The organism is Leptospira langatensis (genome assembly GCF_004770615.1).
Lineage (GTDB): Bacteria > Spirochaetota > Leptospiria > Leptospirales > Leptospiraceae > Leptospira_B > Leptospira_B langatensis.
In genome coordinates, this window is the sequence record NZ_RQER01000001.1 from 519,045 (window position 1) to 576,715 (window position 57,671).

53 protein-coding genes (2 of these 53 cut by a window edge) are annotated in these 57,671 nt (G+C 44.8%); 32 read left to right on the forward strand and 21 right to left on the reverse strand.

What is annotated here, in order from left to right; translation table 11 throughout:
* From EHO57_RS02285 to EHO57_RS02295, 3 genes are all read left to right on the forward strand, one after another.
* On the forward strand, positions 1-17 hold the 3' portion of the coding sequence (locus tag EHO57_RS02285) for an arginyltransferase (protein ID WP_135647149.1). Its footprint begins 772 nt before the window's first position; the window shows 17 of its 789 coding nt (coding positions 773-789); the start codon falls outside the window, past its left edge; the stop codon is at positions 15-17.
* A 66-nt stretch (positions 18-83) separates the two neighbouring features.
* Positions 84-812: an SDR family NAD(P)-dependent oxidoreductase gene (locus EHO57_RS02290; RefSeq protein WP_135647150.1), complete on the forward strand. Its 729-nt coding sequence runs from the start codon at positions 84-86 to the stop codon at positions 810-812.
* Positions 813-831: 19 nt separating this feature from the next.
* Entirely contained in the window at positions 832-2,325 is a 1,494-nt protein-coding gene (locus tag EHO57_RS02295) for an FAD-binding oxidoreductase (protein WP_135647151.1), read from the forward strand.
* 125 nt (positions 2,326-2,450) lie between these two features.
* Here EHO57_RS02295 and EHO57_RS02300 read toward each other — a convergent pair whose 3' ends face one another.
* The gene (locus EHO57_RS02300) at positions 2,451-4,004 is read right to left on the reverse strand and encodes an ArnT family glycosyltransferase (protein WP_246050461.1); all 1,554 of its coding nucleotides are present in this window, start codon (positions 4,002-4,004) and stop codon (positions 2,451-2,453) included.
* Between the two features lie 116 nt (positions 4,005-4,120).
* On the opposite strand from EHO57_RS02300, the gene EHO57_RS02305 reads away from it, so the two are divergent.
* Both EHO57_RS02305 and EHO57_RS02310 read left to right on the forward strand, forming a co-directional pair.
* Complete coding sequence (locus tag EHO57_RS02305) at positions 4,121-5,770, forward strand: hypothetical protein (RefSeq protein WP_210410069.1); 1,650 nt, start codon at positions 4,121-4,123, stop codon at positions 5,768-5,770.
* Positions 5,771-5,875: 105 nt separating this feature from the next.
* Positions 5,876-7,162 carry an EAL domain-containing protein gene (locus EHO57_RS02310; protein ID WP_167882320.1) on the forward strand — a complete coding sequence of 429 codons (1,287 nt, stop codon included), beginning with the start codon at positions 5,876-5,878 and terminating at the stop codon, positions 7,160-7,162.
* A gap of 3 nt (positions 7,163-7,165) precedes the next feature.
* Here EHO57_RS02310 and EHO57_RS02315 read toward each other — a convergent pair whose 3' ends face one another.
* On the reverse strand, positions 7,166-8,332 hold the full coding sequence (locus EHO57_RS02315; protein WP_135647153.1) for a DUF1577 domain-containing protein: 1,167 nt from the start codon (positions 8,330-8,332) through the stop codon (positions 7,166-7,168).
* Positions 8,333-8,420: 88 nt separating this feature from the next.
* Here EHO57_RS02315 and guaB point away from each other — a divergent pair, with 88 nt between their 5' ends.
* The 3 genes from guaB to EHO57_RS02330 all read left to right on the forward strand — a co-directional run bounded on the left by guaB (position 8,421) and on the right by EHO57_RS02330 (position 11,476).
* Positions 8,421-9,947, forward strand: a complete 1,527-nt coding sequence (guaB, locus tag EHO57_RS02320) for an IMP dehydrogenase (protein WP_135647154.1) — start codon at positions 8,421-8,423, stop codon at positions 9,945-9,947.
* A 100-nt stretch (positions 9,948-10,047) separates the two neighbouring features.
* Positions 10,048-10,776, forward strand: a complete 729-nt coding sequence (locus EHO57_RS02325; protein ID WP_246050493.1) for an outer membrane lipoprotein-sorting protein — start codon at positions 10,048-10,050, stop codon at positions 10,774-10,776.
* 1 nt (position 10,777) lies between these two features.
* Positions 10,778-11,476, forward strand: a complete 699-nt coding sequence (locus EHO57_RS02330) for a 16S rRNA (uracil(1498)-N(3))-methyltransferase (RefSeq protein WP_135647156.1) — start codon at positions 10,778-10,780, stop codon at positions 11,474-11,476.
* Between the two features lies 1 nt (position 11,477).
* On the opposite strand, the gene EHO57_RS02335 is transcribed toward EHO57_RS02330, so the two are convergent.
* Entirely contained in the window at positions 11,478-11,813 is a 336-nt protein-coding gene (locus EHO57_RS02335; protein ID WP_135647157.1) for a hypothetical protein, read from the reverse strand.
* Between the two features lie 74 nt (positions 11,814-11,887).
* Between EHO57_RS02335 and EHO57_RS02340 the strand changes: the two genes are divergently transcribed.
* Both EHO57_RS02340 and EHO57_RS02345 read left to right on the forward strand, forming a co-directional pair.
* Positions 11,888-12,592, forward strand: coding sequence for a thiamine phosphate synthase (locus EHO57_RS02340; protein ID WP_246050463.1), 705 nt, complete (start codon positions 11,888-11,890; stop codon positions 12,590-12,592).
* Positions 12,593-12,640: 48 nt separating this feature from the next.
* Positions 12,641-13,471, forward strand: coding sequence for a WecB/TagA/CpsF family glycosyltransferase (locus EHO57_RS02345; protein WP_135647158.1), 831 nt, complete (start codon positions 12,641-12,643; stop codon positions 13,469-13,471).
* Between the two features lie 116 nt (positions 13,472-13,587).
* Here the strand turns inward: EHO57_RS02345 and EHO57_RS02350 are convergent, their stop codons facing one another.
* Positions 13,588-17,316: a tetratricopeptide repeat protein gene (locus EHO57_RS02350; RefSeq protein ID WP_135647159.1), complete on the reverse strand. Its 3,729-nt coding sequence runs from the start codon at positions 17,314-17,316 to the stop codon at positions 13,588-13,590.
* A 128-nt stretch (positions 17,317-17,444) separates the two neighbouring features.
* On the opposite strand from EHO57_RS02350, the gene EHO57_RS02355 reads away from it, so the two are divergent.
* Together EHO57_RS02355 and EHO57_RS02360 are read left to right on the forward strand one after the other, a co-directional pair.
* Positions 17,445-18,323 (forward strand): early set domain-containing protein, encoded by an 879-nt coding sequence (locus tag EHO57_RS02355; RefSeq protein ID WP_135647160.1) that lies wholly within the window; start codon positions 17,445-17,447, stop codon positions 18,321-18,323.
* Positions 18,324-18,618: 295 nt separating this feature from the next.
* Positions 18,619-19,341, forward strand: a complete 723-nt coding sequence (locus EHO57_RS02360) for a hypothetical protein (RefSeq protein ID WP_135647161.1) — start codon at positions 18,619-18,621, stop codon at positions 19,339-19,341.
* A gap of 93 nt (positions 19,342-19,434) precedes the next feature.
* On the opposite strand, the gene trxB is transcribed toward EHO57_RS02360, so the two are convergent.
* A complete protein-coding gene (gene trxB / locus EHO57_RS02365) occupies positions 19,435-20,382 on the reverse strand; it encodes a thioredoxin-disulfide reductase (RefSeq protein ID WP_135647162.1) in 948 nt (315 codons plus the stop codon).
* 166 nt (positions 20,383-20,548) lie between these two features.
* Here trxB and EHO57_RS02370 point away from each other — a divergent pair, with 166 nt between their 5' ends.
* Both EHO57_RS02370 and EHO57_RS02375 read left to right on the forward strand, forming a co-directional pair.
* On the forward strand, positions 20,549-21,832 hold the full coding sequence (locus EHO57_RS02370) for an LA_2490 family SGNH/GDSL-type esterase (RefSeq protein ID WP_135647273.1): 1,284 nt from the start codon (positions 20,549-20,551) through the stop codon (positions 21,830-21,832).
* Positions 21,822-23,255, forward strand: coding sequence for an MBOAT family O-acyltransferase (locus EHO57_RS02375; RefSeq protein WP_135647163.1), 1,434 nt, complete (start codon positions 21,822-21,824; stop codon positions 23,253-23,255). Before EHO57_RS02370 ends, EHO57_RS02375 begins: the two co-directional genes overlap by 11 nt.
* Here EHO57_RS02375 and EHO57_RS02380 read toward each other — a convergent pair.
* A complete protein-coding gene (locus tag EHO57_RS02380; RefSeq protein ID WP_246050464.1) occupies positions 23,252-24,499 on the reverse strand; it encodes an LA_2486 family SGNH/GDSL-type esterase in 1,248 nt (415 codons plus the stop codon). The genes EHO57_RS02375 and EHO57_RS02380 overlap by 4 nt on opposite strands.
* Positions 24,496-25,038, reverse strand: a complete 543-nt coding sequence (locus EHO57_RS02385; protein WP_135647164.1) for a tetratricopeptide repeat protein — start codon at positions 25,036-25,038, stop codon at positions 24,496-24,498. The genes EHO57_RS02380 and EHO57_RS02385 overlap by 4 nt, the downstream gene beginning before the upstream one ends.
* Before the next feature lie 180 nt (positions 25,039-25,218).
* Here EHO57_RS02385 and xerD point away from each other — a divergent pair, with 180 nt between their 5' ends.
* The 3 genes from xerD (at position 25,219) to EHO57_RS02400 (ending at position 27,089) form a co-directional block, all read left to right on the forward strand.
* Positions 25,219-26,115, forward strand: a complete 897-nt coding sequence (xerD, locus tag EHO57_RS02390; protein ID WP_135589120.1) for a site-specific tyrosine recombinase XerD — start codon at positions 25,219-25,221, stop codon at positions 26,113-26,115.
* A gap of 15 nt (positions 26,116-26,130) precedes the next feature.
* Positions 26,131-26,556, forward strand: a complete 426-nt coding sequence (locus EHO57_RS02395; protein WP_135647165.1) for an ATP-binding protein — start codon at positions 26,131-26,133, stop codon at positions 26,554-26,556.
* Between the two features lie 140 nt (positions 26,557-26,696).
* Positions 26,697-27,089 (forward strand): LA_2478/LA_2722/LA_4182 family protein, encoded by a 393-nt coding sequence (locus EHO57_RS02400; protein WP_135647166.1) that lies wholly within the window; start codon positions 26,697-26,699, stop codon positions 27,087-27,089.
* Here EHO57_RS02400 and EHO57_RS02405 read toward each other — a convergent pair whose 3' ends face one another.
* Positions 27,090-28,811: a DUF342 domain-containing protein gene (locus tag EHO57_RS02405; RefSeq protein WP_135647167.1), complete on the reverse strand. Its 1,722-nt coding sequence runs from the start codon at positions 28,809-28,811 to the stop codon at positions 27,090-27,092.
* A gap of 208 nt (positions 28,812-29,019) precedes the next feature.
* Between EHO57_RS02405 and EHO57_RS02410 the strand changes: the two genes are divergently transcribed.
* Both EHO57_RS02410 and EHO57_RS02415 read left to right on the forward strand, forming a co-directional pair.
* Positions 29,020-29,634, forward strand: a complete 615-nt coding sequence (locus EHO57_RS02410; protein ID WP_135647168.1) for an LIC_11485 family protein — start codon at positions 29,020-29,022, stop codon at positions 29,632-29,634.
* Positions 29,635-29,636: 2 nt separating this feature from the next.
* Positions 29,637-30,716: a tetratricopeptide repeat protein gene (locus tag EHO57_RS02415; RefSeq protein WP_135647169.1), complete on the forward strand. Its 1,080-nt coding sequence runs from the start codon at positions 29,637-29,639 to the stop codon at positions 30,714-30,716.
* Between the two features lie 13 nt (positions 30,717-30,729).
* Here the strand turns inward: EHO57_RS02415 and EHO57_RS02420 are convergent, their stop codons facing one another.
* Positions 30,730-31,194: a chemotaxis protein CheX gene (locus EHO57_RS02420; RefSeq protein WP_135588264.1), complete on the reverse strand. Its 465-nt coding sequence runs from the start codon at positions 31,192-31,194 to the stop codon at positions 30,730-30,732.
* Positions 31,194-32,408: a hypothetical protein gene (locus tag EHO57_RS02425; protein WP_135647170.1), complete on the reverse strand. Its 1,215-nt coding sequence runs from the start codon at positions 32,406-32,408 to the stop codon at positions 31,194-31,196. Before EHO57_RS02425 ends, EHO57_RS02420 begins: the two co-directional genes overlap by 1 nt.
* 102 nt (positions 32,409-32,510) lie before the next feature.
* Here EHO57_RS02425 and EHO57_RS02430 point away from each other — a divergent pair, with 102 nt between their 5' ends.
* A complete protein-coding gene (locus EHO57_RS02430) occupies positions 32,511-33,239 on the forward strand; it encodes an LIC_11490 family protein (RefSeq protein ID WP_135647171.1) in 729 nt (242 codons plus the stop codon).
* A gap of 19 nt (positions 33,240-33,258) precedes the next feature.
* On the opposite strand, the gene lmtA is transcribed toward EHO57_RS02430, so the two are convergent.
* The 7 genes from lmtA to EHO57_RS02465 all read right to left on the reverse strand — a co-directional run bounded on the left by lmtA (position 33,259) and on the right by EHO57_RS02465 (position 39,714).
* The gene (gene lmtA / locus EHO57_RS02435; protein WP_135647172.1) at positions 33,259-34,017 is read right to left on the reverse strand and encodes a lipid A Kdo2 1-phosphate O-methyltransferase; all 759 of its coding nucleotides are present in this window, start codon (positions 34,015-34,017) and stop codon (positions 33,259-33,261) included.
* Positions 34,018-34,111: 94 nt separating this feature from the next.
* Positions 34,112-35,134 (reverse strand): DUF4340 domain-containing protein, encoded by a 1,023-nt coding sequence (locus tag EHO57_RS02440; RefSeq protein ID WP_135647173.1) that lies wholly within the window; start codon positions 35,132-35,134, stop codon positions 34,112-34,114.
* Positions 35,131-36,816: a GldG family protein gene (locus EHO57_RS02445; RefSeq protein ID WP_135647174.1), complete on the reverse strand. Its 1,686-nt coding sequence runs from the start codon at positions 36,814-36,816 to the stop codon at positions 35,131-35,133. The genes EHO57_RS02440 and EHO57_RS02445 overlap by 4 nt, the downstream gene beginning before the upstream one ends.
* Positions 36,813-37,568, reverse strand: a complete 756-nt coding sequence (locus EHO57_RS02450; protein WP_135647175.1) for an ABC transporter permease subunit — start codon at positions 37,566-37,568, stop codon at positions 36,813-36,815. Before EHO57_RS02450 ends, EHO57_RS02445 begins: the two co-directional genes overlap by 4 nt.
* Positions 37,568-38,479 carry an ABC transporter ATP-binding protein gene (locus EHO57_RS02455; protein ID WP_135647176.1) on the reverse strand — a complete coding sequence of 304 codons (912 nt, stop codon included), beginning with the start codon at positions 38,477-38,479 and terminating at the stop codon, positions 37,568-37,570. Before EHO57_RS02455 ends, EHO57_RS02450 begins: the two co-directional genes overlap by 1 nt.
* A gap of 51 nt (positions 38,480-38,530) precedes the next feature.
* Entirely contained in the window at positions 38,531-38,833 is a 303-nt protein-coding gene (locus EHO57_RS02460) for an STAS domain-containing protein (protein ID WP_135647177.1), read from the reverse strand.
* Positions 38,834-38,922: 89 nt separating this feature from the next.
* A complete protein-coding gene (locus EHO57_RS02465; RefSeq protein ID WP_135647178.1) occupies positions 38,923-39,714 on the reverse strand; it encodes a class I SAM-dependent DNA methyltransferase in 792 nt (263 codons plus the stop codon).
* Positions 39,715-39,773: 59 nt separating this feature from the next.
* Between EHO57_RS02465 and EHO57_RS02470 the strand changes: the two genes are divergently transcribed.
* From EHO57_RS02470 to EHO57_RS02485, 4 genes are all read left to right on the forward strand, one after another.
* Entirely contained in the window at positions 39,774-43,355 is a 3,582-nt protein-coding gene (locus tag EHO57_RS02470; RefSeq protein WP_135647179.1) for a SpiroCoCo family coiled-coil protein, read from the forward strand.
* Between the two features lie 241 nt (positions 43,356-43,596).
* Complete coding sequence (locus EHO57_RS02475) at positions 43,597-43,830, forward strand: hypothetical protein (protein WP_010515511.1); 234 nt, start codon at positions 43,597-43,599, stop codon at positions 43,828-43,830.
* A 7-nt stretch (positions 43,831-43,837) separates the two neighbouring features.
* Positions 43,838-44,593 carry a type I methionyl aminopeptidase gene (gene map, locus EHO57_RS02480; protein ID WP_135647180.1) on the forward strand — a complete coding sequence of 252 codons (756 nt, stop codon included), beginning with the start codon at positions 43,838-43,840 and terminating at the stop codon, positions 44,591-44,593.
* Between the two features lie 13 nt (positions 44,594-44,606).
* Positions 44,607-45,530: a DUF350 domain-containing protein gene (locus tag EHO57_RS02485; RefSeq protein ID WP_135647181.1), complete on the forward strand. Its 924-nt coding sequence runs from the start codon at positions 44,607-44,609 to the stop codon at positions 45,528-45,530.
* A gap of 2 nt (positions 45,531-45,532) precedes the next feature.
* On the opposite strand, the gene EHO57_RS02490 is transcribed toward EHO57_RS02485, so the two are convergent.
* Positions 45,533-45,895 carry an LIC_11502 family protein gene (locus tag EHO57_RS02490; protein WP_135647182.1) on the reverse strand — a complete coding sequence of 121 codons (363 nt, stop codon included), beginning with the start codon at positions 45,893-45,895 and terminating at the stop codon, positions 45,533-45,535.
* 17 nt (positions 45,896-45,912) lie between these two features.
* Between EHO57_RS02490 and queG the strand changes: the two genes are divergently transcribed.
* From queG to rfaD, 4 genes are all read left to right on the forward strand, one after another.
* Positions 45,913-46,851: a tRNA epoxyqueuosine(34) reductase QueG gene (gene queG, locus EHO57_RS02495; protein WP_135647183.1), complete on the forward strand. Its 939-nt coding sequence runs from the start codon at positions 45,913-45,915 to the stop codon at positions 46,849-46,851.
* 218 nt (positions 46,852-47,069) lie between these two features.
* Positions 47,070-48,200 (forward strand): A/G-specific adenine glycosylase, encoded by a 1,131-nt coding sequence (locus tag EHO57_RS02500; protein WP_135647184.1) that lies wholly within the window; start codon positions 47,070-47,072, stop codon positions 48,198-48,200.
* 21 nt (positions 48,201-48,221) lie between these two features.
* Positions 48,222-49,979, forward strand: coding sequence for a UbiD family decarboxylase (locus EHO57_RS02505; protein WP_135647185.1), 1,758 nt, complete (start codon positions 48,222-48,224; stop codon positions 49,977-49,979).
* Positions 49,980-49,994: 15 nt separating this feature from the next.
* Positions 49,995-50,963, forward strand: a complete 969-nt coding sequence (gene rfaD / locus EHO57_RS02510; protein WP_167882321.1) for an ADP-glyceromanno-heptose 6-epimerase — start codon at positions 49,995-49,997, stop codon at positions 50,961-50,963.
* 33 nt (positions 50,964-50,996) lie between these two features.
* Here rfaD and EHO57_RS02515 read toward each other — a convergent pair whose 3' ends face one another.
* The 3 genes from EHO57_RS02515 to EHO57_RS02525 form a co-directional block, all read right to left on the reverse strand.
* Positions 50,997-51,299: an ArsR/SmtB family transcription factor gene (locus EHO57_RS02515; RefSeq protein WP_100769362.1), complete on the reverse strand. Its 303-nt coding sequence runs from the start codon at positions 51,297-51,299 to the stop codon at positions 50,997-50,999.
* A 468-nt stretch (positions 51,300-51,767) separates the two neighbouring features.
* Positions 51,768-52,538, reverse strand: a complete 771-nt coding sequence (locus tag EHO57_RS02520; RefSeq protein ID WP_135647186.1) for an SDR family NAD(P)-dependent oxidoreductase — start codon at positions 52,536-52,538, stop codon at positions 51,768-51,770.
* A complete protein-coding gene (locus tag EHO57_RS02525) occupies positions 52,522-53,226 on the reverse strand; it encodes a histidine kinase (protein ID WP_135647187.1) in 705 nt (234 codons plus the stop codon). The genes EHO57_RS02520 and EHO57_RS02525 overlap by 17 nt, the downstream gene beginning before the upstream one ends.
* 265 nt (positions 53,227-53,491) lie before the next feature.
* On the opposite strand from EHO57_RS02525, the gene recN reads away from it, so the two are divergent.
* From recN to EHO57_RS02545, 4 genes are all read left to right on the forward strand, one after another.
* Positions 53,492-55,198: a DNA repair protein RecN gene (gene recN, locus EHO57_RS02530; protein ID WP_135647188.1), complete on the forward strand. Its 1,707-nt coding sequence runs from the start codon at positions 53,492-53,494 to the stop codon at positions 55,196-55,198.
* A 129-nt stretch (positions 55,199-55,327) separates the two neighbouring features.
* On the forward strand, positions 55,328-55,933 hold the full coding sequence (locus EHO57_RS02535; RefSeq protein ID WP_135647189.1) for a MotA/TolQ/ExbB proton channel family protein: 606 nt from the start codon (positions 55,328-55,330) through the stop codon (positions 55,931-55,933).
* Positions 55,934-55,935: 2 nt separating this feature from the next.
* On the forward strand, positions 55,936-56,400 hold the full coding sequence (locus EHO57_RS02540) for an ExbD/TolR family protein (protein WP_135647190.1): 465 nt from the start codon (positions 55,936-55,938) through the stop codon (positions 56,398-56,400).
* 98 nt (positions 56,401-56,498) lie between these two features.
* Positions 56,499-57,671 carry the start of a BamA/OMP85 family outer membrane protein gene (locus EHO57_RS02545; RefSeq protein WP_135647191.1) on the forward strand. The gene runs 1,725 nt beyond the window's last position, so 1,173 of the gene's 2,898 nt are visible here — the first part of the coding sequence; it begins with the start codon at positions 56,499-56,501; its stop codon lies beyond the right edge, outside the window.

Here is a 57,671-nt window from a genome sequence, read left to right on the forward strand (position 1 = left end):
GTCCGACCAAGGGATAGATTTGTAACTTCTTTCAGGGGTAAATCAGACTTGTCATACTAGGTCCCGATCCGAAAAAGGTAGGTATGGCTAAAAAGATCATCGTTGTAGGCGCTTCAAGCGGTATTGGAAAGGAAATCGCAACCCAATTAATCGCAGAAGGTCACCAAGTCGCTGCGTTTGCTCGCAGGGAAAAGGAATTGAAGAAGATCGCTCCTTCTTCCAAGACAAAAAATCTTTTCGTTAAACATGACGTAACCGAATACTCCAAGGTTCCTGGAGAATTTTCCAAGGCAGTCAAGGCATTGGGTGGTCTGGACGAGATCTATTACGCTTCCGGAGTCATGCATCGAGTCGGTCCCGAAGAATTTCCGGTACAGAAAGACTTGGAAATGTTAGAAGTGAATCTTCTAGGTTGTGTGGCCTGGTTGGACTCCGCTGCGGCTTATTTCCAAGAGAAGAAGGCAGGCAAGATCATCGGGATCTCTTCCATCGCCGGCGATAGAGGAAGAAGGGGAAATCCAGTATATAACGCGTCTAAGGCGGGAATGTCCACTTATCTGGAGGCATTACGCAATCGTCTTGCAGTGCAAGGAATACAAGTAGTCACCGTTAAACCGGGTATGATCCAAACGCCTATGACGGAAGGTCTTTCCGGGCTCATGTGGCTTATTACCGCAAAGGAAGCCGCTCAAGTCATATTAGCAAAAGTGAATGCAGGTAGGGAAGTCTTCTATGTTCCGGCTCGTTGGGCCATCGTTTCCCTTATCATTCGTCTCATTCCTTCCTTTATTTTCAGAAGGCTTTCCGTTTAAGGAATATTAGGTATTTTGAATGGCTACTGCCGCTAAGAAGAAAACCGCAAGCAAACCGGCTGCGAAGAAAAAATCCGGATCCAAATTCGATACTGGCGCTTTCGAAGCCAGACTGACCCCGATCCAAAAAGTCGAAACCTGGGGAATGAACCATTTCTCGGAGAGCCACGTGTTCCAGCCGGAATCCGTGGAGGATTTCAAATCCTTATTTGCATATGCAAACGCTACAGGAGCAAAGATCGCTTTCAGAGGGGGCGGTTGTAGTTACGGGGACGCGGCAACGAACGTAAAAGGGATCGTAGTAGATATCCGAAACTTCAACAAGATCCTTTCCTTCAATCCAAAGACGGGGATTTTGGTTGCTCAGTCCGGAGTCACGATCAAACAACTCTGGGAATTCGGCATTGAGAAAGGGTTCTGGCCTCCCGTAGTGAGTGGGACCATGTTCCCTACCTTAGGTGGAGCTCTTTCTATGAATATCCATGGAAAGAATAATTTTGCAGTCGGTCCGATCGGGGATCATATCCAAGAATTTACTTTTATTAGTCCGGAAGGAAAAGAGTTCGTTTGTTCTCCGACTAAGAACTCCGATATTTTCTACTCCGCGATTTCCGGATTCGGAATGCTCGGTGCCTTCCTTACTGTAACCATTAAATTAAAGAAAATTTATGCAGGTAAGATGAAGGTTTGGCCGGTCAATACCTCCAATCTGCAAGAGATGTACGACTACTTCGAGAAGGAATACAAACATTCCGACTACTTAGTGGGTTGGGTAGATTCCTTCGCATCCGGTAAGGGCTTAGGAAGAGGCCAGATCCATAAGGCGGTCCATCTAAAAGAAGGAGAGGATCCCGGCTTTCCTGAAAATTGCAAAGTAGAGAATCAGATCCTACCTAACACTCTGCTTGGAGTGATCCCTAAGGCTTGGATGTGGATCTTTATGTATCCGTTCAGCAATAATTTGGGAATGAGATTCGTGAACCTAGGAAAATGGATCTCCGGTTTTATCGGAAATAATAAGCCTTATTTGCAAGGACATGCGGAGTACGCCTTCCTCTTGGATTACGTTCCGAACTGGAAATTTATGTACAAGCCGGGCGCCATGATCCAGTACCAAAGTTTTATCCCTAAGGAAAATGCGGTCAAAGGTTTCGAAGAGATCTTAAGTCTCTGTCAGAAGAGAGGGATCGTGAACTGGCTTGCGGTGTTCAAGAAGCATAGGCCGGACAAATTTCTTTTAACACATGCTGTGGACGGATATTCTATGGCCATGGATTTTCCGGTGACCAAGAGGAATAAGGAAAAACTCTGGGATCTCGCAAAGGAAATGGATGAGATCGTTCTGAAGAACGGAGGAAGATTCTATTTTGCAAAAGATAGCACTCTTAGACCCGAGATCTACAGAAGATCCATGCCGAAACAGAATCTGGACAAGTTCAAGGCAATGAAGAAGAAGTTGGATCCCAAGAATATCCTGGAATCCGATCTTTTCAGAAGGGTCTGGGGAAAATAAGCGATCCTCTCCATCAGTCCGAGGTAAATTCGCTTCGGACTGATTTGGTTCAACTTTTCGAATATAGCTCTTAATATCACTTTTTCGCTTCGCTTCTTTTTTATCTCAGTTTAAAATATTACGACTTACTTTTTCCGGATCTCGATCGTTTCCATATTGATCGAAGGACTTTGCTTGAAGTCTCGATTCACAATCTCGAATTTCTCAGAAGAAGGGACCAGCTTCTCTCTCGGATACGCGTCCTTGAAGCCAATGATCGTGAGTTTATGAGTTCCAGTTTCATACAGTTTTTCTAATAGAGGATCGAATTGTTCCGGTCCATTGATCTCAAACACCGCTCTTGGCGTGCTAAAAGAATCTGAAGGGAGGAATACGGAACCTTTTCTATACACTACAGTCTCCGAAGAGAATTTGCTCAACTCGGCCTGTTCGACAACTACGGATCGAGTGAACTTATGGTACAAACGATCGAAGATCAGACCTCCAGCGATCGAATAGACTAAGAGTAGAATGGCGGCACCTTTAGCGGGCTTGGAAAGACTCTCCCAGTTTTGGTCTAAGACACTTAATAAATAAACTAGTATAAAGGGAAGGACGGTCATTAGGAATCTAGGTCCGAATAATACCCCCTGCCAAAATCGGGTCGAGGTCAATAGTCCGGAGAGAAGAATAAAGACTAAAATCCCGAGTAAGATTTGGCTGAGAGAATTGATCGTCCTAGGTCGAAAGCGGATGGCGAATAATAGAGCAGGGTAGGCTCCTAGTAGACCGAGAGATCCCTTTCCCCAAAATACCAGTTGGCTTAAGTAGATCAGTTGAGCGACTAAATCATAGTTAGAAGAAGACTGAAGATGCCCTCGTGAACCTAGAGGATGCCCAACGACTGCGATATTGATCCCAGCCTGGACGAATAGGAGTAAACCGAAACTAAATGGAAACGCTACCGATGTACGTTTTTGGTATATTCTAAAAAACTGAACAAGAGAGATCCCTGCTGCGAGCAAAATAACTTCCTGCCGGAAGAATGCAGCGAACCCGAACAGGAGCCCGGCGAAAAGATAATTCTTAAAACTGGGAGAATCTTCTTCCTTTAATAGGAAATAGATCCCTTCTGTGACTGCGTAGATTGCAATTACGGTCTCGGAAAGATCGGTCGCAAATAAACTGAATGCGGAGCCTAGAAGCAAGACGGCTAAGAAGGAACTTCTCGCTTTTTCGCTCAACTTTAAAAGGAGAGAGATCCTATAGAGAGAATAGAGGGTCAATATTCCGAATAACAGGGAAAGTAAATAGCTACCGAACCTTCCGAAGAGCAAAGCAAAGGGATATTGAATTGCAGTGTAGTAAAAAGGGAATACATAATAGCACTTTCCATTGTACACATGGGTCATCGTGGACCCTTTCTTTAAGTCCAAAGGTAGGAATTGGAAATCAGGATCGAATTTTGCTCCAGAGTATCTGCAGGAAAAATCCGGGAACCCGTTATGAACGAGATCCGCTAATTGCTGTTGCTTGACTGCTCCATCTCCTACCCGAAAGCCGGTTTGGTACTGCCAAGATAAAAAACCGGAAAGGAAAATAGCTCCTATCAAAACGAATCCGTAGGATCTGTTCGAGAAAGATAAGGATCTGGCGAGTAGGTTAGAAAGCATTCTGATAGAAAGATTTAGAAAAGTCATCGGTCAAGTAGAAATCCGGATCGAGCGTTTCTGTGATTTTCCGGCTCTAAGAATTCTGAATGACAATCTAAAGATACACAGGTAACTGGAGGAAGTCTTATCAGAAGAGAACTTAAGTGCCTTCTAAAATCGGATCTATTCTAGAATTCTTTCGACGTCCCTTACCTAAATATCTTTTTCCGATCGTTGGATTAGGATTTGCGTATGTGATCTTTGTAAACTCTTGGGTTTGCGACGATGCCTATATTACATTTCGCACGGTAGATAATTTCCTGAACGGATATGGTCTGCGATGGAACGTGCAGGAAAGGGTACAGGGATATACCCATCCTCTTTGGCTCTTCGGCGTCTCCTTTCTTTCCTTTTTTAAGATCCCAGTATATTATTCTTCTTTAATTCTTTCTTGGATCTGCGTTGCAAGTTTGGCTATACTTCTGATGAAAAGGATGAGGGAGAAGGTGAGTTCGATCTATGAGACCTATTGGATCCTATTTTTACTTCTCTCTTCTCGTTGTTTTATCGACTATTCTAGTTCCGGATTAGAGAACCCACTTTCTTTTTTGCTAGTTTTGCTTATGCTCCAGACCGGTTTGAACTTACAAAAAGACTTCCGTTTTAGATCCTTCTTCTTATTCTCCGTTCTCGCTTCTTTTACGTATTTGAATCGTCAGGATGCTATTTTATTCGCAGTCCCTTTCTTCGGATCCTTCTTCTTTTCTAAGATAAAAAAGCCTGTTGCATTCGTGAAAACACTTGGAATTGCAACCCTTGGCTTTTTGCCTGCAATCCTTTGGAGCCTTTTTTCCCTTCTGTATTACGGATATGCATTTCCGAATACCGCGTATGCGAAATTGAATACAGGGATCTCTACAGATATTCTTTGGCTGTATGGGATCTCTTATTTGCAGAATTCTTTTCGTTGGGATCTCTTCTCTTCTCTGTTCATCCTACTCGCGGTTGCTATCCTTCCCTTCCTATATTGGAAAAAGAGAACAGGTCATCTTTGTATCAGTCTTGGGATCCTTCTTTATCTATTGTATGTTTGTAGCATCGGCGGGGACTTTATGGCGGGAAGGTTTATTGCTCTTCCTTTTGTGATCTCGGTTTTTCTAATTTCGGATCTTTTCTCTCCGTTCTTGCCCAGACTCGCCCTGGTGTTTTTTGTCGCCTTTTCCGTGTTAAACCAAAACTCACTTCTTTACGTGGGTAAAGATTACCTGAGGGTACGGAACGATGGTGAGATCCAAGATGAGAAGGGGACCTATTTCCGTTCTACGAATATCTTGCGATCTTTCTCCGTTCCTGATTTCCCGGCTCACGGTTGGGCATCTGCCGGAAAGGAATTCAAGAAGAAGGAAGTAAAGAAAGATGTAGCATGTGCTACGCTGAATATAGGCTTTTATGGTTATTTTGCAGGACCAGAAAGAAGGATTGTAGACGTATTTGCACTCACAGATCCTTTGCTAAGTAAACTACCGACAGTGAGCAATTGGAGGATCGGTCATTTCGCTCGGAACATTCCGGAAGGTTACATGCAGTCGGTTTCTAACGGAGAGAATCTACTAGAAGATCCGTACCTCAAAGTATACTATGCGAAATTGAAATTGTTAACCGAATCGGCAGATCTCTTCTCAAAAGAGAGACTTGCTGAAATTTTGCGCGAGAACTTGGGTGAAAATCGTTCTTTGCTATCTCATTTAAAGACAAGATCAGACTGGAAAGGAATTCCGGAAAAATTCCACTGTGGTTTAGGGCCAGGTTATTAAGTAACAGCAAATTCAAGGGACTGATTCTTCTTTTATTTCTTCTCAACTCTCTTTCCATTAAAATTTCTTGATCCTGTTCGCAGGGCATTGATTTTGTTGTTAAGAATGAATGAAGGAAGAAGTTCTTGGAGCGCATCCAAATGGAGGGAATGGTTTTCCGAAGGTGAGATCGTCCCTTACTTCCAACCCATTCTTTCCGTAGAGAAAGACTCCATCTACGGATATGAGGCTCTCGGCCGTTTCGTAGGAAAGGACGGAGAGGTCCACAGCCTCGGTCCCTTCTTCTTATCCGATATCCCTCACTCTTTTTCTCTGTCGGAAAGGGAGGAATTTAGGGCCTTCAAATTAGAGATCGATAGAGAGCTTCGGAAAAAAGCTGTAGAAAGGATCAGTAAGGCAAACGGAGTAGATCCTAAGGCAAAACTTTTCCTAAATATCTCTCCTTCCTTCATGCAAGATTATCTTGTTTCAAGATCGGAAGAAGATCCGTTTACTCTTCAGATCGCAAAGAGTTCCAATTTGGATCCAAAACGGATCGTGATCGAAATGGTAGAGGAGCATTTTTCCGGAGAGATCGATCAACTCAAACCTTTGATCAATCTGTACAAGAGATCCGGCTTTCTGGTCGCGATCGACGATCTAGGTTCCAAATCCTCCAACCTGGATCGGATCGGTGCATTGCATCCGGATATTATCAAAGTGGACCTGGGACTGATTCGTAGTTCTGTTGCCTCCAGAAATTTCCAAGAGATCCTATTTACTCTTTCTAGATTGGCGGAAAGCCTGGGTTGCTCTCTTCTTTTTGAGGGAATAGAGACCGAGACGGAACTCTATAATGCTCTTACCTACGGCGCAAGATACTTACAAGGTTTCTATTTTGCGGAACCGAGCCCCGAGCTTTTGGATATTAGCGGGCTTAGTATTCGTTTCTCTCAGCTCCATGAACTTTTCTTTAATTACAAAAAATACCAATTGCTCCGACGGATCAAAAAGGAGAAGGAACTGGAGGATAGATTAGAGTCCTCCGGTATCGAAGTGATTTCCAACGGAGAGGAGAAGGTAACGATCAGTTTAAGGAATTCTTATCTTCTCGAAAAATCGGTCTTTAGGATGTATGTTACGAATCATGAGGGAAGGCAACTTTCTCCGAATTATTCCGGGATCTCCGAATCAGGGATCTTAGAAGATGATACATTCGTGGGTCGCAACTGGAGTTGGAGACCTTATTTTCTGGAGCAATTCTATAAGAATGCTAAGGATGCGGCTAGCGGATGGATCGCAAGCAATCCATACTACGATCTGGAAAGCAATTTGCTTTTAGTCACTTATTCCAAACGTTTAGAAGAAGGGAATGTGATCTTTGTGGACGTGAGAATGTGGGACTTTCCGTAAAAGTCAGTTCGGATTGACTTTCACTCCGGCGTCAGCTAACATTCTATTTACATTGTCTATGAATCTCTTCTTCTCTCCCGGCCTTGCGGAGTTTCCTTCCAGAGACAATCCTATATACAAATTCCCATCCACGTCTTTTGCTACGGAACGAACCACTCCGTAGGCAGTGATCGGAGATTGCATCTTAAAGAAAATATCGAATGTGAACCCTTTTCTTCTAGGGATCTCGCTATTCAAGTCAGGATGATTGATCTTCACTCGGAGACCGCCGGTGGAAAGATCCAGAACGGGAAATCTTTCCTTTACTAGGATCGTATTGGATTCGCGGATCCTGTCCACCATATCGAAGGTAAGGGTCTTGATCTCCATTACTTCTTCTATACCGATCTCTCTCGTCCTATTTTGGGCATGCACATAGCCGATCGGTATGGCCTGTTCGTCGTGGTTGATATAGATGACGGGAACGATCAGTTCCGATTTGATCTTTTGGTTGGCATATTCTATGATCTTCTTGCGAACATCGTCCTCATCTCCGAGTTCCTGTTCGTAATCTATAAACCCGTCAGGGTCCGAGGACCTGTAACTATCAGGCTTTTGAGTATTAGGAATAAATAATATTTTTCCCGTTTTCTTGACTAGGTCGAATTTATCCCCTATGGAATTGAAAACGTCTATCTTAACGATATCGTACTTGGGCTTTAAAGTCCTTTCGGTGTCAGCGAAGTTCACTTTTACGGAAGTAGGTATATTGAATAAGTTCGCATCTATAGTAGTGCGACTCGTCCTGAGGTTCGTGATCCAAACGCTGCCATCGGGTGGTTTGATCCTAGCGAATTTTCTCTCTCTACTTGCTATGGACACGGCGTCCACATTCATTACGTACTGATTATTTGGTCTTTCTTCCAAGACCTCGCATTCTAGTTCGACGTATCTCGCGAGCAGTTTGTATAAAACAATATGAGAATTGAGTTTAAATTGTTCGGTCATTCGACCTTGGACTAGGATCTTTGTGGCGTCTTTGCTTACGGAGAGCAATTGAACGGAATCGTGGCCTTCCGTGTCCCTTACGAGCAGCTCGGTTTTTAGAAGAAATTTTCCAATGAGATGGAGCTTTTTTCCCTCTTCAGTGATGAACTCTTTGTCTCTTTGCTTCCTTTGAACCTTTTCCATTAAATTCCTAGGTCGATCGGATTCCGGCGGAAATTTATCTTGATCCCAGCCTTTGGCTTCGTTTTGATGTAATAGGTAAGGTACACTAATGTCAAACCAATCTTACCGAGACTCCCAATTTTTAGACGGCCTATCCGGCGAAGAACTCTTCAGCATGCAAATCGGGCTTACTTACCGGGACTTTTTAGTCCTGCCCGGTTTTATCGATTTCAATCCATCCGATGTCGAGTTAGAAACTAGATTCACAAAGAACATAAAACTCAAACGCCCTTTCGTTAGTTCGCCCATGGACACTGTTACCGAGTCTTCCATGGCGATTGCCCAAGCCCTTATGGGAGGGATTGGGATCATCCATTACAATAATACGATCGATGAGCAAGTATCCGAGGTCAGCAAGGTGAAACGTTTCGAGAATGGATTCATCTCGGATCCTGTGGTGCTCGGACCTAAGAACACTATTCACGATCTGGACCATATCAAAGAGACGCAAGGATTCACCGGAATTCCGATCACCGCCGACGGAACCAAGTATTCTAAGCTGATCGGGATCGTTACGAATAGAGACATCGACTTTGAGAGAGATAGATCTATCCCTGTAGAGAGGGTCATGACTACCGAGGTGATCACCGGAAGAGCCGGGATTACCCTGAAAGAAGCAAACGATATCATTAAAAAAGAGAAAATCGGAAAACTTCCTATCCTGGATAAGGACGGAAAACTGGTCTCCCTGGTCAGTCGCTCCGATCTGAAAAAGAACAAGGACTTTCCCGATTCCTCCAAGGATGAGAACAAAAGACTGAGATGTGGTGCAGCGGTTTCCACACTTCCCGAATCTAGAGATCGAGTTGCCGCACTCTACGAAGCCGGAGTGGATGTGATCATCATCGACTCTGCGCAAGGGAACTCCATCTACCAGATCGAGATGTTGCAATTCATCAAATCCAATTTCAAGAATTTGGAAGTAGTCGGAGGGAATGTGGTCACTCGGGGGCAAGCCGAGAACTTGATCCGTGCCGGAGCCGACGGACTTAGGATCGGAATGGGACCGGGTTCTATTTGTATTACCCAAGACACAATGGCTGTGGGCCGGGCTCAAGCAACTGCAGTCTACCAAACAGCGGCTCATGCAGCGAAATATGACGTTCCTGTTATCGCAGACGGAGGAATTTCTAATATTGGGGATATCGCAAATGCTTTGGCAATCGGAGCATCTGCTTGTATGATGGGATTTATGTTTGCCGGAACAACTGAGGCGCCCGGCGAGTATTTTTATGAGAATGGAATTCGTCTCAAGAAGTATAGAGGAATGGCAAGTATTGAAGCCATGAAGGCCGGCGGAGATAAGAGATATTTCAACGAAGGCCAAAAAGTGAAAGTGGCCCAAGGTGTAAGCGGTTCGGTTGTGGATCGTGGTTCCATCTTGAATTTTATTCCTTATTTAAGTTTGGGCCTACGACTTTCCTTCCAGGATATGGGTTTTAGGACCGTCCAAGACTTGCATAAGGGATTGAGAGAAGGTAAACTTCGTTTCGAAAGAAGAAGTGAATCCGCTCAGGCCCAAGGTTCGGTTCACAGTCTTTACTCTTACAGTGCACCGAGTTTAAGAGCAGAATAAAGAAGGGAAGTTCTCACTTCTTGCCGGGAAGGGAAGGTTTTTGAGACAATTTCGATCGATTCTAGTGATCCTAGTCTTACCCGTCCTACTCGGAGGGGAGATTACCTACGCTCAGGCGCCGGAAAAGGCCCGGGTCGCTCAGGAATTGGTCGCTCGATTGGACCAAGCCTTACTCAAATCGGACGGATTGGTAAAGGCCAATTTAATCCTGATCAAAAGAACCGGAGATTCCTGGACCTGGGACATGAGCGTTTTCCGTAAGGGAGAAGATTCTCTTTCCCTTTTCGAAAGCAAGGGCCGAGGCCTGGAATACAAGATCCTATTCAAGGAAGACGGAGAATTGATCTACGCCTTCAACGCACTCTCTAGAAAGATCTTCCGAAAAAACGACGAAGAGAAGTACGAGAACCATTTGAATACAGGTTTTAGTTTCGTGGATCTGGCTGGGACTTCTTACCAAGCGAACTATAATCCTATCGTGCAAAGCGATCTGGACGTGGGTGGAAAAAAGATGAAGAGGGTCGCTCTTCGTCCTATCGTGCCCTATTTCTATTCTAAGCTCATTCTTCTACTAGAGCCGGATACTCTTAGGCCGATCCGTTTGGACTTTCACGATAAGGACGGGATCCTGTACAAGACCATGAACATCAAGTATGGCCCCGTAAAAGTGAAGGCCAAACAAAAAGTGGGCAAAGAGGATTTGGCGAGCCGTTTGGAAATGTTGGACCTGAACACAGGTGCTATCAGCGTATTGGAATACGTGGAAGTGGATCGGGATGTAAAACCGGATCCTTCTCTTTTTGAATTAGATAATTTGAATCGACTATAAGATGTCCACGGAAGAGATCGTTTTCTTTCGACCAGGATTTCTTCCTTCTGCAGAGCTAAAGTTAGAAGGCGAAGAGATCTCTCACTTAAAAGCGTTCCGCGTTTACTCCGAAGAAAAGGCAGTGATCATCAAGGATGGATCCGGAACGAATTCCTATTACTCTGTTCCTGCTTCCTCCAAGTCGGGTTCCTTCTTAAAATCTGAGAAGAAAGAAAAACCAAAACAAGCCTCTTGTATCGCGACTGCTATTCCGAAAGGAAATCGATTGGAGTGGTTGATCCAAAAAGGAACGGAACTAGGGATCACAAAATTTATTTTCTTAGTATTCGCTCATTCCGATCGTAAGGACTTGAATCCGGAAAGGCTTTTGAAGGTGGCCGCAGAAGCTTGCGCCCAATCCAATCAGGATTTCTTACCTGAGATCCTCGGACCTTTCTCCCTGCAAAAATTTGTGGAGTCTTATTCCGATCCGAAAGATGAACTATTGTTATTGGATCCCAGATCGGAAACGAAGATAGATCCGAACTCGATACGGAACAAGACGATACTGATCGGACCGGAAGGTGGCTTTCGTTCCGAGGAACTGGATTTTTTAAGGAAGAGCTCCGTGCCAGGAGTGAATGTAGGAGAATCGATCCTAAGAATAGAAACCGCAGGGATCTTTGCGGCTTCTTTATTCCGTATCGGAAATTGGGATTAGTTTATTGGCCTACGCCGGAAAGACCTAGGATCAGAACGCATTCGTTCAGATAGCTCTTGCAGTTACTTTTGCAACCCTGTTGCATCTGAGCGCAGAAGGTAGCAATACTACAGCTAGTGGCGCAACCACTGATACAAGTGTTCAAGAGAGCCACATTGTCCGGGTCCACAGTGCTTCCATACTTATTCTCGCAGGAATGTTTGCAGGCAGTATAACCTCCACCCACACAGTTCGCAACATAAGAAGAGATGGCATTTCCTTGCACGTCTCTCTGATGGTCGCAGGAGATCAGTCCGAATACTGCAAAAGCGAATAAAATAACAAGGAAACGGGTCATATAGGTAAATCGTTTTTGCCCACGGCGGAATGGCAAATCAAAAAACATTCGACTTACAATGCTTGGGGAATGGAATGATTTATAATCGACCGTGGTACATGAGAAAGAAACGACCAGAAATTTGGAAATCACCTGCGTTATACCCGATCCTAGATCTAGAATACTGTTCTAAATTCCAAAAAAATCCCCGTGACTTAGTGAATCTTTGGAATGCAAACAAGGCATGGATCCCATTCTACCAGCTTAGAGCCAAGAAAGAAGAAATTTCCAAGGTCAAAGAGATTTACAAAAGTTTGATAGAGGAATTTTCCGAGTTTCCTTTGATATTGAACGATTACTGGAAAGAGGCCCTGGAATGGAATTGTTTCGGACTTCATATAGGGAAGGAAGACTACCAAGCCTTACATCCTAAAGAGAAGGAACTGGTTCGGAATAGTTCTCTGTATCTGGGCACTTCCTGCCATACTTGGGAGGATGTGGCGAGTCTAGAGCCGGAGCTTTGGGATTATACCGGGCTAGGACCCATCTATTCTACGGATTCTAAACAGACCGAAGACCGACCGATCGGCCCAAATGGTTTGCAAGATGCTCTGCGATATGCTAAGATCCCGATCGTTCCTATTGGTGGAATTGGCCCTAAGGAAATAGGTGAACTGTCTGCCTATGGGCCTTTTCTATACTCAATGATCGCAGGAGCCTCCGATGAGTTTAAGTTTCAAGAAGTCTTAACCGTATTCAGGGAATTGCCTCATCTTTCTTCAAAGCCTCCGAACGTTTAAATCTAAGTTTCAATTGACTCACAAATTATGTCCAATAAGATGATCCCTATGAAGCAACCAGGGGAAATACGCCATCTTTCCGCCAAAGATGATCGCGATTATCTTCTAGACTACCAGACACTGAACGTGGATGATCTAGAAAAGGCTCCCATCCTAGGAGTGCCTTTCGACAACGCTACCTTAGACGAAGCTGTCGCAAAGATCTATCACCTCATGGAGGAGAAGGAAAAGTTCCATCACGTTCTTCTGTTGGACCCGATCAAGACCATGGCCTTGCGTAAAGGCAAGAAATTGCATCGGATCGCCCAAAAGGCCAGCCTAATTCTTGCCGAGGGTGCAGGACTACAATGGGCCGCTAAGAAACTAGGCGGCGAACTGAAGGAAAGAATTCCTACAATTGCTCTCATGATGGACCTGGTCCGTCTCTGTGAACTCAGAAATTATTCCATCTTCTTGCTCGGCGGAAAAGAAGAGATCGTAGAAAAAGTATATTTTAATCTTTCCAGACATTTTCCCGGAGTTCGGATCGTAGGAAGACATGCAGGCTATTTGAATACTCAAAGAGAGTTGCTAGTTAAGGAATCCATCCGTAAGACCAGTCCGAATATTATATTTCTTGCAATGGATTTTCCGGAGCAAGAGATCTGGGTGGAGAATAATACCGCTTTCTTTGGTCACGCTGTTGTGATCGGAGTTGGTGGTGCGATGGATATTCTTTCCGGAAAAGTAAAGAAGGCGCCTAATTTCTTTAAACTGAAGGGACTGACTTGGTTCTGGAGGATCATTGTTCGTCCTTGGAGACTGATCCGCATGTCGAGAATGTTCGGATTCTTTATTGTGGTTTGGATCAAATCCCTCTTCGTTAAGAAGAAAAAATAATTCTATAAAGCAAAAGCGAGATCCGAGATCGCATTGATCTCGCAAAATTTGCATCCGATTACAAAATTATATTTCAACAGGTTCGATTTCGTTTTATGAAAGAGAGAAAGATCTTATTATTTGCGAACAAGATCCTTGATCGATTCCAAAGTAGGAGAGACCCAATCTTCCAAGAGAGGTTCTCTTTTTAGAGCGTCTTTCTTAAATAGAAGATCCTTATTCGATAAGGAGATCTCGCTCGCTTCGTTGATCTTACGAGCAGTTTCGATCGCCTTCCAATAATTCTGCAGAGCTTGGGCCGTATAATTTTCCGATTCTTGGACACCCGCTTTCTTGGAGAGATTCTCGTAGCAGGCGCCAATATTATTATAAGCGGCTATTAAGGTCTGATATACTTCTTGGTGGTATGGATCTTCGGTCTTAGGAGAGCTCATTTGAGGGAGCTTCTCTTCCATATCGTCTTTTACTCTTAAGAAATATCCGAGAGCAGTCTTTGTCTGTCCGGTATAGAAGAAAGCGTTCCCTTTTCCCATGAGAAGAGTAGCATTATAATATTCGTCCTTGTCTTCGAAACCTGTCCAATCCGCAAGTGCCTTGTCGAAATCGGAATCCATATATTCTACCCAACCCTTGTAGAATTTCATTTCTCGAAGAAGACTGGCCGGAAGTTCTCTTCTCCATTTGCGAATGAGGTCGAATTGAGGTTCTTCTGCATCCACAAGGTTGAATTCTTGCAGGGAGTTACGAAGTTCGTTCCTGCGATTTCGTTTTTCTTCCTCTTCTTTCAGGACGGAAAGGCTTTTGCCGTCCGATTCGGAACGAGAGCGGAAAGGATAGATCTTTCTGCCTGGAAATTCTTTTAAAGATTCTTTCTCGGAGAGCCCAGCTGATAGCAGATAACGTATCTTTCCTAGATCGAAATGGATGCGAGCAGGATTCCCCTCATATAAGGTCTCGTCCTCATCCTTGGAGCCGAACCAGCGCATGCTCGCTTGGTAACGCGCGTCTGCTTCTTTTAATAGATCCTTGGCTTCTTCGAAATTCCCGACCCGGATGGAATGCTCTGCAAGTTCTAACACTGCTAACCAGTGTTTTGGATCCAGAGTGGCTGCCTTTTCGAAGAACCTTCTCGCTTGGATATTTTCCTTTTGAGATAGATAATATTGTCCGCGTTGGTAATAACCTTCCGCGTAATCCTTTCCTTCGATCTCCGTACCGGTCCTTTCGTCTTCCATGGATCTTCTGTAGATCGTATCTAAGAGTCGGATGGCGCTTTCTTCTATCTCTATTCCGGAAACTTGATCTACCGGATTGATATTATATTTGATCCTGAGTTCCTGAGGATCGATGGTCGCGTAAAAAGAAGCTAATTTGGAAAGAGTGTAGAAGGGGAGTTCTGACTCCATATCCAAATTATTCCTAAGCAAACGGTGATGGTTCAGAACGAACTGAGGATCTCCGCTTTCCTTCCACATCTCTAGGTAAGTGGAAATAAGTCCCGATTGACCTGGAACACTTTTGGGATTTGCTTCTACAATTCGGTTATAGAAGGATGCAGCCTTTCCGAATTCTCTTCGGTTATAATAGATCTTTGCGATCCCGGCGGTAGAAAGCTCGTCATATGGACTTTCTCCGTCCGTAAATACCTTGCTATAATAATCCACGGAGAGTGCGTCGTTCTTGTATCTGCCTTTTTTGCCCTCGCTAGGTTCTGCGAAGTCCGGCATGATCTGAGAATGGAACCAGCCTAGATTCCTATACGTATTATTATCATGGGATTTATCTCTCAATCTCATGACCAGGAAGGCGCCGGGGACCACAACCTTTCTTGCGGTCTTTTCTTGGTCTAAAAGGAATTTGACTCCTTCCTTGCCTTGGTTCACCACAGTGCTTGTCTTGAATTTCTTGTCGTTCCAAGACTCTCCCTGAGCTAAGCGGACTAGAGGTGCCTGTTCTCTTTTATTCCAAGAATCTAATGTTCCTGCTCCCAGATCCGGTTCTATTCTTCCGAATAGTTTTTCGAAAGAGAGTTCGTATTCTCCGGCGCGGCTGTATTCCACACCGTAGAGATTCATGTACTTTAGGTTATACGGATCAATATCGAAGCCCTTATCATAGGAATCTTCTATGCTTGTAAGATACTTCTTACGATCCTCTTCGCCCAAACTGCCCGCGAATTTCTTCGCACCCATTTCACGGATCTGTTCCAGACCTGCTTCGTAATTTTGGGCGGCCTGTCTAGGAAGTATGATATGCTTGTATGTGAAATACCCGCCAAATCCAAGGAGAAGGGCGGCGGCCACTGCGTAGAAGGTCCTACGGATCTTCTTCCTTCTCTCTATATAACCCTCTCTGGTATAGATCGGATCGGAAGTAATGATCGGAACTCCGTCTGCGGAGTAGGCGCCCGTTCTATCTGTTAGGGTTACCGGAACTCCAAGAGCGGAGGAAAGGAATGCAGCTACCTCGTCCGGAGTACTTTCTACTTTAATGAGTTCTAATAGATCTCTTTGCGCCTTTTTGGAAAGACGGTCTTGTACTATGGACTCGATTACAGTTTTACGAAGAAGAGGAGGATAACGTAGGATCTCCTTCTGGATGATTGCAAGTTCTTCGTCTGTGAGGGATTTATCTATGTCCTCTTTTTCTTCTCCGCCTAAGGATCTGAGATCCTCCTCGAATGCTGCGGCGCCTAGATCGGAGTCTGAGTCGGCGTCCAGATCCGGAGAGAAGCTTGTAAAGTCCGCCGATTCCGGGACGGATTCCAGTTCCATTTCTCCAGCAGGTTCTGCGGAGAAGTCTGCAAAAGGATCGGATTCAGGAACGGAAGTTGCGCTAGATAGATCCGAGAATGGATCATGATCTCCACCTGCTACAGGGGCGAAATCCGCAAAAGGATCGCTGTCTCCTGTAGGAGCTTCGTCAAAGGAAGCTCCCGAATCTGCTGAGGAGTCGTCAAAGCCACCCAGGTCTCCGAAATCGCTTTCTCCGGCTGGCGCGGCTCCAAATGGATCGCCTTCGCCTAAACCGAATTCGTCTCCTGGGGAATCTTCCATTTCGGAGGCGTCAAAATTTGCGAATGGATCTTCTTCTGTAGGAGGTTCGGCGCCGAAATCTCCCAGGTCTTCGGAAGCCGCAGGAGAATCGTCTCCTCCAAATCCTGCAAATGGATCCGAATCGGAATCCGCAGGCGATCCCAGATCGTCCATATTGAAATCGGAAGAGGCTCCAAAATCGTCCGAAGCGGCAGGAGGATTTGCATCAAAATCTTCTAATGGAGAGTCTAGGGTAGGAGCGGAGTCCAAACCTCCGAAAGGATCGTCTCCGCCTCCGAAACCTGTCGTGTCCGGAGAAGAATCCGCCGTTTCAGGTACTCCAAAATCGTCCATTCCAGAACTTGCAAATGGATCTTCTTCGGTCTGTGCAGGTTCAGGGCTTCCAAAATCTCCGAAATCGTCGGAGGCGGGAGGGGTTTCGTCAAAACCTCCGAATGGATCGTCTCCAGCGTCTATACTTGGGGTAGATCCTGCGGCGGAAGGTTCCGTTAATAATTCGTCTAGATCAATATCGTCCTCTTCCGAGAAGGAAAGAGGTTTTGGCCTTTGGGTTGGTTCGGGCGCTTCTTCTTCCTCTCCGCCCAAATCGAATGTATCTTCTTCGGGAGCCTCGCCAGAATCGGAATCCTCGTCTTCAATATTGATAGGAACCCCATACCCCATCTTCTCGCGAAAGGTGGAGAGCATCGGATTTAGATCTTCCGAAGTTTCCGGGTTTTTACTCAACGGTTCCAAAATGGAGCGTATCTGCCCCAGCTCTTGATCCGAATAATTAGAAGGCTCGGCCATAAAGTCCTTCCAATAGTATCGGCGGATCTCTGAAAGATCAAAGATTTTTTCCTTATGTCAGATGTAGGAGTTCCTACCAGAAATGCGCTTAGGGTTTCCGGGAAATCCTACGACAATCGGTTTAGTATATGATTCCGGTAAAGAAAGCCAAGGCTATCGCCTTACTCACCCTTGTGCTGACCTTCGCACTCGCCGCAGAGGAAGCGGAGGATTGGATCGGCGCGTTCCGTTCTGTGGATTACGAAGAAGGAGAGGATTCTCTCCCTGAAGAAAAGATCTATTATTTCTGGCAGTTGGAGAATTTGAGAAAGGCAGTGCCCCCCAGATTCATCCGTTTTGTGGATACCTCTACCTCTTTCCGGACAGGAAAGCTTCTGAACCGAGGGGTCTTATTCAGTTATGAGGGATTATCCAATGACGAGGTAAGCGTTTGCGGAGAATTCAATCATTGGCAATGCGTTCCCTTAGAAAAGAACGATAAGGGAGTCTTTTACGGCATTGTTGATATAGTAGGGGACGGGCTGTATGAGGCTAAACCTGCTTATGAATACAAATTCAAGGTGGATGGGATCTTTACCCATGACCCGGAGAACTCTGATACGGTAGAAGATGGAGAAGGTTCTTTGGTTTCTAGGATTGCCTACCGCCAAGGCGGAGCCAACAAACAGACGAGCACCCGCATCCTGGAAGATTCGCCATACGAAGAAAAAGAATTTCGCACGATAGAATTCCGGATTTATCAACCTCAGGCTGAGTCAGTCAGTCTTGTAGGAGAATTCAATCATTGGGATCCCGAAGCCGATTTTCTAGAAAAAGAAAGGAATGGAGTCTTTCGAGTGATCAAGAAATTAAAACCAGGCGAGTACCAGTACAATTTCATCGTAGATGGAAAGATCGTTCTGGATACCTATAACCCATTGACCGTCTTGAGAGAAGATACCGGGGAAATTTCTTCCTCTCTGGTGATACCGGATCGAAACGGTGTTCTAGAAAGAAAGGCTAATTAGTTCCCACAGGAAAAAGTCCCCTCCCTTTTTCCCTTGTCGAAGAAGGGAGTTTATGATATAGAGGCAGCGAGCCTCTCCCACTGAGGACCCACCTCCACCACCCGATGAGGGTGGGGGCCACCTTCGCAATTTCGCGTTCCTTTCTATTCTCGCGATTCACTCGAAAAGCTTCTTGCTTGATCACTCAAACACCCTTCGGGAATCTCGCTCCCTACGGGTCGCACGATTGGGTGGGGGGCTACCTTCAAAAGAAGGTTGACCCACATAGAGGAGACCGGATTCTTTAGGTCCGTCCATGGAAAAGCTTCGCACTATCGTATATTCGGCGATCGCAATCATAATTCTTCTGATCGTTTTCACTCTTCTGAAGAGCTGGTTTGTGTATGATCGGGGGATTGAGATTGCGAAGACTTCGTCTAACAAGACCCAAACGGTCTATGTGGAGCCGGACGATGATCTGGTGGAACATTCTGCCGTTGCCTGGGGAAGATTCCTGTTTTACCCTCTTGGCCTAAACCGGGACCGAGAGAATTTCGGTGCTCGCAAAACATTAAATCATGCGCAAAACCTTGTCTTCGTCGATCTGCAAACCGGAAGGAATCGCAAGGTATTCACAAAAAGCGTTTATGTTTGGGATTATTTCTACGGAGGAGAACCGGATAAGCTCTCTTCTGACGCGGAGAATCCGGAACTTCTCTATGCGAATATCTTCCCCGGTTTAAAGACTGGAAAGAAATTCGTGATCGTTGGAATGCCCGAAGACACAAATAAGGACGGATACTTAAACCAAAAAGATTCCAAAAAAGTATTCGTATACGATCCAGGATCCGAGGAATTGATCCCTGTTCTTCCTAAAAAGTATTATCTGGAAAAGATCCTGCCGGATTCTCCCGAAAACAAATTGGTTATGATCGTTAAGAAAGAAGAAGAGCCGGGCGGGAAGAAGAAGCCGAACCTTCCCACATTATTTATTTATGATACCGCTCAGAAAAGAGGGCAAATCGTCGAACGTCCCTAAAGTTTCGTGAAGCGGAATATAGACACTTTGGGTTAATTTAGAATATTTGAATATTCTATGAAAAAAGAGGCGGTTTCCCGCCTCTTCTTCTTTCTATTCTTCCTGGGATTCTAACCAACGTTCCGCTTCCAAGGCTGCCATGCAACCGGAACCTGCGGCAGTGATCGCTTGTCTATAGACCCTGTCTTGCACATCTCCCGCAGCAAAGACTCCTTCTATATTGGTTCTTGTAGTACCGGGAACGGTTTTAATATATCCGGATTCGTCCAGATCCAATTGTCCTTCGAAGATCTCTGTATTCGGCTTATGACCGATCGCATAGAAGAGTCCTCCTACAGGAAGTTCGGTAACCTTTCCGGTATTCACTTCTTTTACGGAAAGAGAAGTGAGTTGGTTTCCGTTTCCTTGCGCACCTTCTACCTGAGTGTTCCAAATGATCTGGATCTTAGGATGAGTGGTTGCTCGTTTCTGCATGATCTTGGAAGCTCTAAGGCTATCCCTTCTGTGGATCAAATACACTTTGGATGCAAACTTGGTGAGGTGGGCCGCTTCTTCCACCGCGGAATCTCCTCCGCCTACAACCGCTAGTTCTTTATTTCTATAGATGGGAAGAGCTCCGTCGCACACTGCACAGGCAGAAATTCCCTTTTGCCAGTAGGAATCTTCTCCTGGGATAAACATTCTTTTCGCAGTAGCGCCGGTTGCGATGATCACAGTTTCTGCTTCGATCAGTTCGTCGTCGGACCAAAGGCGGAAAGGTCTTTTAGAAAAATCTACTTTTGTAATGGTTTGGGTGAAGATCTTAGTACCATATTTTTCGGACTGCTCTCGGAAGAGCGTAGTGAGCTTGGTCCCATCCACTCCTTCTGGAAAGCCCGGAAAATTCTCTACTTCGGTCGTTGTGGTCAGCTGGCCGCCGGCTGCAATCCCTCCGGCCATAAAGCCTTCGTACATGACTGGGTTCAAATTCGCTCTGGCGGCATAAATGGCCGCAGTATGGCCCGCGGGCCCGGATCCTATGATAACTACTTTGTGGGGCATGGCATCCTCAGGTGTTTAGAATGATTCTAAATTGAATTTATTTTTAGACGGACGAATTGTAAAGTAGATCTTTTTTTTCTGAGAGAATCATCTCAGATTCGCTCCCAGTTTTAACGAGCGAATTGGCTTGTCACCCTGGCCTAAGTCTAAATTCTTTCCAGTATTCATGGATTTTGCGAAAAAAGCGCTTCTGGCCCTGCTTTTCCTTGCAATCGTCTTTTTCGGAACAGAAGCGGGCCTAGCATTCCTACGTAGCCCTTCCTTACAATACTACCGGGACCTGAAACTCATCCATAGCTTTCATCCGGAATATTACGTGGCCTTGGAACCGGGCGAATCCAGATATGTAAGGCATTTCGCAGGAAAATGGGAAGGTCAGTTTACCGTAAATTCCTTGGGACTACGGGGCACAAAGGAAGCGGTTCCCGGAAAACCGAAGCTTCTTTGTCTGGGAGATAGCCTTGTCATGGGTTTCGGGGTCAGCGACTCGGATACATTCTGCCAACTCTTGGATGGGATCTCTTTAAACGGTCAAGAACGCCAAGCACTCAATCTAGGAGTAGATGCATACGGATCCAGAGGCTCGTATTTCAGACTCAAGGATATCAGCGCCAAGCTAGACAATGTAAAGGAAGTACTATTCTTTATCTCTCCTAACGATTTTGATATGCCGGAAGCCTTGGCGGAGAAGGGGATACTTCCCGACGATCAAACGGACGCTCTTCGGGAGAAGGATCCGAACTACGCTCGTAATTTTAAATTACAATTTATTTTAACAAGGATCTCTTATACACTTCAGGCATTGAAGCTTGCCTGGGAACAGATCCAGGTTACTTTCGCAGTTACAAAGCTAACAGTAAAGAATGAGATCAAAAGTGCAGGTCTCTCTAAGGATTCCCTTCCACAGGAAAATCTAGGATCGTACTTGAAAGGCTCCTTCTTTAGATCGGTAAAAACGCCTGACTGCGATCCTTTATCCGCGAAGAAGGAAGAACCTGTTGCGAGTATCGGACCCATCTGTCCTGAACCGATCCCTTCTCATGTTAAATGTGTGGATATGATCCCGAGTCCGGAAAGTCTTTCCCCACTACCGGAGCTTACCCAATCATATTATCAAAAGATGATAGAGCTTTCCAAGGAAAGAGGGTTTAGGCTTATTCCTGTAATCCTTCCTATCCAAATAGAAGAGATCTATTGCTATAATAACGGTAAATATCATCCTTTGGAAAATTATGCGATCCGAGCCTCTGCTTTCTTTGAAAAGAGGGGAGTGAAAGTGCTTCGTTTCAAACCGGAGACGGCAGGCATGTGCGGAACAGATTCCCAAGGAAGAAGATTCGGTATCCTGGATCATTATATTCCGGAAGACGGACATTTTACGAAACGTGGAAATTACTGGGCGGCCGAAGCCTTGAGAGCTAAATTGAAGGAGTTCCAACTTGCTCTTTAATTCCCTGCAGTACTTATTCTTTGCTCCTATTGTTATCTCGGTTTATTTCCTAGTTCCTGCGAGATTCCAGCAATTCTGGCTACTGGTCACGAGCCTTTATTTTTATGCGGTCTTCCGCGTGCCGTTTATATTACTCCTTATCTATTCCATAGTGATCACTTATTTTGCAGTGGTTTGGATGGACAGGTCCCAGACCAGAGCGGGAAAATTATTTTTTCTGAATATAGCTATCTTCGGGAATTTACTTCTTCTCTATTTGTTCAAGTATCTGGATTTTTCTTTCACGGTCTGGAATACCGTTTTGGGGCTGGAACCTTGCGAACCACATTATGCAAATCCATCGGGGATCTTATTGCCCATGGGGATCTCCTTTTTTACTCTACAGGCGATCGCATACGCTGTGGATGTATATCACAAGAAGGTAGAAAGAGCACAGAGCTTATTCCAATTCGGGCTTTTCTTGAGCTTCTTTCCTCAGCTTGTGGCAGGACCGATTATCCGGGCCCAGGATATGCTCCATCAATTCCTGGAAACGTACAAATTTAAGAAGGAAAATCTTCTTCCTGGGATACGTCAGCTTGCTTGGGGACTTTTCAAGAAGACATTCGTAGCCGATCCGATTGCCGCAGTTGTAGACCCGGTGTTTGCAAATCCTATGCATTACGGTTGGGTTTCTCTTGCTATTACCGGATCTCTCTATATTATACAAATGTACTGCGATTTCTCTGGCTATTCCGATGTTGCGATCGGGACGGGAAGGATTATGGGATTTCATATCCCGATCAACTTCAGGCAGCCATTCCTTTCTCAAACTGTTTCCGAGTTCTGGAGACGTTGGCATATATCCTTCAGCTCTTGGCTTCGAGAATACGTATATATTTTCCTAGGTGGGAATAAGAAGGGGATCCCTAGGACTTACTTAAACTTATTCTTAACTACTTTCGTGAGTGGGATCTGGCATGGAGCCGACTGGAATTTTATCGTCTGGGGTTTCACTCATGCGAGTTTAATGGTGATCGAAAGATTCGCCTTCTCCTTTGAAAGAGTAAAGAATTTCTGGGACAGGATCCCGAGTTTTATCAAGGTAGCCTATCCGTTTACCATCTTCGGACTTTCCATGTATTTCTTCCGCGCTAGACCGGTCGAAGGGGTCGGAAATAGCGTGGAAGTAGGTTGGGCTATGGTGAGTAGAATGTTCATGGGAGTGAGCGGGGATATCACTGTTTCTGTGCCTCTCTCCGTTCTTGGGACAGTATTCATCCTAATGTTCGGAGATTATCTCATGGAGAAGGAGACTCCTTGGGCAAAAAGACTCTTCGAGAATAAACTCTGGGTCTATGGAGTTTCCGGAGTACTCATCGCAATCTGCTTTATTCTATACAGTGTGACAGTGAGCCAGCCTTTCCTCTATTTCCAATTTTAAGGATTTAGGATATCTTTCGCTAACTGGGTCGAGATGAATCTATACAGATCCTCGTTCGGATGTCCGTCTAAGGGGAGAAAGACTTCCTTTCTCTCCTTCTTCCAAAGATCGTAGATCTCTGTTTGCAGATCCAAAACCTTCGTGTTTGAGTCGAGTGCAATTTGCCTGACTTCTTTTACGAGTTCCGAATCCACGAACGGTTCATAGTTTTCTCGGGGCTCCGGCAAGAGTACTAGAACCAAAGGAATGTCATTCTCTTTCGCAAAGGTAAATAGGGAAATAAGAGCAAGTCTATGAGGATGTTCTTTGTTCAAAACAGATCCGGAGGAGGGAATGACCAAATTGTCTGCGCTTTCGGGCTTATACTTCTCGTACAATACTTTCAGAGAATTGTAAACCGCGCTATATCTGGACAGATAATAGGAGATCTGGACCAAAATCCTTTTCTTTCTGGACTTAAATAAGATCTCCTCATGAAAGGAATCCGTAAAATCGGAAATATGGTAGATCCAATACGCAGCCTTAGGAGGTTTAGAATTCTTTAATACTTCCTTGAGTCTCTCCTGGATGCCAAGACTTCCGACTGCGTCCACAGCCAAATTGCGGACTAAAAGATTTTGGCCCTTCTCCCGAAGAGAAGATTGTAAAAGCCAAGGTAGGCTATTCTCGTCTGAGACCAAATAGCCCATGGCAACCGAATCCCCAAGGATCCAAATTTGTTTTTTGGCTGAAGTTTCTTTGGCCTGAACTTTCGAAAAAGCGACTTCTTTGCTCTGAGAAGCGGCCGTATGCTCTTCTCTCAAGATATCTAATGCTTGCCGATTCTTTTCTAACCCAAGATCGGAAAAGGCAGTATCCTGATCCTCCGCAGTAATTCTTTCTCCGAAGGAATTCGTTCGTACTCTGTACGTTCTATTCTTCTCCGGATGAAATAGAGTGATATCCTGGTTCGGACAGAGCCTCATCCAGGGAATGTATTCTTCGGAGAATCGATGCAAGAAACGAAGAAGGGGATATTTTAGAGAAAAGGAACGGGATGGATCTTTCGACGAAAAGGGAGCGTACGCAGTTGAGGACAAGCAATGCAATTGTTTGTCTTCTAATCTGAATTCTACGGAAGGAAAATGGAGTAATCTAAGTAGTACTTCTAAGAATAAGAAGAAAAGAACGCTATATGATGAAAATCGAATCAGCCAAAAACAGAAAGATCCCTTGTGAACGGAGAGATCCTTGGTGGTTCTCATTTTGGATGGGATTCCTCATACACTTTTTCTTCGCAGAGTTTGAACAGTCGAGAGGAGGCTGGGTTTGAGGCGGGTATCCGATTCTCTTGGAATCTCTTTCTTTCCGAAGGATTCTTCTTGGATTCCAGAATGCAAGAGGTCAAGAACTGGGCGAGACTCTCTCTATCCTTGTCCCAACTCTCCGAAAATCCTTTCAGGACCGAATCTGTCTCCGCCTTGGAGCCTGCTTTTAAATAAATTTCCAAAAGATAGAGAAGTATTTCCGGATTTTTCGGATCCTTCTTCAAAGCTTTTTCTAAATAGAGAGCCGCAGAGCCTGGGGCTTGTCCGCTTTCTGCGAGTAGGATCCCTAAATTTTTATTCGCAGTAAAATTTTCAGAATTTTCTCGGAGGGCAAGATCGTAGTAGTAAAGTGCCTCAGCAGTATTGCCTTGGGATTCTTTTTCTCTCGCTCTACTTGCTAATTCCCCAGAAGAATCGCAATTCAATGCAATCTGGGACATAAGTAAAATTATGGCGTATCGGAACTTCTGTCTCATTTCCGTAGTTTTTTTTCCCTTACGGGATAAGAAAAAGGGCAGTTTTTGATTGGTACCGCCCGTCGAATTTGTACAATTTACGGGCCTTCTCATACCGCAATCTTAAAAAAAGTTTCAATCTCAGGGGAGAATTTGTCCGAAGGATTTAGTACTGTAATACTCGGAAGCGGGACTAAGAAAGTGACATCTTCTCATAAGAATCTACTGCAAAATTTTCAAGAATACCTCTCGGTTGAGAAGGGTCTCAGCGACAATTCTATTTACTCGTACGGATACGATCTAAACAAGTTCAAGAACTTCCTGGAAAAGGAGCATATCGATTTTCTGGAAGTCCAGGCAAACGATATCGTTCGTTTCCTGAATGAGGAACGCAACCGCAAGATCTCTGCAAAGACGATTGCGAGAGAAGTGGTTGCCATAAGACAATTTTATAAATTCTTAAAAGACGAGAAGAAGCTGGATTCAAATCCTACGGAGAAGATAGAGACTCCGGAAGTGATGAGATCCATCCCTGACTATTTAACTCAGGAAGAGATCGAACAATTGTTCACCGTGATCAAGGAAGATAATCTTTACGAGCTCAGGGACAAATGCATCTTCGAGTTGCTTTATTCTTCCGGCTTAAGGATCTCTGAGGCATGTAACCTTAGACTTACCGATATGGACATGGCAGGAATGACCCTGACTGTGGAAGGTAAGGGAGGAAGACAAAGACTCGTTCCTTTCGGAGAAAAATCCTTAGACATCCTCAATCGTTATCTGAAACAAAGCAGACCTTATATCCTGAAGAACAGGAACTGCGACTATCTTTTCGTTTCCAAAAAAGGATCCTATATCAATAGGAAATCCGTTTGGAGACTTCTGAACCATTATATCAAGCGCACTGACATCAAGAAGAAGGTAACGCCTCATACTCTGAGACACTCCTTCGCTACTCACTTGTTGGAGAACCATGCAGACTTGAAGTCGGTTCAGGAATTACTTGGACATATCGATATTTCTACCACTCAGATCTACACTCATATGGCAAATAAGACTCTGAAGGAAGTTCATAAGAAGTTCCATCCCAGAGGATAATCGCTTAGGTTAGGCGTGGCCGATACCAAACAAGCTAACTATTCGAATCAGTTTCGGATACAAATCCCGTCCCATCCGCGTTATGTAAGCGTAGCGCGGAATTTCGTTTATAACTTAGCGAGAGAATCCGGTTTCTCCCTGTACGACGCAGCCGATCTGAAATTGGCGGTGGGGGAGTGTCTTTTGAACGTGATCAAACACGCCTATTTAAGCAAACCGAATTATCCTATTTTTATAGAGATCACCCTTCTGGATAATAGGATGGAAGTTCGCATCCGTGATTTCGGGATCCAGAAGAATATCTCCGAGATCCGAGGATACGATCCGGGAGATTATAGGGAAGAAGGGATCGGGCTCTATTTGGTGCGAAAACTTACTGACCATTTCTATATAGATCAGTCCGGCAAGGGAAATCGGCTCATTCTTACTAAGATGAAATAGTCGATAAAAATTTCTTTCCTGAAAATATTCCAAAGATAACGACTTGCAGAATATTCCACGGGTGAGTCAATTTTACCTATTCTATAGGGTTTCTTTCGCGATTCCCGAAAAATACTATTACGAAAACTAGAAATACTTCCATGAGAACTTCTTTCTTACTCTTTTTGATCCCTCTTTCGTTTATTCTGGATTGCAGAAAAGGACCTTCTCTTAGCCGGGATGAGGTCAAGGAACTGAGCCAAAGCTATATTAGGGAATTATGTAAAAAAAATTTGGAATGTTCGGCCGAATACATCGAGGCTCTTCCTTCGAAAGAGCAGGATTCTGCTAAGTCGGGATTTTCGTCCTTGGATCAGTGTATGATCGATCAAAAGGATCAGACGATTCTCCCGGACGACTATGAAAAGGTTACGGACGATCAGATTGCTAAGGTAAAACGATGCATGGATGATCTACTCAAGACCCCTTGCACAGAAATGGAGCAATCCGGCGGGATCCCTTCTTGTAGGGAATTATTTCCGGACGAGGGCTGATCAAGGGATCGAAGGATTTTCCGTTTCCGATGCTTCTTCTTGCAATAGGCCTAGGCGTTTCGGTTTTACCTTGGAATGGGCGATCTGTCCATCTCCGCCCAAATACAGATAAGAGGGTCCCGGGATATCCTTTAATTTTACGCTGAATTTCTTATTCCTGCCCAGATTCACTTCTACTCCGGGATAGATCTCCCTTTCCACTTCCACAAAGGAATTTCTGTCCGGGTCGAAGGATAAGATCGCGGACTGTTCTTGGGCGAACAGATTCTCTAAGATAGAATTGTATTTTTGTCGGATCGCCTGTAATTTTGGAAGGCTATCCTTTTCTTCCGGAGTTAAGGCTCTTCTTTGGGAATCGTCGTTGAGTTTTTGGATACTCGTGTCCACTTTCTTCAGGATGTCTTGGTTTTTTCGGATCTCCGATTTTAGTCCTTCCAATTCATAAAGAAGTTCTGGAGGCATTCCACAGCTAAGGACAGTCTTCGTTTCTACAATGGCGCCTAACTTAGAACAGGTGATTGTCTTTCCGGAAACACATTGTCCTCCTATGATCTCTCCTCTTCCTCCTCGAACAACTATGGATTCACCGGCGATCAATTCGGAATGCATGGCGGCCTCCTCTATAAAGATGGAATTCTTTGCCTGCATCTTTCCTTGCTCCACGAACTTAGCATAGATGTCTGAACCGGATTCGATCATTCCTCCGTTCCTTCCCATAAAGCCTCCGGAGAGAACAATATCTCCTTTTGCTTTCAGGAACACCTTACCGACAGATTTCTTTACTATGATGGAACCGTCCGTTTCTAAAGTGAATCCGTCTGCGATCGATTCTTCTACTATGATGGTTCCCGGAAAATTGATGTTCCCAGTGGAAAAATCCACATTCTCCAAGAGGCAAACCTCATCCACTCGGATGATCCCGAATCTATCTATGATGGGTCTTCCGTCTATCAAAGCGAAGATAACGTTTCCGTCCTCTGAAGTCTTGATATTCGGACCGAGTTTCCATTCAGCAATCTTGCCTTCTTCGAAGTCCAAGACTTCTCCTTTTACGTTCTTACCCGCTTTTCCGGGAGAAGGAGAGATCTTTTCTGCTAGCTTCTGGTTCTTTTTCACACTTTGGATGATCTGTATATTTTTGAAGTCGACTCTTCCGAATTCGTCTTCTTCTAGAGTTGGTGTGCCCGGATGTTGGAATAAGATCCGAACATCTCCGTCTTTTCCAGGGACGGGCTGTTCTCCGTTTGCGACGAGTATTCTTTTTCCGTATTCTTCCGCCTCGGCGATCTTCTGGACCGCTTCGTCTATGATTCCGAATATTACCCCTTGCGAAGTAAGCTGGGAGAGTATCTCGTCCCTGGTCAGAAGTCTTCCTCCGAATTTGGGAGGATGTAGGATCCCAAAGACCTGCATTTTATCTTCGGTGATCTTGAGATCCAAGCTAGAAGGTTCCGGTTTCCCCGGCCATTTTCCTACCAGGTGAGGTTCCGAGTCTTTTGTCTTCAAGATCCTCTTGATCTCATCTTCGGAGACTCCGCTGATCTTAAAAACGCTCAATCGCTTTAGGATTTCTCGATATTCCACTTCCTTTCCCTTTTTTCCTGCGGGAAAGATCGTTAGGTAGGCGAGGCCATCTAGGTTTTCGATTTTAAAGAACCCATTCTCATTCTCTTCTAGATCTTTCAAAAAGGATTCTGTAAAATTACTGATCGAGTCGCTCATCCTGGGGGGCCGTTGTTGGAGAGTAAGTCCCATCCTATTTTTTACAATCGAAAAGCAGGGAAAAGACTTTAGGGTTCCCGGAGAGAAAAACCGGGATTTCTTGTAGTATCTCCTACAGTTCAGACTGGATTCGAGATTATTTCGGTCTTTTTTCTAAAATTATGTCCTTGAAAAAGGCGAAAAGACGACCGATGATCCTAGAGAAACTATGGCATTCAATCCATTCTCCATTCTGACCAAGGTTCGGGAATCCATTGACGGTATTTTAGGAAATCTTCCCCCGAACACAGTGAAGCTGATCGGAAGAGCAGGGCTTGCACTCGCTGTTTTGATCGGAGCGGTCCTGTCCTGGTTCAGTTTCCAGAGAGGTTTGGCCCTCGCGGGAGAAGAAGACCAGGCAAAAGAATTGGATCGCAAGGCATTATTTTTAGAAGATATAGAGAGAGATTATAATCGAAAGAGAAAGGAGATCCGCTGGAGCGATCCAACGTATTCGGATACCGGATCTTCTTCTTTGGATTTGGAAAGATACTCTTTAGATAAACCGAAGGAAGGACCGAATTCTCCCAAGCCACAACTGGAAGAAACGGACACACTCGGGAATTCTCGCCGTAAGGATGGAGATTCGAAAGTATTTTTTCCGACTGAGAATGAAAGACCTCCTAGAGAGGATTTGGGTCGTCCAGGCGCAAGCGATAGCGATTCTCCAAGATTGGAACCCAGTACCCAAAGACAACCAAGCTTAGAGACTAAGACCCAGCCGGACGATTCCAGATTGAGTCGTCCTCCTCGGAGAGAACAAAAACCGAAGATGGGCGAATGAGAATGAAACGATCTCTAACTTTCGTATTTCTCTTAACGTTCTTTTCTTTCGGGAATATTGATGCGGATTTTCCACTTCCTTTTCCGGAGAGAGCCGATCTCTCGGAGGGAACACAAGCCTCGAATGCGGAAGCTATAAGTCCTACTGCATCTTTAAATTCGCCAATAGAAACTTCTAACCAAGAAAATTCTTCCGGAACTGCCGCTGCCTCTCGAAAGTCTAGCTCATCTGCGGTTATAAGCGGAAACGCTTCCGATCAAACTACAAATTCAGGCTCGGGTCCGGACACTTCCAGTTCTACTGAAATGGCCACTGCTGGCCCAGAACGTACGTCTCCTTCTTCTGAAAGAAAAATAGGAGAAGAGAAGAAGTCTGTCGCAAAAGAGAAGAAGACCCGGCTTCCCAATCTTTCCGAAAAGAAGGAAAAGAAAAACGGCAAGAAGAAGGATGCACAGGATCCGAGTCAGGCCGCATTTGACAGAGGACTCCTACGTTTACGGAACGGGCAAAAGGACGCCGCCAAAGAGGAATTCAGTAAGGCTGCGACCACAGAGGGGAGCGCAAGCGCCCAAGCAAAATTAGAATTAGCTAAATTAGAAGATCAGAAAGCTCCGGAGGCGGAGGCTGCGGGAGCGGAAGACGATTCCAGATGGAAAACCTCTCTGGAAACAGCAAGATCCTTAAGGGCCCAAGGAAAGAATTCCGAGGCAGAATCCATTCTCTTAAGAGTCGCCACAGAAGGGAGCGGTGAATTCAGATCCAGAGCTCTCCTGCAATTAGGGGACATGCTATTTCGTTCCGGCCGTTACAGCGATGCCAGAGGTTATTTAATGGATTTCTGGAATCGCTTTGGAAAGACTTTCCCGAATGCGGAAGATCAAAACTCCAGGGAATTCAAGAGACAGAGAGAGGAAAAAGAACTGGGCGCCTATTTGCTTTTTAAGACCAGCTACAAAGCCGGAGAAGGGGAATGGGCTAAGAAATTCTTACGAAAATATCTAGAAAAGACCGTTTCCGAATCGGAGGGAGTGTATTCCCCCCTTCGTTCTGAAATGGAAACTCTCGCAAAGAGTAATCTTTAAGAAAATCTAATATTTAAGTTAAGGAAACGTTTACTTCCAATTTTCCGAATTTGGAAAATAGGCTGATCCCAAGCGCCTGCTTTTTAGGGATCTTAATCGTTTCATTCTTTGCATCAACGATATTCGGCGCAGTGATCTCGATCGACTGACCTGCGGTCGCGAAGATATTCATCGCGTTACCTGTAGTCATGTTCGCGATCTCTCCTAGTATATCCTTATATTCGTTCTTGATATCGTCGTCGCTCATACCGGGCATGAGTTTTTTCGCGATCTTATAGGCCGCGTCATAGTTCAGACCGTACACTACTTCGCCATTGAAAGTTCCTAGAACCCCGATGATGATCGCGAGTTCCAGAGTGGTTTCGGCTGTGTCCTTGATCCCGATCTTACCGCGGATCAAATCTGTTTGCAGTATGTCTCGGAAAACGATGGTAGCCGCTTCCAAGAACGGATTCACTAATTCGGCGCGGATTTGCATTATTCCTCCGAAGCGGACCTCGCTAAACGTTCTACGGTAATCTCATTCTCTAAGGATTGAGGGATTTCCATTAGTATGCCGCTGACAACACTTGCAGAATCTCTAATTCTCAAGAAAGAAGGATCCGGTGCTCCGAATTGGAGCTTGGAGAAGGCTACGATTGCGTATTTATCTCCATCTCTGTACGGTCCTATATTCTTCTTTTGCGCAAGCCCAGGAGTGCTTAGATCTTGCAAGAACTTAGAATCTGCCAATAAAGAGAAATTGTCCTTGCCGGAACTCATTTTCTTTAGATCGGAAAGAGGTCTGTTTCTCAAAGAGATCGGGGCCTTACCTAAGAATTTCGCGATTTTTTGTAAGCCGTCAGGTTCATTTTGTAAAGCGATTAGTTTCGCTTTTACGGATTCCAAAGCGTTTTTACGAGCTTCTACCTTGTACTTTCCTTTTAAGACGGTTTTTCTTTCTTCAAAAGGAATAGGTTTGCCGTCTTTTCCTTTAGGAGAATTCGGATCAGCGATCTCTTTCTGGTACAGTTCCTGTAACTGAGCTTCACTCGGTTCTAAACTTTGTTCCGCCAATTTGGAAATATCATCTTCCGAATAAACGACTGCATCCAAATCGATCTTAGCTCCGGATGCCTCGGATTGTACTTCTAATTCTCCGTCTGTACGACGCAGATCAGTTTGCAAGAAATTCTGCTGAACGTTTTGTTGCACGGTGGCTTCTATCCGAAAACGAATCGGTGCTTCTTGGAGGAGTTGACGGTAAATTTGCTCCGGTTTCTTCAAATCTTCTTCGGAATATCCCGCTCCACGGTAGGAATTCTTAGAATTTTTTTGCGCCTCGTCCCAGAGAGCCTGTCGAATTCCTTCTTCCGAATAAGTGTACCCGATCCCCCGCGCGAGTTTATTCAGGATATAAAATCTTTTTAGGATCATGAAGGCACATTCGGCTAATTGACCTTCCGAACCTTGGCCACCGAAATACATATAGCATTGTCTTCTTGCGGCGTTGAAAAAATCCATCGGAACGTCGGAGCCGTCTATTCTACCGGCGCTGATATTTGCTTTGCCTGTGAGCATATCCAAACCTGCCTGTTCCACATCCGGCTTTAAGAGCATGATGACCAACATGAGGACTAGAATGCCTAGGAAAACGGCGGACCCCACCTTGAATAATAGATCTTTGATTGAAATTCCTTCTGGCTTTGTCATAAAACTACGTTTCAAGGAAGCCTCACCCGCGCCAAGAATCTGTAAAGGAGAAAAACCCACGAAAAATGCTTCAGAAAGCCGCGATTTTGATAGATACATATAATGATGCTCTATATTGCCTTAGCTCTGATTTTGGTGGGAATTCTCTGCTTTATTTACGTATCATTCCAACCCAATTCCAAAACGGAGTCCGGATCTAGCGGATTTTCCAGAGGGAATTCTGTTCCTTCTTCTAAGGAGAAAAAAGTCTCGCAGGACGCGCTTGCTTCTATGAAGAAGGGCGGGCGCTCCGAGATGTACGCACAAATGGATCAGGCATTTGCGGAAGAGAGAAAGATCCGTCCTTATTCCCAAAGACAGAAAGAAGAAACATTTTCCAGGGAGCCAGAGGCCTTCGAGACGGTTAGCCAAGAAGAGATCGTTACTCGCCCTTTGGAAGAAGAGCGTAAGCCGGAGATCAGAGAAATACATACGAAGCAGGAAGAAACTCATGCTTCTCCTAAGGAAGAAGAATGGTCTATGGAAGGGATCCTCTTCCTGGACCTTTCCGGGAGACTGCCTTATGAATCCTTAAAAGAAAAATTAAGACCGGAAAGCTTGAAAGGTTTTAGGAGAATGGGTAAGGGAATTATTCGAGAGATCCCTGGCGGATTTAGGTTCCAGGCTAGTAATTCTGAGTTCAGTTATAAGTTGAGCGAAGTAGAGAAGATCATATTCTATGATGAGGGATTCGCTCTTCTTCCCTTAAAGCGGGAATATCCTACGCCCGTATTTCTCACGAAAGACAGCGAGAAATTCAAATCGTATTTGGAATATACGGCAGGCACTTAAAGACCTGCCGAATCTAGAATTATCTTCCTTCGACCTGCAATAGCTTAGTGGTCTTGACTAAGACTCGAATGATCGCGTAGAAAGCTGCTCCCGCTCCAAACGCCCAGATCTGAGGCTCGGTGATCGCCTCCCATGGTTCCTGCCAAGAGAAGAATCCGTTCAGAAAATTCGCTCCGAAATCGAATAACACGAAGATGACAACGATCCCGAAGAGACTAGGATATTCTCTTTTTAGGATATTACGGAAAGAGAAACCTAATTTCGGTTTTACGTATCCGGAGAATTTCGGCAGGAAAGCAGGGATCTGATTGGCCCAGGAGAGGTAATCATTCCCGAATTTATCTCTTAGGAATTTCTCCTCTGCAAACATTATTCTTTCATAATAGATCGCGAAGAATAAGCAAAATACAAGAGTTAGAGGCACGTCCCTGAAATAGAGAACAGGGCCGAGATACATGAGGAAATTTCCCAAATAGAGCGGATGGCGGACCAAGGAGTAGATCCCTTCTTGGTTGACCAAGTCGGCGACTTGTTCCTTTGTATTTCTTCCGGAAGTACGGGCAGGCGCATAACCGATCACGAAGCAGCGCGCTGCGAGGCCTAGTAGGCTTACTGCAAAGCAGAAAGCCACATAGTATAAATTCGTTTCGTAAGAATCGTTTAGGAATTTAAAATCTTTTAAGGAATATAAGCAAAGAAGCAGAATGAAACCGGGGATATAGGATCTCCAACGAAATAGAAAATTTCCTTGTTTATCCAGCTCTTCTATCAGTGCCATATGATTTCCTTTTTGGGAAAGATGTATTAAGGAAGGAAACTTTGGTCCGGTCTATATGTCAACCCATTGATTTGGCTTCCATCTAAGTAAGGAGTTAAAAGCCCTTATTTGTAGGGAGAGTGCGGGTCGTAAATTCGGAGAGGTCTTTTTGCAAGATCGGCTCTAGATTCCAAGGATCCAAAACCAATTTGTATTCTAGATCCTTCTTCTGAAAAATAAAGCTGCCTAGTTTTGTGACTCCGATCGGATGTATCGTATAATGATCCGTGCTTGTCTTGATCTCTATTTTAAAATTCTGTTTAGGGGGAAGGGGACGGATCTCTTCGGTTCTATCCAGTAGGACTTCGTCTGCATTCAATTTCTTAATGGCTTGGATGAATGTTTCTACTTCTTCCGGGTTTGCTTGGATCTCTTGGCCGGAGACTTTGACGATCCAATTCTCTCCGTCTGCGAGCAAAACAAAACCTTCGTTTCTGGACGCGCTTGTAACTGATACTTCCAATACGAGTTCTCTGGACGGAAAGTCAGGGATTAAATTTCGGCTGATAAAGAAGTCCTGCTTTCCGGCGCCTGTGACCAATTTTAAGTTTTCTTTAACTAGCCAGATGCGGTTTTTTTCGTCCATTACATAAGTTCCGGATGCCTTAGGAGCTCTCGCTCCAAGTAGGATCTTTCCAAGGGAATTTCCGGAAACGTCCTTGAATTCCAGCACAGGTTCGTCTCCATCTAATCCGAATTCCTCCAAAGGAGAAGGATGAGAATTGGAATCCGACAATAGAGTGAACCTTCTCATGGAAAGACAGGTGTGGATCAGTTCTTCTATCCTTGCCTTGTCTCCGGGAGCCTTGGTATCCTTACCCAAACGCACTGTCCATCCATCCAGATCCCGATTGAGAACGCTCTCTTGGCCCTTTCTTCCGCTGATAATGGTTTGGATCCTTTCGGGATCGATCTCAAAGAATGGATCCGCATTCGCATATGTATTCTGGAATTTTCCGAACGGATCCCTTACTAAGAGCAGAAGTATTCCTAAGATCAGGTTGAGTAAGAATAACCCGATCCCGGGATATTCTCTGATCTTTTCTATTGCTTGTCCGAACAAGAGAGTTCGTTTCATAGAACCTGCCTATTTCTTTTGCGAATTCTTCGGAACGCATAGAGAGAGAGTAAGGCCGGGATCCCTAAAAGATGAAAAAGGCTGATCGCAGTTTCCCAACCGAACGAGAGAGGTTTCATTTTTAAGATGGCTGACTGTTTGGATCTCGCCTGGATGAGATCCGTTTCGCCTCTGAGTAGGTCTATAGAATTTAATAAAAACGGAATATTTGAATTCTTTAAAATTTCTACGAATTCAGGGAACGCCAAAAGATCAGAGACTAGGTATGGGGAGCCGAAGACCAGTATCTTGGAAACTCGATCCGGTTTGGTTTCCAATAATCCGTTTGAGGATCCTTTCGGGATCAAATTCTTTCGATCCACGAAATAGGAACTGAATTTTCCTTCTGCCAATGCGGAAAGAATAAAGGGGCCTCCGTTGGCGCGAATGGGAGCGGAAAGGATCTGCTTTTCTCCGAGAGAGATCGGTTCTGTCCTTGCTTCCGCATCGGGGCCGCTTTTTGCTAAAGCCTGTAATTTTACGGCTTTTTGTTTTTCCGGAAGAAGAGTAAGACTAGAGGACCAAGGCAGTAGAAGACTTTCTTGGCTCTTGGTAAATGGGCTGTCCGGATCCAATGTGTTCGTTTTTCTTTCCGAGACGATCCAAGGAGGATAAGGGTACTTTCCTAAAATTCCAGGTTCGATCTCAATGATAGAACCCATAGGAAGGGAATCATCCGGATCTAATATGATATCAGAGTTGATCCGAATTCCATAATGTTCTAAAAGTCGGATGAGTTCCTCCGATTCTGGGTCCTTACCGGCGAGCCCTGCCGATAATTCGCCGTTCAAGAGCCCAAATCCTCCTCCCTTCTTTCCAGTCTGGAACTCCATACTCTTGGCAAGAAGAAGAAGACTTCCTCCTTTCATCAAGAATTGGTCTATCCTCCATGCGGCTTGGTTGGATAAGGGTCCGGAACCCGCCCAAAGAAGAAGGTCGATTCCTTCGGGAATTTCATCTGTCTCCGGATCGATCTCTGAAATGGGTCCATATTCTCTTGGTAAAACCTGATGGAAAAAAATCCCGATCCTATCCTTGGGAGAATGATTCTCCTGGAGAGATAGGGATCCTTTCGTTCTCAAAATCGCGATCCCGGAATCCTTGTCCTGTCTTTGCATTTTTTGTAATGCGTTTAATATTTGGTATTCTAGTTCTTCGGTAAAGAAAGCTAACGAAAGTACTTCTGTCTTATGACCGAGGGTTAAAACGATTCCTAGGAACGCTTGCTTGACCGAGGCGGAATCCCGGGAGGTTCTTTGTAGGATCTGGGGTTCTAATCCTAATTCGAGGGCCTTTCTGGAATCTTCTTCCGAATGATCCGGATCATGAAATCTAAGAGATACGTTTTCTTTTCCCACGGCTGCGATCTCTTTCAAAAGGCCTTTCGTGAGTTCTAATCTGGATTTGTATTCGCCCGGGATCTCCGAAGAATAGAACGCGTCTATGTACAAGGTCGAATCCAGATCGCTCAAGACCTTCTTCGTGCTTTCCGTGATCTGAAATCTACCGGAACGAGATAGATCCGCTTTGCATCTAAAGGAAGAAACGATCCCATTCAAAAGAAAAAATAATACGATCCCGTTTAGAAAAAGGAACCAAGGGCGATTCGCTATCCTGAATAGAGGCTCTAATAGTTCTCTCACGGATAATCCCTCCGGAGGAGGAATACGTTCGAGAATAGGTTCGCGAGAATAAAGCTGAGGAAATAGAATGCATCCCCACCATCGACTAGCCCCAATCGAAAGGATTCGAAATGGGAACCTAGGGAAAGAAAGGAGGCAAGGCCTGCGAATCCTCCGCCTAGAAATTTCAGTACTGGTTGGGTTCCTAAGAGAAAGAAAAACAAACAGACGAATAGAGTAAGAATATAGGAACTGATCTGGTCCTTTCCCAGAGAAGAGAGTAGAGTTCCTAGGCTCAAGTAGGCTCCTCCTAAAAGATAACAGCCTAGATATCCTGCAAATACGATCCCTAGATCCAGATCGCTTAGGGCCCAGATAGAGAATGGAATGGGTAAGGTGAGAGATAGGACAAATCCTAAAAAGGCCCAGGCAGCCAGGAATTTTCCGAATGTGATCTCAGATTTCCCTAAGGGTAGGGTAAAGAGTAACTCCAAGGTTCCGGATCTTTTCTCTTCGGACCAAAGCCTCATGGTGAGAGCTGGGATGAATACTGTGAATAGAAGAGGGGTCCAGATAAAATATTCTTCCATTCCGGCGACTTTTCTTTCCCAGAAGGATTCCTCTCCTAATCCGTAGAAGAATAGAAAGGAAGAAAGGAAAAGATAAAAGATCGTAAACAAGTACCCGATCTGAGTATTGAAATAAGCAGACCATTCTTTTCGGAAGACGGATGCTATGTTCGAGCAGGAGTGAAGAAGGTTTCTAGAAAGCATTAGTTGGAAACAAGCTCCTGAAACACATTTTCTAAGGAGCGTTTCGCGATCTTAAATTCTAAGACGGGAAAGGACGCGGCACGCACCATCTCAAAGATCTCCTCGGGAGACAAGTTGGGAGATTCCAATTGGAATTCGGATCCTTCTTCTGATCGAGAAAGAAGTCGTACCTTTATGTCCTTCTTCTCAAAGATCCTTTCTAGTGTTGTTAAATCGGTTTTTGCGGTAAGAAGGATAAAATTCCCTCGCTTCAGCTCGGTAACGGGAAGGTCAGCGATCAGGCTCCCTTTATGCAGTACAAGAACATGATCACAGATCTCTTCCACCTCGGAAAGAATATGAGTGGATAGAAGAAGAATTTTATCTTTTGCTAATGTACGAATGATATTCCGGAAATGTTGGATCTGTATGGGATCTAGCCCGGAACTGGGCTCGTCCAAGATAATGAGCTCCGGATCATGCAATAAGGCCCCAGCTAAAGCGAGTCTCTGTTTATAGCCTTTGGAGAGAATGCTTGCAGGAGAATGCAGTTGTTGCTTAAGATCGCAAAGCTCCAATACTTCTTTCTTTCTTTTTTTGAGAGCAGTAGGATCCAAACCTCTTGCTTGGCCTATAAAATCCAAATACTCGGAAGCGCTCATGTCCGGATAGACAGGGGCAGATTCCGGAAGATAGCCTAATCTTTGCTTAACGAAGATGGGGTCTCTTTCGAGAGAAACCCCGTCCAAGGATACGGAGCCATTGTCCGGTCGAATGAAACCCGTTAGGATCCTAAGAGCAGTGGTCTTTCCGGCACCGTTTGGTCCGAGTAGGCCCGTGATCCTGTTTTTTGGAATTTCAAAATTGAGATGGGAAATAGCGATCTTTCCCGAATAGGTTTTGGAAAGATCCGTAACTTGGAGAGAAGCCACGAAAGTTATCCTCTTAGGACTTTCGCCTCCTGCAAGTTCTTTTCCCGGAGGTTAGGCGCGAATGCGAAGCATTGCGTCTACTTTGAATTTTCTGAGAACGTCTAGAAGGCCCGGTTGCAGATTCACCACTTCGAATTTCACTCCGAAATGATCTAGAAGGTTTCTGAGTGTGAGAAGTTTAGCGACGCCGCTGGAAGTGATCTTCTTAGTGGGGGTCAGGTCCAGAGTCAGATTTTGGATATGGGCTTTAGATGCCTGTTCGGAGATCTCGTCGAAGACTTTCTCGTATCCATCCAAAAGATGGTTTTCAAAGCGAACGATTCCGTGTTTATTTTGTATCGTTAATTTAGCCATAAGTTTCGGCGCTAATAGGAGAGACGCCGAAAACGGGCTCTTCCCAACAATAAATCCTCTTCTTTCTAGGGTTCGGACTGTTTCGGCTTTTACTTAGAATTTTTTTTGCAGAGGAAGTTCCAATAATTCGCCCTAGAGGATACCTTCCAGGAAGAGTAATCGGATCCGATGCCAAGGATCTCAAAGCCTCCCTCTTTCAGAAGGGATTGCCAGACCTCCAACGGATAGGCCCGATGAAAATGCTCTTCCACTCCCGAGATCTCTGGGCTCGTGAATTGCAAGCTGGTCTTTAGGATGCTCGATTTAGGATCATATTCATTTTCCCAGACCAGTTTTGTGTCTCCATGGGTCTCCTTGAGAGTCTTCCCCTGAAAATTTTTTTGAAAATTCCGGTCAGTGCTAACATCAAAGAAGAAGATCCCGTTCTCGGAAAGAATCGCCGAAGTTTGGGCAAAAATCCTCGCGATCTCTTCTTCTTGTAGGAAATAATTCAGGGTATCGTGGACGGAAAAAACCAGGTCAAAGGTTTGTGGTAAAGGGGGGAAGGAGAGTAGGCTTCCCTGGATCCGATTGCCTCTAATTAGCTTAGAATCGGCGATTTGAAGCATTTCATGAGAGTCGTCGATGCCCCAGAGTTCCGACTCTAAAGGAAGAAAAGCCCAGATCTTGCAAGTGCCGCAACCCATGTCGAAGATACTACGAGGAGGAAAATTCCCCGTCCCAATCTGGTATCCTTCCAGGATCATGGAGGCCCAATCAGAGTACGGGGCCTGCCTCATGACCCGGTCATAAACGGCCGCAAATGCGCTATAAGGCCTTTTTTTGGGGATTTGAGAAATAATTCTTGATTTATTCCCCTGGTTTCGAGTATTCCTATCCATTTGATGCGACATAATTCTATGAAAGGATTTCTTCACAGAATCTTCTAAAAACTCAAAGTATGGGCCTAGAACTCCTTTTACCTTTTTTAGCCAGTGTAGGCATTACTATCCTCCTTCGCAGGATGGACAAGTCGAATTATAAGCTGAGCCAAATCAAACGTTATACCGGCAAACTACAAGAAGAACTGCAAGAGATCGCATTAGAAAAGGTCCAGTCCGTAAAGGATTCCGGAATCGAATTAGAGATCACTCTTAAGCAGACCCGCAAACTTGCAGACGATGTGAAGTCCTTAAACGAAGAATCCAGGCAGTTACTCGAGACAATTCGTTCCAATCGGGATTTCTTGAACGCAGTCACATTAGATCTGAAAGAAGTAGTGCATCTATCTTCCGATATTCGCCAAGAGTCCCAGGCAATCCAAGATGGTTTGGGTAGATTGGAGCTTGGCAAGAAAGAAGTGCATGCGATCGGTTCTCGGATCCAAGAGATCCGCTCCGAAGCGGAGATCCTTCTAGAAGCATTTCAAGAAAAGCTAAACTTCCGCTCGGACGATATTTTACAGTCCTTGGCTTCTAAGATCGTAGAATTAGAGGGTCTTCTGGAAGTGAAAGCGGATCGGATCGAGTCGGGCCTAAGCGAATTGGGAGACGCGTACAGGCAAAAACTGGAAATCCAAACCAAGTCCTTATTTAATGATACCGTTGCTAAAGTGGATCTTGCAAGAGAAGAAGTACGTTCCCTTCTCGAATCTGTAGAGGCAAAAGAAGAAGATCTGGATGCAAGAACCGATAGAATGCAAACCGCATTCTTAACTGTTTCCGAAAAACTGGATCGTCTTGAGACCAGAGTAGACGAGAAAGCGGAACTCGCCGACCGCAAATTAGAAGAGACATTCGCTAGGAACGAAATGGCTCTATTACAAAAATACGATCAAGTATTAGAGCAAGTCATTCATTCCAAGGAAGCATTCTTAAACGGAGTCCGTATCGAGATAGAGGCGATCCGAAAAGAGATAGAAGGCATGAGCCTGGAAACTCTTACCAGAAGGGACGAGATCCTGAACGAGACCCGTAGACAGGCCGAAGGCATCAACGACTCTATCAATATTTTCCAAGAGAAGTATCTAGAGGCCGAAAATAAACTCTTAAAGCAGGCCGATTCTCGCAAGGCCGAGCTCATGCGTCAGATCGATACGTTCGAGGATGAGTTCAATCGGATCAGTAGCAGTCTTCGTAGCGAAGCGGAAGATCTGAGAAAAGAGATCCTGACCGGGCTCAAGGAATTCCATTCCGCATTAGAAGTCTCTCGTTCGGACGAAGAAAGGAAATCCAAGTCCCGTATCGAACAGATCCGCGAATCCCTCGAAGAAGAATTAGGAAAACTACATGCTTCCAATTCGGATCGTTTCCGCACTGAATGGGAAGAGATCCGAGAGAATATCAGAGGATTTAACGTACAAGTCTCCACTCGAATGAAAGAGATGGACGAATACGTAAAAGGAGTCCGTTCTTCCTTAGAAGAGGAACTGAGAGCACTCCACGCTTCCCACTCGGAACGCTTTAGAGGAGAATGGGAAGAGATCCGTGAGAACGTGAGAGTCTTCGACGTACAAGTTTCTACTCGTATGAAGGAAATGGATTCTTATGTAAAAGATATCCGAGAAGCCGTAGAGAGTTCTGCCGCAGATATCATTTCGGAAGCGGAGTCCAAGGTAGGGGATATAGGCGGAATAATAGAAGAAGAATTCCGCAAAATGGACAGAAGGTTCGAACATTTCTCCCGTTCCTGGGAAGACGAAGTCCAATCCCAGAAGGGCCATACCATGGACGCGATCCGTGGTTTGGAAGAAAGACTGGGGCAGATCCATTTCAAGGGCGCGGAATATCTGGAGGAATTCTCCAAATCCTATGCAGAGCAAAAGGATAAGATCGAGGAATTCGTTTCCAAGTATAAGACGAATTTCAAGCAAGATGGGGACGAGATCAAAGAAGAACTCCAGGTCCGGTATCGCGAGCTGAAGGCCGAAGCACAAAATGTAGTGGATTCTGTAAAAGTCGAATATTCCGCAGTTGGGGAAAGATTGGAGAATCTGATCCGCAAGAACGAGAAGATCCTAGAGATGCAAGCGGATCGGGTCCGTACTTCCACAGAGGCTCAATTGGAAAAAGCCTCCGATCAAGCTAAGACTGTATTAGAAAAACTCAAAGAATCGGGTCAGGAATTCTTCGAAAGACAGGAAGAGAAGATCGATCGTCTGAACGACACAATAGATTCCAAGATCAATAAGCAATTATCCGCACTCTTAGACAAGGGCCAGGTCCAACTAGGCCAACTAGAAGATAGGATCGCAAAACATCTCGCCGACGTGAAACGAAATCTAGAAGAGGCTCTCTCTTCCGGCTTGAAAGAAAGCGAAGGTCAGATGAAGGACTTCCAAAACCAGGTGAAGGGTCTTCTGAAAGAGACCCAAACTTCTTCCGAAGAATTCCTGCGTTCCGGAAGAGAAGAATTCCAGATCGCCCAGAAAGAATACAGGATGCTGCAAGTGGATCTTCGCAAGGATCTAGAAGAGATCAGAGATGCAAAGCAATCCTTGTTTACAGAATTAGAAGAAGAAGCCGACAAATTACGTTCCTCCGTAGACGAGATCTCGGAGAGAATGCAAGAAGCGGAAAAACGCTCCGCTCTCTTCTTAGAAGTAAAAGAGATCATAGAACGTTCCGAAGAATTTGTTTCCCAAATGAAGGAAGGATTAGAAGACGCAAGTCAGACCGAGAGGATCTACGAGGATCTGGATACGAATATGACTCGTCTTCGCAATTTACAGGACAATCTAGAGTCCCGTATTTCTAAGGCGGAAGAAAGAGAAGTGGAAATACTTTCCATCGAAGAAAAGGCAGAAGTCCTGAAAGAAGAATTCAGCCGTATGATGGAAGAATCTTCTCAATGGAAGGAAACACATCGTCAACTCGTGGAAGCAGGAGAGCGAGCTTTCGAGATGGAATCCCGCTTCCTGGATCTGGAGGATCGCTTAGGTAGAGTGATCGCAGTCAGAGAAGAGATCCGACAACTGGATGAGGATTCACAGGATCATAAGGAAAATGCAAGTAAGGTCGCTCAAAAGATCAGAGAGATGGAGAAGGATATCTCCGTTCTGGAAGCAAGAGAGAAAGAAGTCGGAGAGACTTTACGCCGCACCGACGAAAGACTAGAAGTACTTGCAGGAAGAAAAGAAGAGATCCTTTCCGTAGAAGCCAAGTTTGACAAGATCGAAGACCTCATGTCCGAACTAGGGGAGCGCCATAAGCAGATCAGCACTCTACAACAGAGACTGGACGATATGAAAGAAGGCGCTCTCAGTATGAAGGAAGACCTAGAAGGATTGTTAACCGAAGCGGAAGATACCTTCGAAAAACTTTCCGCCTTCATGGATGTGGTCCAGACGAATATTTCCAAGTCAGGAAGCGGCAAGTCCGGAAAGCAAACAGAGAAAGATCCGTTAGTAACCCGCAAAAAGGCAACTGTCTTAAATTTATTTCATAATTTCCATTGGGCTCCCGAGACGATCGCGGAGAAACTAGGGCTAGAGACTTCTCTAGTGCAAACGATAATTCAGAATGAGGCGGTCAAAAAGGGATGATTTTTTTCTTGACCAGGGATTTTTTCCCCAATATGTCTCGTTCCCACTTGTATCATACGATATGCAAATAGTTTCATGGAGTATAGCTTTTCATTATTAAGAAAAGAATGAAATTATCGAGAGCTAATCCGAAAATGATTCCTTTTTTCGAGGGGTCTGGAAATGTATCGTAAGTCAAATTCGATACGTTCCGGAAAGTCTCGGGATGGAGAAAAAGGAGAAGCTCCCAAAGCTCGTTCGTATGGTACAAAAAAAGAAAACTACTGTTAAGAGGAAGAATTCCATGGCTCAAAGCGCTGAAAAGGATACCCTCATCGTCGCAAGCAAGGTAAAAGCTTACATCAAATCTAAAGGCTTTATGACTTCCGGAGACGCAGTCGACGGCTTAAATGAAAAGCTGTACGGGCTGATCGACGATGCACTGAAACGTACCGAGGCGAACAAACGCACTACGGTTAGACCAACCGACTTCTAAGAGATTCTTGATCTACATCAAGAACAAGACTGAAATCGAGAAAATGAGGGCGGCCGGCAAGTTAGCCGCCGCACTTCTGGACTACATATCCGGGTTTATTAAACCTGGAGTTAGTACTCTCGCTATTAACGATCTCTGCGAAGAATTCACGAAAAAACACGGGGGAAAATCTGCTCCCCTGGGCTACAAAGGTTTTCCGAAATCTGTTTGTACTTCTATTAACGAAGTAGTATGCCATGGGATTCCCAAGGCAACGGACATCTTGAAAGACGGGGACATCGTGAATGTGGATGTTACCCCGATAGTGGATGGTTATCATGGAGATAGCTCCAGGACCTTCATTGTCGGGGGCAAAGCTGCTCCCGAAGTAGAACGTCTTGTCAAAGACGCGGAACGTGCCATGTGGATCGGGATCGAACAGGTCAAACCTGGCAATCGGGTCAGTGATATTGCAAACGCAATCGACGACTATCTTACTCCGAAAGGATATGGTATTGTTCGAGACCTAATGGGTCATGGGATAGGCCGGGGATTTCATGAAGAACCTCAGATCCCTCACTATCGTTCCAATCGTAAGCTCACAAAATTAGAACCAGGAATGACCTTCACTATCGAGCCGATGGTGAACCTAGGAACCTGGGAAGTAATCTTCTCCAAAAAGGATGGTTGGACGGTAACCACTCGAGATGGAAAATGGTCCGCTCAATTCGAACACACGATTCTCGTCACAGAAAAAGGCTATGAAATTTTAACCCTGGCGTAGTAAGCTGGCGGGCATGGATTTCGTTTGGAAATATCTTTCTGTCCTAGGAAAGGACCTGGCCTTCTTCGGTTTAGGTTTCTTCATCTTTTATATCGGTAAGAAGATCAAGGACTGGACGGAGCCTCGTAAACTAGACGAGGAACTGGTAAAGTCCGATAATAGCGCCTTGGCCTTAAACCTTTCCGGATATTATCTAGGGATCATCGTCATCTTTATTACTATCGTTTCTCATCCAGGCGGAGGGAACGACCTCCTCGGCGATCTGTTTCAGGTAGGTGCATTCTCTTTCTTGGGAGTGATCCTTCTACTTATCTCGCAAAAGATCAACGATGGATTGATCTTGGGCGGAATAGACGCACAAGAAGAAGTATATGAAAAACGTAATATGGCCGTGTCCTCCGTGCTTTTCGGCGGGACAATTGCGAGCGCGTTCTTTATCACCGCCGCTCTGAATGGGGATATAGGGGAGAAAGTTTTTCCGAACGGACTCGGCCTTGCAATCTCTCCCATGTTAGAGAAAACGATCATAGGCTCGATCCTATCCGTTATATTTTTTTCGATCGGACAGATCGGGATGATCCTATTTTCCTTCTATTATAAACTTTGGATCCCTTATAAACTTAAGGTAGAGCTGGAAGAAAAACAGAACCTGGCTGCGGGAGTTGCATTTGCAGGAGCACTTCTTGCCATTGGCATTTTATTGACTAGAGCCTTGTTTAGAGAATTTGAGTCCCTTTGGCATACTGGGACCCTTCTTCTTTTGGATCTGGGACTTTCCTTCATTGTGATCCCGGTCCTACATTTCTTTGCGGACTGGGTCGTATTGCCCGGTTCTACTTTAAAGGAAGAGATTGAAAGGGATCAGAATTTCGGGGCCGGCCTTCTGGAAGCAGTGGTTCTCGTCTCCTTCTCTGCGATCTTATTCTTTGCGGTTTAAGCTTAAAACAGATCGTGGGACGAATATAACTTCCATTCTAGGTGATACACCTTCTTGATCCCGAAATTGCAGGCCTCTTGTAGGACCATTTTTTCGTTTGGCTCTTCGGAGAGAAAAGTATAGACTTCTGTAAGCTCTTGCACGATCTCTTGGAAGATATGCTTATGCGTAGGAAGAAAGGGAGATAGCCCTCTTTCCGAAAAACCTCTGAGAGCGCCTAAGAGTCCCGCAAGAAGGATACGGCCCAGAGGTCTGGCTCTTTCTTTCGGAAGATCCAAACCTGCTTCCTTGGCGGCGGCCAAAAGCTCAGTGAGTGGGATCCCTCCTGAGAGGGAAACGAGAGATGTATCTTCTCCTTCCTGCATAAAGAAAGTGTACGAGTATGGTCCTCGAAAGTAAAGAACTTCTAGACGAACTTCGACCAATCGCATTCGCAAACGGATTCCAATTATTCGGTGTGAGTCCTGCTCTTGTTCCTTCGGTGGATAAGGAGAATATTCTGCATTGGGTACAAGAAGGCCGCCATGGAAAGATGGATTGGTATCCTAAGAATATGAATCTTAGGCTAGAGCTCGAGGGTCTTGGTTTCAAACCGGAATCGGTGATCGCGCTGGGCGCTTTATACAATGATCCGGAATACGATGCTCTGGATCTTCCGTATCGTTTTTCCAGATATGCTATGGGAGAAGATTATCATTCCGTTCTGCGTAGGAAAGCTCTATGCTTATTGGATTTCTTACGTACTAAATATCCGAATCAAAAATTTAGACAGGGAGTGGATTCTCTTCCTGTTCCTGAAAAAATTTTAGCCAGAGAAGCCGGCTTAGGTTGGATCGGAAAGAATACGAATCTAATTCACGAAGAATACGGATCCTTTTTCTTTATCAGTTTGATATTCACGGATCTTCCTCTTCAATTTGTGGCCTCTCCTGCGAAAGATAGATGCGGCACCTGTAGAGCCTGCATCGATTCTTGTCCGACGGGAGCCTTGGAGCCGTATCGTATCGACGCTCGTAAATGTATCTCGTACAAGACCATCGAAGATAGATCGGAAGATGTGGATTCCTTGCACGGTTGGGTGTACGGCTGCGATATTTGCCAAGAGGTCTGTCCCTGGAACCAAGTCAAGGCCCGCAAGAAGGGTTGGAAAACGGAGATGGCAGAATTTAAGATCCGGGATCTATTCAAAAAAGATAAACTATCGGATCTCAATGAGAAGGAATTCCAAGTTTATTTTCAGGATTCCGCCGTGAGTAGGATCTCTTACAAACAGATGAAACGGAATCTAAACACGTTAGGCAGAGAGTCCTCCGGATCTTAACGTTTTAGAAGCTTTCACTTTGAGATCCGGAATGAACAAGCGGCAGCGATGCGTAGATCTTTAGTCCAGGCTTTTAGCCTGGATGAGCGTAGCGAAATCGAAGCAGCGCGGCCCGAGGGACGCGAGGGAGCCGCCCAAATAATTTGTAGGAATTCCTAAGGATCTGATTCGAAAAACTCCTTTTCTCCCTGGAATAAAAGGCTTGGATAGTCAGATACATGCCCGCAGGTCTGAAACAAAAAGATCCGATTCTAGAGATCCAAGAGTTCGATCCTAAAACGAATCTTAAACTTAGGAATTGGTTCTTGAAAGAAAAAAGAGACCTGCCTTTCCGTAAGAACAGGACTCCTTATTCTACTTGGGTGAGCGAGATCATGTTGCAGCAAACAAGAGTTGCAGCTATGCTTCCCTTGTACGAAAAGTTCATGGCTCGCTTCCCGAAGCCGGAGGATCTTGCCTCTGCAGAAGAAGAGGAAGTCTTTCGGTATTGGCAAGGTCTTGGATATTATTCCCGAGCTAAGAACCTTTTGGCAGGGGTTCGCAAACTAGTAAACGAGTTTCGTGGAAAATTCCCTGAGACTCTGGAAGAAGCGCTTTCCCTTCCCGGGATCGGTCCTTATACTGCCCGGGCCATTCTATCCATTTCTTATAATTTACCTTTTGCCGTTTTGGATGGAAATGCAAAGCGAGTCCTTTCCCGTCTTGCGATGTTCCGAGAGTCGGGACCGAAGGCGGATCCGATCTTGCAAAAGATCGCAGATTCCTTTTTGAACCGGGACTTTCCCGGCGATCATAACGAAGCGGTCATGGAGCTTGGGGCCAGGATCTGTATTCCAAAACCTTTATGTACCCAATGTCCTCTGCAAACGGATTGCATCGCCTATCAAAACGGGGTCCAAGAGAGCATTCCGGAAACGGAGAAGAAGAAAAAGGAAATCCCTTTGGATATCCGATTCTATATTCTTAAAGGCAAGCAAGGCATTCTTCTTGTCCGTTATCCTGAGAGAAGATTCTTCAAAACCATTTATTCTTTGCCATTTTCCTTTGAGGGGAAAAATCCCTACGAGCCGGATCCTGTTTTGGACTGGGACTTAAAGACTTCGGATCTAGGGATCAAGTTTAAGCATACGATCACTCATCATAAGATCCAAGGTTTTGTTTCAGAGACAGAATTGGATGCTAAGAAGGAAAAAAGGATCCTGGAGGATTTTCGTAAAGCCCGTCCTTCGATAGAGATCAAATACTGCCATTGGAGAGATCTGGAAACAGAGTTTCCTTCTTCTATTGCTAAAAAGATCAAGCAGACATTGGCAAAGAATGGAGCCGTTCTGCCCGGTCTGGAAAATTAAACTTTTATTAAAAGGTAAACTATGAGTATCCGATCCACAGCCGATTTCGTAAAAGAACTTTCTAAGAAGGGTGAGCTTTTGGAGATCCGTGAAGAGGTGGATCCCATTTTGGAGATCGCGGAAATCCAAAGAAGGGTGGTTGCCAAACGAGGCCCGGCGCTCTTATTCTCGAATGTAAAAGGTTCTCCTTTTTCCGTGGCTACGAATCTGTACGGCTCCGAGAATCGGATCAAGATCGCATTCGGGGAGAATCCGGAAAAGTTTATTCAAAAATTAGCATATTCCGTAAAACATCTTATGCCTCCCACTCCTAAGAAAGTATGGGAAGCGAGATCCTTGGCTTGGACCGCCCTTAGAGTAGGTCTTCGTAAGGTAAGCAAGGCTCCTGTACTAGAAACAGAATTAGAAGATCTGAATATTCTTCCCGCATTGAAATCCTGGCCGAAAGACGCCGGAAGATTTATTACTCTTCCCTTGGTGTATACGGAAAGTCCTAAAACCGGCAAAGGGAATCTGGGAATGTATCGCATCCAATTTCACGAACCGAAGCTGACAGGGATGCATATCCAAATCCATAGAGGGGGAGGCTTTCATTATGCGGAAGCAGAGGCCGAAGGAAATTCCCTTCCCGCTCATATCTATGTAGGAGGTCCTCCCGCTCTTACGATCTCTGCAGTGGCTCCTCTGCCGGAAGAGATCAGCGAATTCTTACTTGCTTCTCTATTAATGGGAGAACGCTTGCAGATCACAAAGAAGAAGGGAATTAGCACGTTGCCGATCGTGGCGGACGCGGACTTTGCACTCATAGGAAAGATCCCGCCTAAGATCCGTAAACCGGAGGGTCCTTTTGGGGATCATTACGGATATTATGCGCTGAAACATGACTATCCCGTGTTCCAAGTAGAAAGGATATTCGCTAGAAAGAATGCGATCTGGCCAGCCACTGTTGTCGGACGTCCTCCCCAAGAAGATCATTGGATCGCCGAGTATTTGCAGCATCTTCTTTCCCCTATGTTCCCGATCGTAATGCCTCAAGTAAAAGGTGTTTGGGCGTATGAGGAATCCGGAGTGCATTCTCTCGCTGCCGCCATCGTAAAAGAAAGATATAAGAAAGAAGCGTTTATGGGAGCTCTTCGCATTTTGGGTGAAGGGCAACTGTCCCTGACCAAATTCCTAGTAGTGACGGATCAGGAGATCCCTCTCCAGGATTTTAGAAAGACCTTCCTTGCTGCGTTAGAGAGATTCCAACCGGAAACGGATCTGCATATCTTCTCGAATATTTCTCAGGATACCTTGGACTATACTGGGCCCAAGGTGAACGAAGGAAGTAAGGCAGTTCTTTTAGGTGTAGGACCTAAGACCCAAAAATTGAAGGAAAAGATCACAGGGACTTTAAAGAATTCTAAATTTAAGAATCCTAAAGTATATTGCCCCGGGGTCTTGGTCGTTTCCGGACCCAAATTTAAAAGAGGGGACGGGGTAGCAAAGGCTCTCTTGAAAGAAGGGATCGTAAAGGATTTCACCTTTGTTTGTATCGTGGATAATTCGGAAGAAGCGGTCCGCTCCGATCACGATTTTATCTGGAACGTATTTACTAGGTTTGAACCTGCTGCGGATATTTATGGGAACACGGAAACGATCCGAAACCATATTTCGTTCCGCGGACCAATCGTTATAGATGCAAGATTAAAGGACTGGTACCCTCCCGTTTTGGAAGAGGATCCTAAAATCGCGAAGCAAGTGGATACTAGATTTGGTAGACTAATTGATTCGCTTTAATCGAATGGAGAGAGTATGTCGATGAAACGAGTGATCGTTACCGGTGGAGCCGGCCTGATCGGAAGCAATATCGTTCGCCTTTTGAATGAAAAAGGAATTTCGGATATTTTGGTCGTGGACCATTTAGGTACTTCTTCTAAATGGAAGAATCTTAGAAATTTGGAATATTCCGATTATCTGGAAAAGGAGGAATTCCTCCAGAAAGTACAGAAAGGAAAGATCGTAAAGGATTACACTCATATTTTCCATTTGGGTGCTTGCTCCTCCACTACGGAGACGGATGCTTCTTATCTGATCCGAAATAATTTCGAATATACCAAGATCCTGGCAGAAGAGTCCTTGAATCGGAAGATAAAATTCCTGTATGCCTCTTCTGCTGCTACGTATGGGGACGGGAAATTTGGCTATGACGATCAGGCCGATATTCATCCTCTCAAGCCTTTGAATATGTACGGATATTCCAAGCAGATGTTCGATCTATATGCTCAGAAGAAGGGATTCTTACATAAGATCACCGGTGTGAAATACTTCAATATTTTCGGTTTTGGAGAGGCTCACAAGGGAGATATGAGATCCGTTGTCTTGAAAGGTTACGATCAGATCCTGACCGAGGGAAAGCTGAGACTCTTTAAATCCTACAAACCGGACTATAGGGACGGGGAGCAGAAGCGGGATTTCCTATATGTTAAGGACGCCGCAAAGATCAGCCTCCATCTATTAAAGAAAAATAAATTTGGTTTATATAATGTGGGAAGGGGAGTCGCGGAGACCTGGAATGACCTGGCTGGGGCACTTTTCAGCGCATTGGGAAAACCTGTGAACATAGAATACGTGGAAATGCCGGAATCCTTGCAGGCAAAATACCAGTATTTTACGAAGGCGGAGACTGCGAGATTGCTAGAAAGCGGCTACCAGGAAGGTTTTACCGACTTGAGAACGGCAATAGCGGATTACGTTTCCTTGTTAAGGAAGGAAGAAGAGTAAAAGGGGTTCTGTCGAACCCCCGCAGTTCATGAATTACTTAGAGAAGATCTGAAGTAAGGATTTTGCAAAAGCTTTGAATTTTGCGTCTTTGATCGAGTAGAAAACTTGATTAGAGACTTTCTTGCTGCCTAGGTAACCGGCTTCTTTCATTTTGCTTAAATGTTGAGATGCTGCCGATTGGCTGATGCCTAACGCATCAACTAACTCGCCTACGCTGTGTTCTTTTTTAGAAAGATGAAGTAATATTTTCAATCTGTCCGGATGCGCTACCGCTTTTAAGCCGCGGATAGTAGAGTCCAGATGAGTTTTCTTAATGTCTAACTTTTGGGCTGCCATAGTCTGCCTTCTGTTGTATTTGAATCCATTCTACTATATCTTAGGAAATTTACAAGGATTTACGAATCCAATCTCAAATTTTTGTAAAATTATCATTCGTGTAAATTATGATATAATTATGGAATTCGGAACAAAATAATTTATTACCAAAAAGACGTTATCGAATGCCTGCTCGAGCGCTTAAGATAAATATAAACAGTCGAGTTTTATTATATTTTCATATTTCTTATTCGTTCCTTTAAAAAAATGAAAAATTCTATATTCTAATGTTCGGATAGACTTCGGGGATTATTAGATTCTTTGAATTTATTAAAAAGATAATTCAATGTTAAAGTTAGTACGAGGCATGCTCCTATTTTCGAACGAGTTAAATTAGAAAAATTGAAAATTGAAGGCAAAAGTATGGAAGAACGGAAGCAGAGAGGATTAGGGAATCGATCGATTCCCTAATAGGAAGCGTTAAACGATTTAGATCTTCACGCCTCCGGATATTTCTAGAACTACTCCGTCCACCAAATCATTCTGAGCAATGAATACAGCAGTACTAGCAATCTCATCCGGCCTTCCTAATCTTCCGATCGGGATCTGAGCCTCCCATTTCTTAAGAGCCTCCGGATTCATATCCTTCATTACCATTTCCGTAGCGATAAAGCCGGGAGCGATCCCTGCTACTCGGATCCCGTAACGGCTGAGTTCCTTGGCCCATAAACGGGTCATAGCGGCTACTCCCGCCTTAGCAGCGGAATAATTGGTCTGGCCCGGGTTTCCGTGCATAGAAACGGAAGCGATCGGGATGATCACTCCCTTGGTCCCATGATTTACCATTTGAACGGCCGCTTCTCTACCGGTTAGGAATACACCTGTGAGGTTTACGTCTATGACGGATTGCCATTCCGCCAAAGAAAGCTTGGAGGCTACCTTTCCAGTCTGTTTATCCGCTTTGATCAGAAGACCGTCCCTGAGAATGCCGGCATTGAGCACGGCAATGTCTACGGAGCCAAAGGCAGAAACCGCATCCTGCATGAGTTTCTCGGCGTCTTTTTCCTTAGAGACGTCGGTTTGCACTGCGATGACTTTTGCGCCCAAGGCCTCGATCTCTTTCTTAGCGATCTCTAATTTTTCCCCGGAGATATCGGATAGTACGATATTGGCTCCCAATTTGGCGAAATGGATCGCCATTTCCTTGCCTAAGCCTCCGGCCGAACCGGTGACTACAGCGGTCTTATTTGTGATTTCCAACTTGGTTGATTTCCTTACTTCTAATGGTTACGTATTTATCGGTGAAAGGGATCTCTACTCTGGCGACTGTTTCCGAGGCCTGGGTTTGGATCCGGAATAGGTTCGGATCGATATTCTCGCTCTTGAGAAGGATCATAATAAGAGCGATCCCAAGTCCGGCTCCTTCCGTATTGTCCATATTGTCCATATAGAACTCGGCAATATCGTTGTACTCCATTGCCTTTCTCATCTTCTCCCGCATACGAGCCTCTTCGATCTCGATTACGGGAGTATTATTTACGACTTCTACTACCAAACCTTCGGTTGCGTAGATGATATTGATCTTAACGAATACTCCTCTCGCTAAACAGCGCTTTCCGTATTCGTCTGCCATCTTTTCGGAGAAGTTCTCTTTGAACTTAGCAAGACCGCTATCGTAATGCTCCGCGTTACGGATATCTAATCCTATGTCTTCGAAGAATACCCGTTTCTGATTCGCCTTCACTCCGTTGATCGCCATCTCTTTCGTGATGGTATAAAGCATTTCGATGTATCTGGACTGTCCTAGTTTTTCCAGAACTTCCGTCAGGATCCTCAGTACATACTTCTCCAATTTGGAGTTCATGCGAGAGGATTGAACGGAGATGCGGGAACGATTGCGGATATAGTCAGAGAGCTGGGCGTCTAATTGTTTAAAGCTTTTTGCCATGCTCGTCCTTCGGAGGAGAAAATCGAAACCTATTCTTTCCTCTCGGACGAATCAGGCAATCAAAAATCCGATTTCGCCGGATTACAAGCCTTCTCAGAGCGATTTCGTCCTTTGCATTCTATTGGAAACTTGTTTGTAAAGTTTCTTTAAAATACTCCTTCGCAACTCCGATCGGAGCGGAATGAAATTTATGAATACTATACAAAAAAATAGTTTACAAAAATTTATAAGTAAACGAATATTAAGGTATAAATAAGGGGGCTCTATGCTTCAAACGCTTTCTATTCGAGATTTTGCTTTAATCGATTCTGCTCAAATTGATTTGAGATCCGGCCTAACTGCGATTACAGGAGAAACCGGTTCCGGTAAGTCCTTACTCTTGGATGCTATATCCTCTCTTCTGGGGGGAAAGAGTAGTGCGATGGATATTCGAACTGGTTCGGACAAGTACTGTCTCGAAGCCGCTTTTGATATTTCCAATAATCCGAGTGCAAAGCAGTGGATCGAGGAGCATGGATTTCCTCTCAACGGTCCCTCTCTAGTGATCAGAAAGGAATTTTCTCGGGATGGAAAGACCAAGATCCAGATCAATCATTCTCTTTCTTCTGTTCAGGTGCTTCGAGGATTGGGCGAATTGCTCTCCGAAGTACATAACCAGAACGACCAGATCCTACTCTTGGACAAGACCCAGCAGTTGGATATACTGGATTCCTATGCCGGGCTCGTTCCTTTGAGGGGAGAGGTGCGAGAGGGCTTTCTTACCTATAAGAGCCTCAAAAAAAGGCTAGAAGAATTGGAGATGAACCATGCGGATAAGAACCGCAAGAAAGAGATCCTACAGTACCAGATCGAGGAGATCCATGGCGCCAATCTGAAGGAGGGAGAAGAAGAGGAACTCTCTAAGGAAGAGCATCTTCTTACCCATGGCGAAAAGTTGGCAGAGAACCTGGATCTGATCACCGGGTATTTGCATGAAAGTGAATCTTCTATTTTGGGATCCTTTCCTAAGATCTTGGCCGCTTCCGATAAGATCAAATCCTTCAGTACTTCTTTAGAAGAGATGGATTCTTCATTAAAAGATGTTTATGTAACCATTCGAGAGATCAATGCCAGTGCCCAAGACCAAAAGGAAGAGGTCTTCTTCTCTCCGGAACGTCTCTCTCATGTGCAATCCAGACTGGATCTGATCCAAAAATTAAAGAAAAAATACGGTTCTTCTATTTTAGAGATCTTAAATACGAAAAAGAAGGCAGAAGACGAACTGGCAGCTCTAGAGCAGAATCTGGATTCTAAAGTATCTTTAGAGAAGGAGAGGAAAAGAGCGGCAGACAAATTGACCCAATTGTGTCTGCAATTGTCCAAGGCAAGAAGAGAAGTCTTAAACCGCTTCGAAACCAAATTGAAATCTGAATTAGAAGTGCTCGGAATGCAAGGTGCCGGTTTGCAAGTGGTGCTTCGTTGGGAAACAAGTGCGGAAGGAGAAGTAGAAGCACAAGGAAAATCTTATTTAGTAAATGAGTATGGATTGGATCAGGCAGAATTCTACTTCAGTCCGAATCCGGGCGAAAAACCAAGGCCTTTACGTAAGATCGCTTCCGGTGGAGAGATCTCCAGAGTGATGTTGGCCATAAAGAGCGTATTAGGTTCCAATTTTGATGGAAAAGTTTTAGTTTTTGACGAGGTTGACTCCGGTCTGGGTGGAGAGATCGCTTTGGATGTGGCAAAGAAATTAAGAGTCTTATCCAAAACTCATCAGATCATCCTAGTTACTCACCTGCAGCAGATTGCGGCGGCGGCAGATCACCATCTTTTAGTGAGTAAACATATAAAAGACGGTCGAACAATCTCCGAAGCAGAATTCTTAGGAATGGAAGAGAGGACGTTGGAACTTGCGAGGATGATCTCGGGTCAGAACATATCTAAAGGCGCTCTGCATCACGCAAAGGAATTGCTGAAAAAAAAGGCGGTATAAAAAACCGCCTTTCTCGCATTTTTACTGAGTGGATTTTCCATACGGTCAAAAAGAAGGCATTCCTTTTAAAAATCGTTTGGCAGGGACAGCCGAGTTGGAAACCCTACTCCTTGGAGAACCTAAGCCGACATGATCCTTGCTAAAACAGATTCTTTGGTTTCCATTATTCCACCGGAAACCATCCCTATTTTGATCCTTCTTGTATCTATTATAGGATTTACAATTATCATTGAAAGGCTGATCTTCTTTTCTCGTTGGAAGTCCATTTCTCCGGATGATTGGAGAAGAGTAAAAGATCTTCTGAGAGAAAAGAATTACGACTCCGCGGCTGATCTGATGCGGAGCCTGAGCCAGGGACCGGTTTCTCAGGTTTTACAAGCGGGGATCGCTCAATACAAACGAAGCGCTTCTTCTGTTGACGACGAATTTATTACCCAGGGTTTAAATCAGATCCAGAGAATGGAAAAATTCCTTTCTCCTTTGGCAACGATTGCAACGATCTCTCCGCTGCTCGGAGTACTCGGGACAGTACTTGGGATCATTCGCTCCTTTGCAGAAGGGTCCGGAACCAGAGGGGCCGAAGTAGGGATCAGTGAGGCATTGATCACCACTGCTATGGGACTGGGAGTAGCTATTCCTGCGTACATCTTCCATAACTTCTTCCAAAAAAGAAAAGAAGATGCGATTGCAGAAATGGAAAGCTTCTCCGAGCAAGCGCTTAGGTTTTTGAAATAATCATGAAATTCAGAAAGTGGAGTCGGGGAGAAAGCGGTTTAAGAGCGGGCCAGATCGAGCTTGCTCCGATGATCGATGTGATCAGCTTCATCGTGATCTACTTTTTGATGAATGCTACTTTGGAAAAGGCTACCGTGATCAAGGTGGAGCTTCCTCGATCTTCCAATTCCGCTCAGGAAAAGAAAAAAGACGAACTAGTGATTACCGTAAATAAGGACGGTAAGATCTTCTTAGATAAAGATACAGAGCCGGTTCCGTTAGAGAAATTAACGGAGAAGATCAAGATCTTCAACGGCACGAACAGTGGCGAAGAGAAGGACAAGAAGGACTCGAGTAAAAATAGAGTAATTATTCGCGGGGATGGCGGAGCAAATTACCAAACAATTGTAAAAGTGATCGATAAAGTGAATGAAGCCGGTGTCACAAGATTCAATCTTGCAATGGTACGTCAGCCTGGAGGTCAGTGATTCGTTTTCCTGAATCGAGACCTCTTGCGTAAAGAATATATCACCACAAGCTTACAATTAAATTTTAAAATAGCCTGTAGGCGATTTCTAAAAGACTCTTGAAACGAAAAGCACAGATCAGTAAGTTATTCGCCGTATTCTGTTTAACGGGCTCCTTCTTTTTCTCCGGCGAAATATCCCAATTGCTCTCTAAGAAAGGAGATTACTTCGGTAAGATCGTTAAAGAGATCAAATTCATTGGGAACAAAAACACCTCTGACTCAGAGATCGATTCGATGATCGAATTGAAAGTGGGAAAGACTCTCACTCGCGGGATCATCGATCGGGATCTAAAGACCTTATTTGCCTCCGGTTTCTTCTACTTCATAGACATCCAAGCCGAAGAAATAGACGGAGGGATCCGTGTCGTTGTTGAGCTCAAGGAAAGACCGCGAGTGAAAGACGTGGAATTCGTAGGTGCCGACGAAGTATTCCCAGCTGACTTAAGAGAAAAGATGCCTCTAAAGGAAAACGAGGTAATCACTCCCCAGAAAGTCGCAAAATCCAGGGACTTAATTCTTCAAAAATATAGGGACGAAGGTTTCTTTCTTGCTTATGTGAAAGTGGAACTTGGAAAACCGGATCCAAAAACCAACCTAGTCAGGGTTCGATTCATTATTGACGAGGGCGAAGAGATCCCGGTCGCAAAGATCAATATCTACGGGAACGAAACCGTGGAGACCTCCGAACTTTTGGGTATTATGGACTTGAAAGAGGAAGGTCTTTTCGAAGGCGGGAATTTCAAAGAAAGTTCATTCGAAAAAGATAAAGAAGTCGTCCAGGCCTATCTTCGAAGTAAGGGTTATTTGGATTCTGAGATCGTTCGAGAAGGGACGAACTGGGAGATCCATTGGGAGAATCCGGAAACTAAGAATCGACGCGTTATCATAGTAAACATCAAACTCTACGAGGGCCAGGTCTATTACTTTAACGGCTACACTGTCTCTCACGATATGACTACGGATCCTGAGGGAAGACCTATTTTCTTGAACAAGGAAAATAACCCGGTGGATACTCCTAAGGATAAACTGAAACCTCTTTTCACCGTTCCAGAGTTGGAAAAGACCTTGGATTATAGCGAAAAGGATGTGGGGGAGATCTTCGACGAGACCGTGTTCTCCAGGGATAGGGGAGCGATCAACGAACTCTACGGTTCCAAAGGGCATATCTTCGCTCAGGTCATTCCCCGCCGTAAAATAGTCTCCTTGGACGAGGAGAGTTTGCAGTATTAC

Excerpts from the sequence above, each read along its gene's own strand:
- EHO57_RS02425 (WP_135647170.1), bottom strand. The coding sequence starts at position 32,408 with ATGACAAAGCCAGAAGGAATTTCAATCAAAGATCTATTATTCAAGGTG.
- queG (WP_135647183.1), top strand. The coding sequence starts at position 45,913 with ATGGTCCTCGAAAGTAAAGAACTTCTAGACGAACTTCGACCAATCGCA.
- EHO57_RS02475 (WP_010515511.1), top strand. The coding sequence starts at position 43,597 with ATGGTACAAAAAAAGAAAACTACTGTTAAGAGGAAGAATTCCATGGCT.
- guaB (WP_135647154.1), top strand. The coding sequence starts at position 8,421 with ATGTCAAACCAATCTTACCGAGACTCCCAATTTTTAGACGGCCTATCC.
- lmtA (WP_135647172.1), bottom strand. The coding sequence starts at position 34,017 with ATGGCACTGATAGAAGAGCTGGATAAACAAGGAAATTTTCTATTTCGT.
- EHO57_RS02380 (WP_246050464.1), bottom strand. The coding sequence starts at position 24,499 with ATGAGAACCACCAAGGATCTCTCCGTTCACAAGGGATCTTTCTGTTTT.
- EHO57_RS02440 (WP_135647173.1), bottom strand. The coding sequence starts at position 35,134 with ATGAAACGAACTCTCTTGTTCGGACAAGCAATAGAAAAGATCAGAGAA.
- EHO57_RS02490 (WP_135647182.1), bottom strand. The coding sequence starts at position 45,895 with ATGCAGGAAGGAGAAGATACATCTCTCGTTTCCCTCTCAGGAGGGATC.
- EHO57_RS02470 (WP_135647179.1), top strand. The coding sequence starts at position 39,774 with ATGGGCCTAGAACTCCTTTTACCTTTTTTAGCCAGTGTAGGCATTACT.
- EHO57_RS02295 (WP_135647151.1), top strand. The coding sequence starts at position 832 with ATGGCTACTGCCGCTAAGAAGAAAACCGCAAGCAAACCGGCTGCGAAG.
- EHO57_RS02420 (WP_135588264.1), bottom strand. The coding sequence starts at position 31,194 with ATGCAAATCCGCGCCGAATTAGTGAATCCGTTCTTGGAAGCGGCTACC.
- EHO57_RS02415 (WP_135647169.1), top strand. The coding sequence starts at position 29,637 with ATGAAACGATCTCTAACTTTCGTATTTCTCTTAACGTTCTTTTCTTTC.
- EHO57_RS02360 (WP_135647161.1), top strand. The coding sequence starts at position 18,619 with ATGGAAAAGCTTCGCACTATCGTATATTCGGCGATCGCAATCATAATT.
- EHO57_RS02300 (WP_246050461.1), bottom strand. The coding sequence starts at position 4,004 with ATGACTTTTCTAAATCTTTCTATCAGAATGCTTTCTAACCTACTCGCC.
- EHO57_RS02310 (WP_167882320.1), top strand. The coding sequence starts at position 5,876 with ATGAATGAAGGAAGAAGTTCTTGGAGCGCATCCAAATGGAGGGAATGG.
- EHO57_RS02460 (WP_135647177.1), bottom strand. The coding sequence starts at position 38,833 with ATGGCTAAATTAACGATACAAAATAAACACGGAATCGTTCGCTTTGAA.
- EHO57_RS02465 (WP_135647178.1), bottom strand. The coding sequence starts at position 39,714 with ATGGATAGGAATACTCGAAACCAGGGGAATAAATCAAGAATTATTTCT.
- EHO57_RS02525 (WP_135647187.1), bottom strand. The coding sequence starts at position 53,226 with ATGGCAAAAAGCTTTAAACAATTAGACGCCCAGCTCTCTGACTATATC.
- EHO57_RS02330 (WP_135647156.1), top strand. The coding sequence starts at position 10,778 with ATGTCCACGGAAGAGATCGTTTTCTTTCGACCAGGATTTCTTCCTTCT.
- EHO57_RS02515 (WP_100769362.1), bottom strand. The coding sequence starts at position 51,299 with ATGGCAGCCCAAAAGTTAGACATTAAGAAAACTCATCTGGACTCTACT.
- recN (WP_135647188.1), top strand. The coding sequence starts at position 53,492 with ATGCTTCAAACGCTTTCTATTCGAGATTTTGCTTTAATCGATTCTGCT.
- EHO57_RS02485 (WP_135647181.1), top strand. The coding sequence starts at position 44,607 with ATGGATTTCGTTTGGAAATATCTTTCTGTCCTAGGAAAGGACCTGGCC.
- EHO57_RS02535 (WP_135647189.1), top strand. The coding sequence starts at position 55,328 with ATGATCCTTGCTAAAACAGATTCTTTGGTTTCCATTATTCCACCGGAA.
- EHO57_RS02350 (WP_135647159.1), bottom strand. The coding sequence starts at position 17,316 with ATGGCCGAGCCTTCTAATTATTCGGATCAAGAGCTGGGGCAGATACGC.
- EHO57_RS02410 (WP_135647168.1), top strand. The coding sequence starts at position 29,020 with ATGGCATTCAATCCATTCTCCATTCTGACCAAGGTTCGGGAATCCATT.
- EHO57_RS02500 (WP_135647184.1), top strand. The coding sequence starts at position 47,070 with ATGCCCGCAGGTCTGAAACAAAAAGATCCGATTCTAGAGATCCAAGAG.
- EHO57_RS02340 (WP_246050463.1), top strand. The coding sequence starts at position 11,888 with ATGATTTATAATCGACCGTGGTACATGAGAAAGAAACGACCAGAAATT.
- trxB (WP_135647162.1), bottom strand. The coding sequence starts at position 20,382 with ATGCCCCACAAAGTAGTTATCATAGGATCCGGGCCCGCGGGCCATACT.
- EHO57_RS02430 (WP_135647171.1), top strand. The coding sequence starts at position 32,511 with ATGATGCTCTATATTGCCTTAGCTCTGATTTTGGTGGGAATTCTCTGC.
- EHO57_RS02315 (WP_135647153.1), bottom strand. The coding sequence starts at position 8,332 with ATGGAAAAGGTTCAAAGGAAGCAAAGAGACAAAGAGTTCATCACTGAA.
- EHO57_RS02540 (WP_135647190.1), top strand. The coding sequence starts at position 55,936 with ATGAAATTCAGAAAGTGGAGTCGGGGAGAAAGCGGTTTAAGAGCGGGC.
- EHO57_RS02345 (WP_135647158.1), top strand. The coding sequence starts at position 12,641 with ATGAAGCAACCAGGGGAAATACGCCATCTTTCCGCCAAAGATGATCGC.
- EHO57_RS02355 (WP_135647160.1), top strand. The coding sequence starts at position 17,445 with ATGATTCCGGTAAAGAAAGCCAAGGCTATCGCCTTACTCACCCTTGTG.
- EHO57_RS02290 (WP_135647150.1), top strand. The coding sequence starts at position 84 with ATGGCTAAAAAGATCATCGTTGTAGGCGCTTCAAGCGGTATTGGAAAG.
- EHO57_RS02450 (WP_135647175.1), bottom strand. The coding sequence starts at position 37,568 with ATGCTTTCTAGAAACCTTCTTCACTCCTGCTCGAACATAGCATCCGTC.
- EHO57_RS02505 (WP_135647185.1), top strand. The coding sequence starts at position 48,222 with ATGAGTATCCGATCCACAGCCGATTTCGTAAAAGAACTTTCTAAGAAG.
- EHO57_RS02405 (WP_135647167.1), bottom strand. The coding sequence starts at position 28,811 with ATGAGCGACTCGATCAGTAATTTTACAGAATCCTTTTTGAAAGATCTA.
- EHO57_RS02335 (WP_135647157.1), bottom strand. The coding sequence starts at position 11,813 with ATGACCCGTTTCCTTGTTATTTTATTCGCTTTTGCAGTATTCGGACTG.
- EHO57_RS02370 (WP_135647273.1), top strand. The coding sequence starts at position 20,549 with ATGGATTTTGCGAAAAAAGCGCTTCTGGCCCTGCTTTTCCTTGCAATC.
- EHO57_RS02385 (WP_135647164.1), bottom strand. The coding sequence starts at position 25,038 with ATGAGACAGAAGTTCCGATACGCCATAATTTTACTTATGTCCCAGATT.
- rfaD (WP_167882321.1), top strand. The coding sequence starts at position 49,995 with ATGTCGATGAAACGAGTGATCGTTACCGGTGGAGCCGGCCTGATCGGA.
- EHO57_RS02400 (WP_135647166.1), top strand. The coding sequence starts at position 26,697 with ATGAGAACTTCTTTCTTACTCTTTTTGATCCCTCTTTCGTTTATTCTG.